Source organism: Streptomyces sp. AHA2 (assembly GCF_036857595.1).
Classification (GTDB): domain Bacteria; phylum Actinomycetota; class Actinomycetes; order Streptomycetales; family Streptomycetaceae; genus Streptomyces.
The window spans coordinates 56,649-112,854 of record NZ_JAUQWJ010000019.1; the positions used below are offsets into that span (position 1 = coordinate 56,649).

At 72.8% G+C, this 56,206-nt stretch carries 52 protein-coding genes and 2 pseudogenes (1 of these 54 running past the window's edge); 24 read left to right on the forward strand and 30 right to left on the reverse strand.

Annotated elements, in window-relative coordinates:
• Window positions 1-869 carry the 5' portion of an amidohydrolase family protein gene (locus Q5694_RS28255; protein ID WP_333936245.1) on the reverse strand. It extends 223 nt beyond the left edge of the window, so 869 of the gene's 1,092 nt are visible here — the first part of the coding sequence; its start codon is at window positions 867-869; its stop codon lies beyond the left edge, outside the window.
• Window positions 870-997: 128 nt separating this feature from the next.
• Here Q5694_RS28255 and Q5694_RS28260 point away from each other — a divergent pair, with 128 nt between their 5' ends.
• The 6 genes from Q5694_RS28260 (at window position 998) to thpD (ending at window position 6,411) form a co-directional block, all read left to right on the forward strand.
• Window positions 998-2,098 carry a pyridoxal-phosphate-dependent aminotransferase family protein gene (locus Q5694_RS28260; protein WP_333936246.1) on the forward strand — a complete coding sequence of 367 codons (1,101 nt, stop codon included), beginning with the start codon at window positions 998-1,000 and terminating at the stop codon, window positions 2,096-2,098.
• A 229-nt stretch (window positions 2,099-2,327) separates the two neighbouring features.
• Window positions 2,328-2,864: a DinB family protein gene (locus tag Q5694_RS28265; RefSeq protein WP_333936247.1), complete on the forward strand. Its 537-nt coding sequence runs from the start codon at window positions 2,328-2,330 to the stop codon at window positions 2,862-2,864.
• 343 nt (window positions 2,865-3,207) lie between these two features.
• On the forward strand, window positions 3,208-3,714 hold the full coding sequence (ectA, locus tag Q5694_RS28270; protein WP_333936248.1) for a diaminobutyrate acetyltransferase: 507 nt from the start codon (window positions 3,208-3,210) through the stop codon (window positions 3,712-3,714).
• Between the two features lie 55 nt (window positions 3,715-3,769).
• Window positions 3,770-5,041: a diaminobutyrate--2-oxoglutarate transaminase gene (ectB, locus tag Q5694_RS28275; RefSeq protein ID WP_333936249.1), complete on the forward strand. Its 1,272-nt coding sequence runs from the start codon at window positions 3,770-3,772 to the stop codon at window positions 5,039-5,041.
• Between the two features lie 49 nt (window positions 5,042-5,090).
• Window positions 5,091-5,489, forward strand: coding sequence for an ectoine synthase (locus Q5694_RS28280; RefSeq protein ID WP_333936250.1), 399 nt, complete (start codon window positions 5,091-5,093; stop codon window positions 5,487-5,489).
• 7 nt (window positions 5,490-5,496) lie between these two features.
• Window positions 5,497-6,411 carry an ectoine hydroxylase gene (thpD, locus tag Q5694_RS28285; RefSeq protein ID WP_333936251.1) on the forward strand — a complete coding sequence of 305 codons (915 nt, stop codon included), beginning with the start codon at window positions 5,497-5,499 and terminating at the stop codon, window positions 6,409-6,411.
• Window positions 6,412-6,670: 259 nt separating this feature from the next.
• Here the strand turns inward: thpD and Q5694_RS28290 are convergent, their stop codons facing one another.
• The 5 genes from Q5694_RS28290 to Q5694_RS28310 all read right to left on the reverse strand — a co-directional run bounded on the left by Q5694_RS28290 (window position 6,671) and on the right by Q5694_RS28310 (window position 11,418).
• A complete protein-coding gene (locus Q5694_RS28290; protein ID WP_333936252.1) occupies window positions 6,671-7,723 on the reverse strand; it encodes an aminotransferase class V-fold PLP-dependent enzyme in 1,053 nt (350 codons plus the stop codon).
• 95 nt (window positions 7,724-7,818) lie between these two features.
• Window positions 7,819-8,556, reverse strand: a complete 738-nt coding sequence (locus tag Q5694_RS28295; RefSeq protein ID WP_333936253.1) for a DsbA family oxidoreductase — start codon at window positions 8,554-8,556, stop codon at window positions 7,819-7,821.
• An 89-nt stretch (window positions 8,557-8,645) separates the two neighbouring features.
• Window positions 8,646-9,140, reverse strand: coding sequence for a GNAT family N-acetyltransferase (locus Q5694_RS28300; RefSeq protein ID WP_333936254.1), 495 nt, complete (start codon window positions 9,138-9,140; stop codon window positions 8,646-8,648).
• Window positions 9,141-9,180: 40 nt separating this feature from the next.
• The gene (locus Q5694_RS28305) at window positions 9,181-9,789 is read right to left on the reverse strand and encodes a DUF1349 domain-containing protein (protein ID WP_333936255.1); all 609 of its coding nucleotides are present in this window, start codon (window positions 9,787-9,789) and stop codon (window positions 9,181-9,183) included.
• A 99-nt stretch (window positions 9,790-9,888) separates the two neighbouring features.
• The gene (locus Q5694_RS28310; protein ID WP_333936256.1) at window positions 9,889-11,418 is read right to left on the reverse strand and encodes an aldehyde dehydrogenase (NADP(+)); all 1,530 of its coding nucleotides are present in this window, start codon (window positions 11,416-11,418) and stop codon (window positions 9,889-9,891) included.
• 132 nt (window positions 11,419-11,550) lie between these two features.
• On the opposite strand from Q5694_RS28310, the gene Q5694_RS28315 reads away from it, so the two are divergent.
• From Q5694_RS28315 to Q5694_RS28355, 9 genes are all read left to right on the forward strand, one after another.
• Window positions 11,551-12,324: an IclR family transcriptional regulator gene (locus Q5694_RS28315; RefSeq protein ID WP_010037854.1), complete on the forward strand. Its 774-nt coding sequence runs from the start codon at window positions 11,551-11,553 to the stop codon at window positions 12,322-12,324.
• A 3-nt stretch (window positions 12,325-12,327) separates the two neighbouring features.
• The gene (locus tag Q5694_RS28320; RefSeq protein WP_333936257.1) at window positions 12,328-12,798 is read left to right on the forward strand and encodes a GNAT family N-acetyltransferase; all 471 of its coding nucleotides are present in this window, start codon (window positions 12,328-12,330) and stop codon (window positions 12,796-12,798) included.
• 80 nt (window positions 12,799-12,878) lie between these two features.
• Window positions 12,879-13,877: a hypothetical protein gene (locus Q5694_RS28325; RefSeq protein ID WP_333936258.1), complete on the forward strand. Its 999-nt coding sequence runs from the start codon at window positions 12,879-12,881 to the stop codon at window positions 13,875-13,877.
• Complete coding sequence (locus tag Q5694_RS28330) at window positions 13,877-15,154, forward strand: sensor histidine kinase (RefSeq protein WP_443040957.1); 1,278 nt, start codon at window positions 13,877-13,879, stop codon at window positions 15,152-15,154. The genes Q5694_RS28325 and Q5694_RS28330 overlap by 1 nt, the downstream gene beginning before the upstream one ends.
• Window positions 15,151-15,813 carry a response regulator transcription factor gene (locus Q5694_RS28335; RefSeq protein WP_333936260.1) on the forward strand — a complete coding sequence of 221 codons (663 nt, stop codon included), beginning with the start codon at window positions 15,151-15,153 and terminating at the stop codon, window positions 15,811-15,813. Before Q5694_RS28330 ends, Q5694_RS28335 begins: the two co-directional genes overlap by 4 nt.
• Before the next feature lie 76 nt (window positions 15,814-15,889).
• Entirely contained in the window at window positions 15,890-17,344 is a 1,455-nt protein-coding gene (locus tag Q5694_RS28340) for a peptidoglycan D,D-transpeptidase FtsI family protein (protein WP_333936261.1), read from the forward strand.
• A gap of 366 nt (window positions 17,345-17,710) precedes the next feature.
• Window positions 17,711-18,307: a SigE family RNA polymerase sigma factor gene (locus Q5694_RS28345; protein WP_333936262.1), complete on the forward strand. Its 597-nt coding sequence runs from the start codon at window positions 17,711-17,713 to the stop codon at window positions 18,305-18,307.
• Window positions 18,304-19,137, forward strand: a complete 834-nt coding sequence (locus Q5694_RS28350) for a hypothetical protein (protein WP_333936263.1) — start codon at window positions 18,304-18,306, stop codon at window positions 19,135-19,137. The genes Q5694_RS28345 and Q5694_RS28350 overlap by 4 nt, the downstream gene beginning before the upstream one ends.
• Window positions 19,138-19,221: 84 nt before the next feature.
• On the forward strand, window positions 19,222-20,055 hold the full coding sequence (locus Q5694_RS28355; RefSeq protein WP_333936264.1) for a pectate lyase: 834 nt from the start codon (window positions 19,222-19,224) through the stop codon (window positions 20,053-20,055).
• 320 nt (window positions 20,056-20,375) lie between these two features.
• On the opposite strand, the gene Q5694_RS28360 is transcribed toward Q5694_RS28355, so the two are convergent.
• From Q5694_RS28360 to Q5694_RS28420, 13 genes are all read right to left on the reverse strand, one after another.
• On the reverse strand, window positions 20,376-21,473 hold the full coding sequence (locus tag Q5694_RS28360; RefSeq protein ID WP_333936265.1) for a pectinesterase family protein: 1,098 nt from the start codon (window positions 21,471-21,473) through the stop codon (window positions 20,376-20,378).
• A 78-nt stretch (window positions 21,474-21,551) separates the two neighbouring features.
• Complete coding sequence (locus Q5694_RS28365) at window positions 21,552-22,862, reverse strand: pectate lyase family protein (RefSeq protein WP_333936266.1); 1,311 nt, start codon at window positions 22,860-22,862, stop codon at window positions 21,552-21,554.
• Between the two features lie 30 nt (window positions 22,863-22,892).
• Window positions 22,893-23,684, reverse strand: coding sequence for a rhamnogalacturonan acetylesterase (locus Q5694_RS28370; protein ID WP_333936267.1), 792 nt, complete (start codon window positions 23,682-23,684; stop codon window positions 22,893-22,895).
• A 118-nt stretch (window positions 23,685-23,802) separates the two neighbouring features.
• Window positions 23,803-25,152 carry an ABC transporter substrate-binding protein gene (locus tag Q5694_RS28375; protein ID WP_333936268.1) on the reverse strand — a complete coding sequence of 450 codons (1,350 nt, stop codon included), beginning with the start codon at window positions 25,150-25,152 and terminating at the stop codon, window positions 23,803-23,805.
• A 134-nt stretch (window positions 25,153-25,286) separates the two neighbouring features.
• On the reverse strand, window positions 25,287-26,807 hold the full coding sequence (locus tag Q5694_RS28380; protein WP_333936269.1) for a glycoside hydrolase family 43 protein: 1,521 nt from the start codon (window positions 26,805-26,807) through the stop codon (window positions 25,287-25,289).
• Window positions 26,807-27,652, reverse strand: coding sequence for a PmoA family protein (locus Q5694_RS28385; RefSeq protein WP_333936270.1), 846 nt, complete (start codon window positions 27,650-27,652; stop codon window positions 26,807-26,809). The genes Q5694_RS28380 and Q5694_RS28385 overlap by 1 nt, the downstream gene beginning before the upstream one ends.
• The gene (locus Q5694_RS28390; protein ID WP_333936271.1) at window positions 27,649-28,824 is read right to left on the reverse strand and encodes a Gfo/Idh/MocA family protein; all 1,176 of its coding nucleotides are present in this window, start codon (window positions 28,822-28,824) and stop codon (window positions 27,649-27,651) included. The genes Q5694_RS28385 and Q5694_RS28390 overlap by 4 nt, the downstream gene beginning before the upstream one ends.
• Window positions 28,825-28,951: 127 nt before the next feature.
• Window positions 28,952-29,848, reverse strand: coding sequence for a carbohydrate ABC transporter permease (locus tag Q5694_RS28395; protein ID WP_443040956.1), 897 nt, complete (start codon window positions 29,846-29,848; stop codon window positions 28,952-28,954).
• Window positions 29,845-30,780 (reverse strand): carbohydrate ABC transporter permease, encoded by a 936-nt coding sequence (locus Q5694_RS28400; protein ID WP_333936272.1) that lies wholly within the window; start codon window positions 30,778-30,780, stop codon window positions 29,845-29,847. Before Q5694_RS28400 ends, Q5694_RS28395 begins: the two co-directional genes overlap by 4 nt.
• A gap of 108 nt (window positions 30,781-30,888) precedes the next feature.
• Window positions 30,889-32,619, reverse strand: a complete 1,731-nt coding sequence (gene araD / locus Q5694_RS28405; RefSeq protein WP_333936273.1) for an L-arabinonate dehydratase — start codon at window positions 32,617-32,619, stop codon at window positions 30,889-30,891.
• Window positions 32,616-33,527 (reverse strand): dihydrodipicolinate synthase family protein, encoded by a 912-nt coding sequence (locus Q5694_RS28410; protein ID WP_333936274.1) that lies wholly within the window; start codon window positions 33,525-33,527, stop codon window positions 32,616-32,618. Before Q5694_RS28410 ends, araD begins: the two co-directional genes overlap by 4 nt.
• Complete coding sequence (locus tag Q5694_RS28415; protein ID WP_333936275.1) at window positions 33,524-34,183, reverse strand: GntR family transcriptional regulator; 660 nt, start codon at window positions 34,181-34,183, stop codon at window positions 33,524-33,526. Before Q5694_RS28415 ends, Q5694_RS28410 begins: the two co-directional genes overlap by 4 nt.
• A gap of 151 nt (window positions 34,184-34,334) precedes the next feature.
• A complete protein-coding gene (locus Q5694_RS28420) occupies window positions 34,335-34,946 on the reverse strand; it encodes a TIGR03086 family metal-binding protein (protein WP_333936276.1) in 612 nt (203 codons plus the stop codon).
• 147 nt (window positions 34,947-35,093) lie between these two features.
• Here Q5694_RS28420 and Q5694_RS28425 point away from each other — a divergent pair, with 147 nt between their 5' ends.
• The gene (locus Q5694_RS28425; protein WP_333936277.1) at window positions 35,094-36,332 is read left to right on the forward strand and encodes an MFS transporter; all 1,239 of its coding nucleotides are present in this window, start codon (window positions 35,094-35,096) and stop codon (window positions 36,330-36,332) included.
• On the opposite strand, the gene Q5694_RS28430 is transcribed toward Q5694_RS28425, so the two are convergent.
• On the reverse strand, window positions 36,269-37,432 hold the full coding sequence (locus Q5694_RS28430) for a hypothetical protein (RefSeq protein ID WP_333936278.1): 1,164 nt from the start codon (window positions 37,430-37,432) through the stop codon (window positions 36,269-36,271). The genes Q5694_RS28425 and Q5694_RS28430 overlap by 64 nt on opposite strands.
• Complete coding sequence (locus Q5694_RS28435) at window positions 37,429-38,370, reverse strand: 5-dehydro-4-deoxyglucarate dehydratase (protein WP_333936279.1); 942 nt, start codon at window positions 38,368-38,370, stop codon at window positions 37,429-37,431. Before Q5694_RS28435 ends, Q5694_RS28430 begins: the two co-directional genes overlap by 4 nt.
• A gap of 223 nt (window positions 38,371-38,593) precedes the next feature.
• Here Q5694_RS28435 and Q5694_RS28440 point away from each other — a divergent pair, with 223 nt between their 5' ends.
• The 7 genes from Q5694_RS28440 (at window position 38,594) to Q5694_RS28470 (ending at window position 46,274) form a co-directional block, all read left to right on the forward strand.
• Window positions 38,594-39,403, forward strand: a complete 810-nt coding sequence (locus Q5694_RS28440) for an NAD-dependent epimerase/dehydratase family protein (RefSeq protein WP_333936281.1) — start codon at window positions 38,594-38,596, stop codon at window positions 39,401-39,403.
• 313 nt (window positions 39,404-39,716) lie between these two features.
• Window positions 39,717-40,484, forward strand: a complete 768-nt coding sequence (locus tag Q5694_RS28445) for a DeoR/GlpR family DNA-binding transcription regulator (protein ID WP_333936319.1) — start codon at window positions 39,717-39,719, stop codon at window positions 40,482-40,484.
• A gap of 87 nt (window positions 40,485-40,571) precedes the next feature.
• Window positions 40,572-41,945 carry an ABC transporter substrate-binding protein gene (locus tag Q5694_RS28450; protein WP_333936282.1) on the forward strand — a complete coding sequence of 458 codons (1,374 nt, stop codon included), beginning with the start codon at window positions 40,572-40,574 and terminating at the stop codon, window positions 41,943-41,945.
• The gene (locus Q5694_RS28455) at window positions 41,942-42,883 is read left to right on the forward strand and encodes a carbohydrate ABC transporter permease (protein ID WP_333936283.1); all 942 of its coding nucleotides are present in this window, start codon (window positions 41,942-41,944) and stop codon (window positions 42,881-42,883) included. The genes Q5694_RS28450 and Q5694_RS28455 overlap by 4 nt, the downstream gene beginning before the upstream one ends.
• Window positions 42,880-43,731 (forward strand): carbohydrate ABC transporter permease, encoded by an 852-nt coding sequence (locus Q5694_RS28460; protein ID WP_333936284.1) that lies wholly within the window; start codon window positions 42,880-42,882, stop codon window positions 43,729-43,731. The genes Q5694_RS28455 and Q5694_RS28460 overlap by 4 nt, the downstream gene beginning before the upstream one ends.
• Entirely contained in the window at window positions 43,728-44,717 is a 990-nt protein-coding gene (locus Q5694_RS28465; RefSeq protein WP_333936285.1) for a zinc-dependent alcohol dehydrogenase family protein, read from the forward strand. Before Q5694_RS28460 ends, Q5694_RS28465 begins: the two co-directional genes overlap by 4 nt.
• A gap of 336 nt (window positions 44,718-45,053) precedes the next feature.
• On the forward strand, window positions 45,054-46,274 hold the full coding sequence (locus Q5694_RS28470; protein ID WP_333936320.1) for a TerD family protein: 1,221 nt from the start codon (window positions 45,054-45,056) through the stop codon (window positions 46,272-46,274).
• A 96-nt stretch (window positions 46,275-46,370) separates the two neighbouring features.
• Here Q5694_RS28470 and Q5694_RS28475 read toward each other — a convergent pair whose 3' ends face one another.
• From Q5694_RS28475 to Q5694_RS28505, 8 genes and pseudogenes are all read right to left on the reverse strand, one after another.
• Window positions 46,371-46,946 (reverse strand): TetR/AcrR family transcriptional regulator, encoded by a 576-nt coding sequence (locus Q5694_RS28475; protein ID WP_333936286.1) that lies wholly within the window; start codon window positions 46,944-46,946, stop codon window positions 46,371-46,373.
• A 148-nt stretch (window positions 46,947-47,094) separates the two neighbouring features.
• Window positions 47,095-47,226: pseudogene (locus Q5694_RS34910) on the reverse strand (LacI family DNA-binding transcriptional regulator); the annotation flags it as partial.
• 26 nt (window positions 47,227-47,252) lie between these two features.
• A complete protein-coding gene (locus Q5694_RS28480; protein ID WP_333936287.1) occupies window positions 47,253-47,657 on the reverse strand; it encodes a VOC family protein in 405 nt (134 codons plus the stop codon).
• Window positions 47,658-47,757: 100 nt separating this feature from the next.
• Window positions 47,758-48,774: a 1-aminocyclopropane-1-carboxylate deaminase gene (locus Q5694_RS28485; RefSeq protein ID WP_333936288.1), complete on the reverse strand. Its 1,017-nt coding sequence runs from the start codon at window positions 48,772-48,774 to the stop codon at window positions 47,758-47,760.
• A 25-nt stretch (window positions 48,775-48,799) separates the two neighbouring features.
• Window positions 48,800-49,441 carry a GntR family transcriptional regulator gene (locus Q5694_RS28490; RefSeq protein ID WP_333936289.1) on the reverse strand — a complete coding sequence of 214 codons (642 nt, stop codon included), beginning with the start codon at window positions 49,439-49,441 and terminating at the stop codon, window positions 48,800-48,802.
• Between the two features lie 17 nt (window positions 49,442-49,458).
• Window positions 49,459-49,809: pseudogene (locus Q5694_RS28495) on the reverse strand (TROVE domain-containing protein); the annotation flags it as partial.
• 227 nt (window positions 49,810-50,036) lie between these two features.
• Window positions 50,037-51,482: an alkaline phosphatase PhoX gene (locus Q5694_RS28500; protein WP_333936290.1), complete on the reverse strand. Its 1,446-nt coding sequence runs from the start codon at window positions 51,480-51,482 to the stop codon at window positions 50,037-50,039.
• A 154-nt stretch (window positions 51,483-51,636) separates the two neighbouring features.
• Window positions 51,637-53,052 (reverse strand): hypothetical protein, encoded by a 1,416-nt coding sequence (locus Q5694_RS28505; RefSeq protein WP_333936291.1) that lies wholly within the window; start codon window positions 53,050-53,052, stop codon window positions 51,637-51,639.
• Between the two features lie 423 nt (window positions 53,053-53,475).
• Here Q5694_RS28505 and Q5694_RS28510 point away from each other — a divergent pair, with 423 nt between their 5' ends.
• On the forward strand, window positions 53,476-55,305 hold the full coding sequence (locus tag Q5694_RS28510) for an endonuclease/exonuclease/phosphatase family protein (protein ID WP_333936292.1): 1,830 nt from the start codon (window positions 53,476-53,478) through the stop codon (window positions 55,303-55,305).
• Between the two features lie 39 nt (window positions 55,306-55,344).
• On the opposite strand, the gene Q5694_RS28515 is transcribed toward Q5694_RS28510, so the two are convergent.
• Complete coding sequence (locus Q5694_RS28515; RefSeq protein WP_333936293.1) at window positions 55,345-56,019, reverse strand: antibiotic biosynthesis monooxygenase; 675 nt, start codon at window positions 56,017-56,019, stop codon at window positions 55,345-55,347.
• Window positions 56,020-56,206 lie beyond the last annotated feature (187 nt).

The following is a 56,206-nucleotide window of genomic DNA, read 5'->3' on the forward strand; positions in this document are numbered from 1 at the left end:
TGGGCGAGCGCGCCCCCGGCGTCGGTGCCGACGAAGACCGGGATGCCGGCGTCGTAGGCGCCCCGCACGGTGTCGTAGCGGCGTTCGTGGAGCCGGCGCATGTGGGCCGACCAGCGCGGGAACTTGCCCTCCCCGCCGTCGGCGAGCTGCGGGAAGGTCGCGATGTTCACCAGCGTCGGCACGATGGCCACGCCCCGCTCGGCGAACAGCGGGATGAGGTCGTCGGTCAGGCCCGTGGCGTGTTCGATGCAGTCGATGCCGGCCTCGACCAGGTCCCGCAGGGAGTCCTCCGCGAAGCAGTGGGCGGTGACGCGGGCGCCCAGCCGGTGGGCCTCGGCGATGGCCGCCTCGACGGCCTCGCGGGGCCAGCAGGCGGACAGGTCGCCCAGGTCGCGGTCGATCCAGTCGCCGACCAGCTTCACCCAGCCGTCACCGCGCCGTGCCTCCTGGGCGACGTACGCGACCAGGTCCTCGGGTTCGATCTCCCAGGCGTAGTTGCGGATGTAGCGGCGGGTGCGGGCGATGTGCCGCCCGGCACGGATGATCTTCGGCAGGTCCTCGCGGTCGTCGATCCACCGGGTGTCGGAGGGCGAACCGGCGTCGCGGATCAGCAGCGTGCCCGCGTCCCGGTCGGTGAGCGCCTGCTTCTCGGCGACGTCCGCGGGCACCGGGCCGTGCCGGTCGAGACCGACGTGGCAGTGCGCGTCCACCAGGCCGGGCAGGGCCCAGCCCCGCACGGTGCGCACGTCCCGGGCCCCGGCCGGAGGGTCGTAGGTGACGCGGCCGTCGACCACCCACAGCTCGTCCCGGACGTCCTCGGGCCCGACGAGCACCCGTCCCCTCACGTGCAGCACCGCGCGTTCGCTCATGTCCCGCACCTTAGTGAGCCGCTCGGCCCGCTCCGAAGGGGGCCGGTGCCGGACCTCGCCGCGAAGGGGGTCCGTCGCCGCCGGTTACCCTCGTTGCCGTCGAACCTGTGAGTGAAGAGAGCATTGCCGTGACGCATCCGTTTCTGGACCTGGCCCCGCTCGGCGCGGACCGCTTCGCCGCGATCGAGGACCGCGTGGCCCGGCTGCTGGGCACCGAGCAGGACGTGGTGATCATGCAGGGCGAGGCGCTGCTGCCGCTGGAGGGCGCCATCCGCGCCACGGCCGGCCCGGGCAACACCGCGCTGAACGTCATCACGGGGCCGTACGGTCAGACGTTCGGCGACTGGCTGCGCGACTGCGGCGCCACGGTGATCGACCTCGCGGTGCCCTTCCACACGGCGGTCACGGCCGAGCAGATCCGCCAGGCCCTCGCCGACCACCCGGAGATCGACTTCGTCTCCCTGGTGCACGCGGAGGCCGCCACCGGCAACACCAACCCGGTCGCGGAGATCGGCGAGGTGGTCCGGGCCCACGGGGCGCTGTTCTACCTGGACGCGGTGGCCTCGATCGGCGCCGAGCCGGTGCTGCCGGACGCGTGGGGCGTGGACCTGTGCGTGATCGGCGCGCAGAAGGCGATGGGTGGGCCGGCCGGCGTGTCGGCGGTGTCGGTGAGCGCGCGCGCCTGGGCCCGGATGGCGGCCAACCCCCGGGCTCCGCGCCGGTCGTACCTGTCGCTCCTCGACTGGAAGGAGCGGTGGATCGACGGCGGGCGCAAGGCCCTGCTGCACGCCCCGGCGCAGCTGGAGATGCTGGCGCTGGAGGCCTGTGTGGAGCGGATCGAGGCCGCCGGGCTGGACACGGTGATGGCCCGGCACGCCTCCGCCGCGGCGGCGACCCGGGCCGGGGCGCTGGCGCTCGGGGGCGGGCTGGAGCCGTACGTGCACGACGCCCGGGACGCGGCGCCGGTCGCGACGACCCTGCGGGCACCGGCGGACACGGTGGCCTCGGAGCTGGTGGCGCGGGCGCTGGCGGCCGACCCGGCCGTGCCGCTCGCCGCGGGCGGAGGTGCGCTGGCGAAGGAGATGATCCGGGTCAACCACTACGGCGCGGACGCGACGCCCGGAGCCGTGCGGTCGAGTCTGGCGGCACTGGGCGGGGCAATGGCCGAGTCGGGGCTCGCGGTCGACGTGGAGGGCGCGCTCCGCGCGGCGGAGAAGGCGTGGCGGTGACCGCCGGCTGACCCGCCGCCCGGGGCGCGACGGGACTCCCGCCGGGGGCCGCCCGGGCCACGGTGCGGGCTCCGCCCCGGAAGCAGCCGAGTACGGCCGACGGGGCCGGGCCGCGTGCCGCACGCCGCCCCGCCGTCAAGCCGCCGCAGGCCGCCCCGCCGAAGCCGCCGCAGGCCGCTGCGGACCCGTGAGCGGCCCCGCTGTCAGTGGCCCGTGCCATGCTCCCGGCATGACCACCGACTCCCCCGGCGACACCTTCACCCTCCCCGACGGCCGCCCCGTCCCGCGCACCACCGGTGACGAGCGGGCCATGCTCGAGAGCTGGCTGGACTTCCACCGGGCCACCCTGGAGCTGAAGTGCGCCGGGCTGGACGACGCCCAGGTGCGTGCGGCCGCGGCACCGCCCTCCTCCCTCACCCTGCTCGGTCTGGTGCAGCACCTCGCGGAGATCGAGCGGAACTGGTTCCAGCGCGTGGCCGGCGGTCTCGACGTACCCCCCGTGTTCGAGGACCCGGCCGGCTACGCGCTGGATCCGGCACGAGGGCTGGACCAGGCGCTCGGCATCTGGCGGCGGGAGATCGCCCGGGGCCGGGAGCTGTCCGCCGGGCTGCCCCTGGACCACGTCGGCCGGGTGGCCGAGGGGCCGGTGCCCGGGATGCAGGTCAGTCTGCGCTGGGTGCTCATTCACCTGATCGAGGAATACGCGCGGCACAACGGCCACGCGGATCTCCTGCGTGAACGTATCGACGGGGTGACCGGAGCCTGAATTCTTCCTGCCTGCCGCCATAACGAATCCGTGTAAGCTGACGCACACAATTCAGAATTCATCCGGGGAGAGCCGACCCCATTCTTCTGCCCGCTTTTCCCGGTCCTAAACGCGTAGATTTCAAGGACGTTTCGCGAGGTAATTCCGGCGCGTCGGGTGAGGACGGCATGGTTGTGACGCGTTACACAACCTGACCATTTTGCCCGGTATTTTCCGTACGAAGTCGGGCATTCTTCTGCCGCCGCGTGCCCTTCTTCGCGCCCGCGTGATAACACACCACCAGCCCATACGTAAGCCCATCCCCCGATGCATTTTTGAATTCGGCTGGGTAAGTTCGATTCGCATGACCGCCGTACAAACAGACCCGCACATCGATCGCCCCACGGTGGCTGACGGAGCCGCACTGTGGCGGATGGCCAAGGACTCGAAGGTTCTCGATGTGAACTCGTCCTACAGCTATCTGCTGTGGTGCCGCGACTTCGCCGCCACGTCGGCCGTGGCCCGTGACGAGCACGGCGAGCCGATCGGTTTCGTCACCGGGTACGTGCGGCCGGACAGCCCGCACACCCTGCTGGTCTGGCAGGTGGCGGTGGACGAGGCCCACCGCGGACGCGGACTGGCGGCCGCGCTGCTCGACGGACTGGTCGCGCGGACCGCGGCCGAGCACGGGGTGACGGCGGTGGAGACGACCATCACCCCGGGCAACACCGCCTCCGAGCGCCTGTTCACGTCCTTCGCCGAGCGCCACGGGGCGGGACTGCAGCGCGAGGTGCTGTTCGACACGGGGCTGTTCCCCGACGGGCCGCACGACGCCGAGGTCCTGTACCGCATCGGCCCGCTGCCCCACTGACCTCCCACCCCGACTCCCGCCAAGACTTCCCCCACGCACCGAGGAGCGATTCGTCGTGACCATCACCCAGCCGGACCTGAGCGTCTTCGAGACCCTGGAGTCCGAGGTGCGCAGCTACTGCCGCGGCTGGCCCACCGTCTTCGACCGTGCGGTGGGCAGCCGCATGTACGACGAGGACGGCCACGAGTACCTCGACTTCTTCGCCGGAGCGGGGTCACTGAACTACGGGCACAACAACCCCGTCCTCAAACGCGCGCTGATCGACTACCTGGAGCGGGACGGCGTCACGCACGGGCTCGACATGTCGACCACCGCCAAGCGCCGCTTCCTGGAGACCTTCCAGAACCTGCTGCTGCGCCCGCGCGACCTGCCGTACAAGGTCATGTTCCCGGGCCCGACCGGCACCAACGCCGTGGAGTCGGCGCTGAAGCTGGCGCGGAAGGTGAAGGGCCGCGAGGCGATCGTGTCGTTCACCAACGCCTTCCACGGCATGTCGCTGGGCTCGCTGGCCGTCACCGGCAACGCGTTCAAGCGCGCCGGAGCCGGCATCCCGCTGGTGCACGGCACCCCGATGCCGTTCGACAACTACTTCGACGGCCAGGTCCCGGACTTCCTCTGGTTCGAGCGGCTCCTGGAGGACCAGGGCTCCGGCCTGAACAAGCCGGCCGCCGTGATCGTCGAGACCGTGCAGGGCGAGGGCGGCATCAACGTGGCCCGGCCCGAGTGGCTGCGCGCGCTGGCCGACCTGTGCGAGCGGCAGGACATGCTGCTGATCGTCGACGACATCCAGATGGGCTGCGGCCGCACCGGCGCGTTCTTCTCCTTCGAGGAGGCCGGCATCACGCCGGACATCGTCACCGTCTCCAAGTCCATCAGCGGCTACGGCCTGCCGATGTCGCTGTGCCTGTTCAAGCCCGAGCTCGACATCTGGGAGCCCGGTGAGCACAACGGCACGTTCCGCGGCAACAACCCCGCCTTCGTCACGGCCACCGCGGCCCTGGAGGCGTACTGGGCCGACGGCTCAGCGATGGAGAAGCAGACCCGCACGCGCGGCGAGCAGGTCGAGCAGGCGCTGATCTCCATCACCGAGGAGAACCTGGCCGACGTGAAGGAGTACCGCGGCCGCGGCCTGGTGTGGGGCATGGAGTTCCACGACAAGGCCCGCGCGAACAAGGTCGCCAAGCGCGCCTTCGAACTCGGGCTGCTCATCGAGACGTCCGGCCCGGAGAGCGAGGTCGTCAAACTGCTCCCGGCGCTGACGATCACCCCCGAGGAGCTGGACGAGGGCCTCACCACCCTGGCCCGCGCCGTCCGCGAGACCGCCTGACCCACCGGCACCACAGCACCACCACCCACCTAGGAGGCATCGCAGCACCGTGATTGTCCGTTCGTTCAAGGAGATCGAAGGCACCGACCGGCACGTGAAAGCGGCGTCCGGCACGTGGGAGAGCAAGCGCATCGTCCTCGCCAAGGAGAAGGTCGGCTTCTCCCTGCACGAGACGATCCTGTACGCGGGTACGGAGACGTCGATGTGGTACGCGAACCACATCGAGGCCGTCGTCTGCGTGGAGGGCGAGGCCGAGCTGACCGACCACGAGACCGGGCGGAAGCACACGATCACGCCCGGCACGATGTACCTCCTGGACGGCCACGAGAGGCACACGCTGAAGGTCAAGGAGGACTTCCGCTGCCTCTGCGTGTTCAACCCGCCCGTGACCGGACGGGAGGACCACGACGAGAACGGCGTCTACCCGCTGCTCACCGAGGAGGTGTGACGTTTCCATGACCGCCACCACCGACACGACCACCACCACCGGTACGCCCGACCTCTACCCGACGCGCGGCGCCTCCGAGGTGCTCACGCCCCGGCAGGACCCGGTCGTCTGGGGCGCGCCCGACGCCCCGGGGCCGGTCGCGCCGGCCGATCTGCTGTCGTTCGAGCGTGACGGGTTCCTCGCCGTCGACGAGCTCATCGGCGAGGACGAGGTCGCCGTCTACCGCAACGAGCTGAACCGGCTGGTCGAGGATCCGGACATCCGTGCCGACGAGCGGTCGATCGTCGAACCGAAGTCGCAGGAGATCCGGTCGGTCTTCGAGGTCCACAAGATCAGTGAGGTGTTCGCGCGGCTGGTCCGCGACGAGCGGGTCGTCGGCCGGGCGCGGCAGATCCTCGGCTCGGACGTCTACGTCCACCAGTCGCGGATCAACGTCAAGCCGGGGTTCGGGGCGAGTGGCTTCTACTGGCACTCGGACTTCGAGACGTGGCACGCGGAGGACGGTCTGCCGCGGATGCGCACGGTGTCGGTCTCGATCGCGCTGACCGAGAACCACGACACCAACGGCGGGCTCATGATCATGCCGGGGTCGCACAAGACGTTCCTCGGCTGCGCGGGGGAGACGCCGAAGGACAACTACAAGAAGTCGCTGCAGATGCAGGACGCGGGGACGCCCTCGGACGAGGCGCTGACCCGGTTCGCCACCGAGCACGGCATCAAGCTGTTCACGGGCAAGGCCGGTTCGGCGACCTGGTTCGACTGCAACTGCATGCACGGCTCCGGCGACAACATCACGCCGTTCCCGCGCAGCAACGTGTTCATCGTGTTCAACAGCGTCGAGAACACGGCGGTCGAACCCTTCGCGGCACCGGTCCGCCGACCGGAGTTCATCGGGGCGCGGGACTTCACGCCGGTGCGGTGACCACCCTCCCCGGCCGGGGGTTTCGGGGGTCGCCCCCCGAACGGCACAGCATCGGGGCGCGGGACTTCACGCCGGTGCGGTGACCGCCCTCCCCGGCCGGGGGTTTCGGGGGTCGCCCCCCGAACGGCACAGCATCGGGGCGCGGGACTTCACGCCGGTGCGGTGATCACCGTCGGTGGTGACACGGGCCGCGTGACTCGACTGCCGGGTGGGGCCTCCTCGTGTGGGACGGGAGGCCCCACCCGGTTCGCGCGTTCCGTCACGCCTTGAGGGCGTCGAGCAGCCGGTCCACGTCCGCCGCCGAGTTGTAGAGGTGGAAGGCGGCCCGCAGATTGCCCGCCCGGTCGGAGACCTCGATGCCCGCCCGGCTCAGTGCGCCCTGCCGGTGGCCGAGCCCGGGCACGGACACGATCGCCGAGCCCGGCGCGTCGACCGGCGCGTGGCCCAGCTCGGCGAGTCCCGCGCGGAAGCGGTCCGCGAGGGCGGTGTCGTGGGCGTGCACGGCGTCCACGCCGATCTCCTCGATCAGCTCCAGCGAGGCGCGCAGCCCGGCGTAGCTGAACAGGGACGGGCTGATGTCGAAACGCCGTGCGGAGCGGGCCGGCTCCTCGACGGGTCCGTAGCAGCTCTCCCAGGGGACCTCGCCGGCGACCCAGCCCGCGAGCAGCGGGGTGAGCCCGCCGAAGCCGGCCGGGACGACGAAGAACGCGGCGCCGTGCGGCCCGAGGAGCCACTTGAACCCGACGGTGGCCACGAAGTCGTCGGCGTCGGCGTCCAGGGGCAGCCAGCCGGACGACTGGGAGGCGTCGACGTAGGTCCGGGCCCCGTGCCGCCGGGCCGCCGCGCGCACGGCGGGCAGGTCGGCGAGCCGCCCGTCGGCGGACTGGGCGGTGCTGACGGCGACCAGCGCGGTGCCCGGCCGGACGGATTCGGCGAGCCGCTCCAGCGGCACGGCCCGCACCTTCAGGTCGCCGCGGGTGTGGAAGGGGTTCACCAGGGACGCGAAGTCGCCCTCCGCGGTGAGGACGTCGGCCCCGGGAGGCAGCGACGCGGCGATCAGCGCCCCGTACTCGGCGACCGAGGCGCCCGTCGCGACGCGCTCCGCCGGCACGCCCGCCAGCCGGGCGAAGGCCGCGCGGGCGGCCTCCACGTGCTCGTAGAGGGGACCCAGGGGCGTGCCCTCGGCGCGCATCCGCACGGCCTGCTGCATGGCGCTGACGGCGCGGGCGGGCAGCAGGCCGTTGCTCGCCGTGTTCAGGAAGGTGTGCTTCGGGGTGAACTCGGCACGGACGAGGTTCTCGAAGGTCTCCATGGGACCACTCTGCGTCCCCCGGGTCTCCCCGTCCATTGCCTTATTCTGCGTGACTTGTCCAAGGAACGCTTATGCGTGGGCTCCCACCTGCGCTTTCACCGCCGCGGCACGGCGCACCCGTCGGGGCCGCAAGCGTCGGCGCCCCCGGCATCCGGGCTCCCCGCGCCGTCGCCGGCGACGACGGTCAGCGGGGCGCGTTCGCCGTACGCCCGGGTCAGGGCCTGGGTGAAGACCTCCGCGGGCTGGGCGCCTGAGACGCCGTAGCGGCGGTCGAGCACGAAGAAGGGCACCCCGTTCGCCCCGAGCTGCGCGGCCTCGCGCTCGTCGGCGCGCACCTCGTCGGCGTAGGCGTCCGGGTCGGCGAGCACCGCGCGCGCCGCGTCCGCGTCCAGGCCGGCGGCGACGGACAGCTCCACCAGCCGCTCGTCGTCGTCGAAGACGGACCGCTCCTCGGCGAAGTTGGCCCGGTACAGCAGGTCCAGCAGCCGCTCCTGCCGTCCGTGCCGCTTGGCGAGGTGGAGCAGCCGGTGCATGTCGAAGGTGCTGCCGTGGTCGCGGCCGCGGGTGCGGTAGTCGAGCCCCTCGGCGGCGGCCTGCGCGCCCAGATCGTCCTCGCCGGCCTCGGCCTGCGCCGGGCTCAGGCCGTACTTCCCGGTGAGCATCGTGATCACGGGCTGGACGTCGTCCTTGGCGCGGCCGGGGTCCAGTTCGAAGGAGCGGTGCACCACCTCGACGTCGTCGCGGTGCGGGAAGTCCCGCAGCGCCTTCTCGAAGCGGGCTTTGCCCACGTAGCACCAGGGGCAGGCGATGTCGCTCCAGATCTCGACGCGCATGTGTCGGCTCTCTCCAGGTCGTGCGGTACGGAGACTCCCTCCGCCGGGTGCCTGAACGTTCAAGCAGCGGTGTTCATTCCTCGGCCCGCTCACGCACCGGGCAGGGCGAGCCGCATCCGCAGGTGGTGCCGGCCCGGTCCGGCCGGCTCGGGCACCCAGCCCTGCCGCCGGTAGAACGCCTGCGCCCGCAGGTTGCCGACGTGCACGTCGAGGACCGCCGTCCGCCTGGCGTCGGCGCGCCACTCCTCCAGGCAGGCGGCGTGCAGCGCGGTGCCGGCACCGCGTCGCCAGTGGCCGGCGTCGACGTGGAACTGGAACAGGGTGACCTCGTCCGCGGGGGCGCCCTCGGCCGTCCGGAAGGACGCCAGGCCGGTCATGCGCCCCGCCTCGACGACGCAGAGCACCCGTCCGTCCGGCCGGGTGATCGCCGACTGCCAGGCGGCGTGCCAGTCGGTGCCGTCCTGCGGGATCCCGCCGGGGTAGTACGTCGCCCGGGCCCGCGCGTGCAGCGCGACGACGTCCGCCAGCTCGGCGGGCAGGACGGTGCGGATCAAGCGGTGCGGACCCACTCGGTCATCGATCACGGAACGGAGGACGTGCGGAGTGCGGGCGGCGGTTCCCGGGTCAGCCGCCGTCGCGCAGGTCGTCGGGCCAGTGCGGGCGGAAGGCGAGGTGGTCGTAGGTCACCACGCAGCCCTCCCCCATCGGCGACTGGGTCATGAAACCGACGAGGGCCGCGCCGGTCTCCTTCTCGCCGCCGAGGGTGAACAGGCGGACGAAGGTCCAGCGTTCGCCGTCCCGGGAGGCGTGGAAGGCGAAGGCCCGGCCGGTGCGGCTGACCCGTAGCCAGACGGAACTGCCGTCCACCGTGAAGGAGTTGGCGTCGTCGGAGTGGCCCCGCGTGACGACGGTGCAGACGGTGGGGACGTCCGGGGAGTACTCCAGGCAGAGTTTGGCCCAGGCTCGCTCGCCGACGTGCACGTACAGCACGCCGGCGTCGAAGGCGGCCCCGAAACCGACCGTGACCCGGGCGATCAGCTGGAAGTCCCCGTCGGGTTCCCCGAGCAGCCGTGGCGCGTCCGAGGCGGGGTCCAGCCCCTCGCCGGTGGGCGGCACGAAGCGGTCCTGCCGGGCGCCGGCCCACCCGGTGAGCACACCGTCCTCGTGGGACCAGTGCCCGTCGGGCCCGTAGGAGCGCAGCGGGAACGGGAGTTCGGGAATCTGGAGATCCATTCGGCGAAGTCTCCCAGGTCCGGCCCGAGGGGGCGCGCAGAACCGCGCGAACGACCAGGACGCTCCGGCAGCCCGCGCCGCGCCCGCGCCCCGCGGCGCCTACCGCTCCAGACGCCCGTTGAACCGCCGGGGCAGCCCCAGCGGGTTGTCGTCCCGCAGCTCCGGCGGCAGCAGCGCCTCCGGCGTGTTCTGGTAGGCGACCGGCCGCAGCCACCGTTCGATCGCCGTCCCGCCCACCGACGTGGACGTCGACGTCGTGGCCGGGTAGGGCCCTCCGTGGTGCTGGGCGGGCGCGACGGCGACGCCCGTCGGCCACCCGTTGACCAGGACGCGTCCGGCCAGCGGCGTCAGCTCCTGCACGATCTCGGCGCCGCGGCCCTGTCCGGCCGCCTCCTCCTGCGACAGCTGCACGGTCGCGGTGAGGTTGCCCGGCAGCCGGGACAGCACCGCCTTGACCTCGGTGTCGTCCTCGTAGCGGGCCACCACGGTGACCGGGCCGAAGCACTCCTCCAGGAGCAGGTCGTGCTCGCCCTGACGGGCCAGCCTGCTCGCCGGGACGGTGAGGAAGCCGGCGCTGACGGTGTGCTCGCCGCCCGCGCCCGGAGTGACCGGGGAGTCGACGTCGGGCAGTTCGGCCCGTTCCGCGACACCGGCGACGAAGTTGTCCCGCATGCGGTGGTCGAGCAGCACGCCGGCGTCGGTGTCGCTGACGGCGTCGGTCAGGGACTTCAGCAGCGCGTCGCCGGCGGCGCCGGACGGCGCCAGGACCAGGCCGGGCTTCACGCAGAACTGGCCGACGCCCAGGGTCATGGAGCCGGCCAGGCCCGCGCCGATCTCCTCGGCACGCTCGGCGGCCGCGGCCTCGGTGACGACCACGGGGTTGAGGGAGCCCAGCTCGCCGTGGAAGGGGATCGGCACGGGACGGGCGGCCGCCGCGTCGAACAGCGCGCGTCCGCCGCGCACGGATCCGGTGAACCCGGCGGCCGCGACCAGCGGGTGCCTGATCAGCTCGATGCCCGCCTCGAAGCCGTGCACCAGACCGACGACGCCCGCGGGGACGTCGTGCCGGGCGGCGGCGCGCCGCAGCACCTTGGCGACGTACTCGGACAGGCCCGGGTGGTCGGGGTGGGCCTTGACGACGACGGGGCAGCCGGCCGCCAGGGCGCTGGCGGTGTCTCCGCCGGGCACGGAGAAGGCGAAGGGGAAGTTCGACGCGGAGTAGACGGCGACGACACCGAGGGGCACCTTGTAGCGGCGCAGGTCCGGGATCGGCGGGGTCGCGGTGTCGTCGGGGTGGTTGATCACGACGTCGAGGAAGGCGCCCTCGTCGACGATGTCCGCGAAGGCCCGCAGCTGGTAGCAGGTGCGGGCGAGTTCGCCGGTCAGCCGGACCGGGCCGAGCGCGGTCTCCGCGTCGGCGGTCTCGACGAGTCCGCCCCTGGCCGCTTCCAGTTCGTCCGCCGCGGTGCGCAGGAAGGCCGCACGAACGGTCCGGTCGGCCAGGGCGCCCCGCGCCTCGTGGGCGGCACGGACGGCGGCGTCCACCTCCTGGGCTGTGGCCTCCACCGCAACCTGTTCGCGCTGCTTCCCGGTTCGGGGGTCGACACTCCAGACTGGTGCTGCTGCCACCGCGGGTCCCTCCACACATGTCATGCCGCAGTTCCGGGTCATTCACCAGGGATGTTCGATATACTGAACGCTGTCTCTGATGATGAATACGCTGTGGAGACTATTTCCCGTCGAACGAAGGGGTCAAGGGCGATGTCGGCTGGCGAGACGGGCGGCGGGGCGCAGGTCAAGTCCGCGGTGAGAACGGTCGAACTGCTCGAGTACTTCGCCGGGCGGCCCGGTATGCACTCCCTCGCGGCGGTCCAGGAGGCCGTCGGGTACCCGAAGTCCAGCCTCTACATGCTGCTGCGCACCCTGGTGGAGCTGGGCTGGGTCGAGACCGACGCGACGGGCACGCGCTACGGCATCGGCGTGCGGGCGCTGCTGGTGGGCACCTCGTACATCGACGGCGACGAGGTCGTGGCGGCGGCCCGGCCGACCCTGGACCGGCTCTCGGACGACACCACCGAGACGATCCACCTGGCCCGCCTGGACGGCACGAACGTGGTCTACCTGGCCACCCGCCAGTCGCAGCACTACCTGCGGCCCTTCACCCGGGTCGGGCGGCGGCTGCCCGCGCACTCGACCTCCCTCGGCAAGGCGCTGCTGAGCACGTACTCGGACGAGCAGGTGCGCAAGATGCTCCCGGAGACGCTGCCGGCGCTGACCGAGAACACCATCACCGACCGGGAGAAGCTCATCGAGGAGCTGCACCAGGTGCGGGAGCAGGGTTTCGCCGTGGACCGCGAGGAGAACACCCTGGGGCTGCGCTGCTTCGGCGTGGCCATCCCGTACCGCACGCCGGCGCGGGACGCGATCAGCTGCTCGGTGCCGGTGGCCCGGCTGACCCCGGCGCACGAACAGCTGGTCAAGGACGCCCTGTTCGACGCGCGGGACCGGCTGACCCTGGCGACCCGGAGGCTGTGAACCGTGGAGGTTGCGCTCCGCCCCGTCCACGACAGCGATCTGCCCGTCTTCTTCCGGCAGCTGAACGATCCCGAGTCGCTGCACATGGCGGCCTTCACGCCCGAGGACCCCGCCGACCGGACCGCCTTCGACGCCCACTGGGCGAGGATCCGCTCCTCCGCCGACGTGCTGCGCACCGTCCTGGCCGACGGTGACGTGGTCGGCAGTACGGCGGTGTACGGGGAGCCGGGTGAGCGGGAGGTGACGTACTGGATCGACCGCGCCCACTGGGGCAAGGGCATCGCCACGGCGGCGCTGCGGGCGCTGCTGGCCGAGGTCCCCGAACGCCCCCTGTACGCGCGGGCCGCCTCGGACAACGCGGGGTCGCTGCGCGTACTGGACAAGTGCGGGTTCCGCGCGGTGACCTCGGCCCGGGGCTTCGCGCGGGCCCGGGGCGCGGAGATCGACGAGACCGTCCTGGTCCTGGAGGGCTGAGGCCGTCTCCCCCGCGCGGCGGAGGCGGATCGTCGTCGCGCAGGAGGTGTGGCCGGCCGTCGCCGCGCGAGCCTGGTCGCATGACGCAGCCGCCCGCTCCGCCCGCCACTGCCCGACCCGCCACCCCCACCGGCCGCACGCGGCGTGTCCTGCGGGCCGTGGCCGTCGTCTCCTGTGTGCCGTACCTCGGGCTCAAGGCCGCCTGGCTCGCCGGGAGTCACGTCGGCGTCCCGGAGGGCAGCGCCCTGCTCGACGACCGCGTCGGCATGGCCGTGGTCAACGGCCTGACGGTCCTGCTGGACAGCGCGGTGATCGTGCTGGCCCTGGTGCTGACCCGGCCGTGGGGGTTGCGGGTGCCCGCCTGGCTGATCGCGCTCCCCGCGTGGGCCGCCACCGGGCTGCTCGCCCCGATCATGGCCGGCTTCCCCGCGCAGCTGGCCGTGCGGGCGCTGGGCGGCGGGGGCGGGCGGCCGGCGGAGCGTGCGGTGTTCCTGCACGAGTGGGTGTTCACCGTCGTGTACACCGGCTTCCTCCTCCAGGGGCTCGCGCTGGGCGGGCTGTTCGTCCTGTACGCGCGGGACCGCTGGGGGTGGCTGTGGCGCGGGCGGGTGCGGGAACTGCCCGTCGGTGCCGCCGCGCCCGCGTACCGTCTCCTCGCCGTCGCCGCGTCCGTGCTGGCCCTGTTGCCGCTGACCCTGCACGTCCTGTGGGCCTGCGGCGTCCCGGCCGGGCTCCGGGCGGCGGACCGCACCGCTGATTTCCGGGTCCTGGCGGCCCTCTTCGCGCTGTTCCTGCAGGCGGCCGTGGCCGGTGCCCTCCTGCTGGCCTTCCGGCGCGGCGGGGGGCTTGCGGTGGGTGTGCCGCTCGCTCTCGCCTGGGTCGGCTCGGCCGCCGCGGCGTGCTGGGGCGGCTGGCTCTCGCTGGCCTGTCTCGGCGGGATGGAGGACATCGCCGACCGTCCGACGCCGCTGACGAGCCTCGCCTACGCTGGGCAGATGCTCGTGGGCCTCCTCGTCGCCGCCATCGGCGCCCACCACGTGGCGGAGCGTTCGGCCGGGGCAGTACGGCGGGCGGCGTGATCCGGGCCGCCCGTCCGCTGTTCGGCCGGCGGGCCCGCCTGCGCTGGGTCCACCTGATCCTCGGCGGAGCGCTCGCCACGCCGTACGTCCTGGTCGGCTCGGTGATCATCGGTCCGGTGACCGGGTCGGCGGACGTCTTCGGCTCCTTTCCCCTGCAACTGGCCTCCTTCGCCGTGGGTCTGCCGCTGGCCGTCCTCACCTCGCTGTTCCCGCTGACCCGGCCGCTGGAGGCCGCCGCCGTGCGCTGGCTGTGCGGGGTCGGCCCGGACCGGCTGGCCGCGGCCCCCGCCCGGTCGCGGGGCGAGAAGGGGCGTACGGCGGCCTGGTTCACACTGCATCTCGGCCTCGGCGGGATCATCGCCGGGATGACGCTGGCCCTGCCGCCGTTCGCCGTCGTGCTGATCCTGCTCCCGGCGGTCTCCGCGGTGCGCGGCAGCCGGCTCGGGCTGCCCGAAGTCCTCGACCACACCTGGGCGCTGGCCCTGGCGCCGGTCGCCGGGGCGCTGTCGCTCGCCGCACTGGCGGGCTGCGCGGCCGGCTGCGGGGCCCTGCTGGCCCGCTGGGCGCCGCGGCTGCTCGGACCCACGGCGCAGGACCGGCTCGCCGCCGCCGAGGCACGCGCCGCCGACCTGGCCGTGCGCAACCGTCTGGCGCGCGAGCTGCACGACTCCGTCGGCCACGCGCTCAGCGCGGTCACCCTGCAGGCGGGCGCCGCCCGGCGGGTGCTGGACTCCGACCCCGAGTTCGTGCGCGAGGCCCTCGCCGCGATCGAGGACACCACCCGGCGCACGGTCGGCGAACTCGACGCCGTCCTGGGCGTGCTGCGCGAGGCGGACTCCCCCGGCACGGCGCCGGCGCCCACGCTCGCCGCCGACCTGGACGGCCTGCTGCGGCGCACCCGGGCGGACGGGCGGCGGGTGAGCGCCACGGTCGCCGCCGACCCGGGGAAGCTGCCCCCGCTGGTTTCCCGTGAGGCCTACCGGATCGTGCAGGAAGGGCTGAGCAACGCCCTCAAGCACACCGGTGAGCGGGCCGCGGTGCACGTGCGCGTCACGGCCGCGGGCGGGGATCTGGAGATCACCGTGGAGAATCCGCTGACCGGCCCGCGCCCCTCCCGTCCCGGCGGCGGCCACGGGCTGCGCGGCGTCGCGGACCGCGCCCGGCTGCTGGGCGGGACGGCGACGGCCGGACCGGTCGGCGCCACTTGGCGGTTGCACGTCCGCCTGCCGATCGAGGGGCCCGCACCCGGCGGGCCCGCGCGAAAGGACCCCGTATGAACGCGCCGTCCCCGATCCGCGTCGTCCTCGCCGACGACGAGCGGATGGTCCGCACCGCGCTGCGCGCCATCCTGTCCGCCGAGGCGGACATGGAGGTGGTGGGCGAGGCGGCCACCGGTGCCGAGGCGGTGTCGGTGGTCCGCGAACTGCGGCCGGACGTCGTCCTGATGGACGTCCGCATGCCGGGGACCGACGGCATCCGGGCCACCGAGCGGATCCTGGCCGCCGTGGACGAGCCGCCGCGGATCGTCGTGGTGACGACCTTCGAGAACGACTCCTACGTGTACGACGCCCTGCGCGCGGGTGCCGCCGGGTTCCTGCTGAAGCGGGCGGACGCCGACGCCCTCGTGCAGGCGGTCCGGCTGGTGGCGCGCAGCGACAGCCTGCTGTTCCCGGCGGCCGTGCGCACCCTGGCGACCGAGCACGCCCGCGCGCACCGGGCGCCGCCCGCGTGGGTGGCGCGGCTCACGGCCCGTGAGAAGGAGGTGCTGCGGCACATGGCCGGGGGGCTGACCAACGCGGAGATCGCCCGGCGCATGGAAGTGGGGCCGGCCACCGTGAAGTCGCACGTGGCGGCCGTCCTGGCGAAGACGGGCACCCGGGACCGCACTCAGGCGGTGATCGCGGCGTACGAGGCGGGCTTCCTGAACGGCGGATGAGAAAGCCGGGCCTCCGGATGAGAAAACGGGACGGACGGGAACGATCCGCCCGGCGTCGTTCGTCTTTCCGATCGTCATGAACAAGACGATCAGGCGCGCCTCGGCCTTCACCCTGCTGCTCGTACTGGCCCTGCTCGTCAGGGCGACGTGGGTGCAGTTCTACGAGGGCCGGGCGCTGGCAGACGACAAGGACAACCGGCGGAACGCGATCGAGACGTACTCGGCGCCGCTCGGCAACATCATCGTGGGCGGCCGGTCGGTCACGGGCTCGGCCCGGACGACGACGGGCGACCTCGCGTACAAGCGGACCTACACGGACGGCAGGCTGTACGCGGCGGTGACGGGCTACGCGTCGCAGGCGTACGCGCCGACCCAGCTGGAGGGCATCTACACGGACCTGCTCAACGGCACGGACAGCCGGCTGAAGTCGGTGATGGACACCCTCACCGACCGGCGGGCCGACCCGGGCAACGTCATCACGACGATCGACCCGGACGTGCAGGAGGCGGCGTTCGACGCGCTCGGCGACAAGAAGGGCGGGGCCGTCGCCATCGACCCGAAGACGGGCAGGATCCTGGCGGCGGTCTCGACCCCCTCGTACGACCCCTCGTCGCTGACGGACGCCAACACCGCGGGGGCGGCCTGGAAGAAGCTCACGACGGACCCGGACAAGCCGCTGGTCAACCGGGCCCTGCGGCAGCCGCTGCCGCCCGGCTCGACGTTCAAACTGGTCGTGGCCGCGGCGGCGCTGGAGGACGGGCTGTACGCGTCGGTCGACCAGCGCACCGACAGCCCCGACCCGTACACGCTGCCGGGCACGACCCGGGTGCTGACCAACGAGAACCCCGCCGCGCCCTGCACGAACGCCACCATCCGCACGGCGCTGCAGTACTCGTGCAACAACGTCTTCGCCAAGATGGCCGTCAAGCTCGGTCAGGACAAGGTGAAGGCGATGGCGGAGAAGTTCGGCTTCAACGACGACCGACTGGACGTGCCGGTGCGGGCCTACACGAGTGTGTACCCCTCGGACATGTACCCGTCGCAGACGGCCCTGACGGGTATCGGCCAGTTCGACGTCACCGCGACCCCGCTGCAGATGGCCATGGTGTCGGCGGCCATCGCCAACGGCGGCAAGCTGGCCGCGCCGCACATGGTCGACCGGATCACCGACAGCGGCGGCGACGTGCTGCGGGACTACGGCGACGCGGACTCCGAGGAGATCCTGTCGTCCTCGACCGCCGAGCAACTGCAGTCGGCGATGCGGACGGTCGTGGAGAAGGGAACCGGCACGAACGCCCGGATCCCGGGCGCGACCGTCGGCGGCAAGACGGGCACGGCCCAGCACGGTGAGAACAACAGCCAGGTGCCGTACGCCTGGTTCACCTCCTACGGCACGTCCGACTCGTCGGGCAAGGAGGTCGCCGTGGCGGTCGTGGTCGAGCAGTCCGACGCGGCCCGCTCGGAGGTGAGCGGCAACGGCCTGGCGGCACCGGTGGCCAGGGCGATCATGCGAGCGGCGCTGGCGGACTGAACCCGCGCCGCCCGAAAACCGTCTGTAGGGACGGGACGGGTCGCCTCCTTCCCCCCGGAGGCGGCCCGTCCTGCGCTCCTTCGCTCCCGGGAGCTGCTCGATCGGGTCGATGGCGAAGTGGACCGGGAACAGGGCCGAGGGTTCCCGTACAGCAGTCGGCTTCCTCGCCTGCACCTTCATCAAGACCGTTCTCGGCCGGGACAGGGCCGCACGTTGTTCGAAGCCCTGTACGAAGCGGTCGAACGCCGCTGCTACGCTTCCGGATCGCGTCCGGGTCCTCCCCCGGATGCTCACATGTCAGCTACATGACACTCACACCCGCCCCGGCCCCGGGGTGCCCGGAACCGCCGCGAGGGGAGGTCGCCCGTGGGGACAGTCGTCGACGACGCCGCCTCCGTGGAGTTCCACGCCTTCTTCGAGCGCCACTACGCGGAACTCTCCCGCCTGGCCCACCTGTTGACGGGTGAGCCGGACACCGCCGACGACCTGGCGGCGGACGCGCTGCTGGCGCTGTGGCATCGCTGGGACCGGGTGCGCGCCGCCGAGCATCCGGCGGCGTACGCCCGGGGCGTGGTGGCCAACCTGGCCCGCTCGCGCATCCGCAGCGCGGTGCGCGAGCGGCGGCGCGTCGCCCTGTTCTGGTCGCAGCGCGAGGAGAGCACCGAGAACCCGGACGTGGCGGGCGCGGTCGACGTCCGGGAGGCCCTGCGCAGGCTGCCGTTCCGCAAGCGGGCCTGTGTGGTGCTGCGGCACGCCTTCGACCTGTCGGAGAAGGACACCGCGCTCGCCCTCGGGATCTCGGTGGGTACGGTGAAGAGCCAGACCTCCAAGGGGATGGCCGAACTGCAGCGGTTGCTGGGCACGCAGGGCGTTCCGCAGCGGATGCACGCGGAGCTGGACGCCCGCCGCCCACCCGCCGGGCAGGGCGCAGGCGCCGGTGAGAGCGGAGGGAGGGTCCGATGACGGTGCCGCGTGACGTGCACGAGGACCTGCGCACCCGGCTGCGCGAGGCGGCCGGGGGGCACCGGCCCGACCGGGAGCGCATGCTGGCCCGGATCGAGCGCGGCATGGCCGCTCCGGCGGGGTCCGGCCACCGGGCGGTGCGCGGGCCGGTGCGGGGCTGGATGCGGGTGGCCGGGGCGACGGCCGCGGTCGCCGGCGTGCTGGTGGTGGGTGGATACGCGGTGGCGTCCGCGGTGCGGGAGGAAGCCGCTCCGCCGCAGCGGGAGGTGGCGACGTCAGCGGCGCCCTCCCCGGCGCCGAAGGCCACGAGCCGGGCACCCGTGCCGCCCGCCGGCCCCGAGCCGAGCCGTGCGCCCGGGCGCCGGGAGTCCGCGCCTGCGCCGTCGACGACGCCGAGTGCCTCCGGGCGGCCGTCCGTCACCGCCGAGGACGGGCCGCTGTGGTCGGACGGATCGGTGGACCCGCACAGCAACGACTTCTGGGCGCAGAGCAACCTCACCCTCAAGACGCGCGAGCAACTGACCGCGCTGACCGTGCGGTTGAGGATCGCCCAGACCGGTGGTGTCGCAGAGACGGGAGCCTGGCGCACCCTGCCCGAGGAGGACTTCACCCTCACGGTCGCCGAGCGGGACGGCTTCCTGGTCTACACCTGGACGCTCAAGCGGGGCAGGACGGTCCCGGCGGGCGAGTGGGTGTTCGCCGGGCAGTACGACCACGAGCGCGGCCGGCGTGACGCGGGAGCGGACCGCTGGTCGGTGACGGCGCGGGCCGGCTCCCGGCCGCTGGCCGTGGGCGGCGACTTCGCCGCCGTGGACGGCGGCGGCTCATGAGGATTCTCCGGGCTCACGGCAACCCTTTCCCCTGCCGGTGGCGACCACTGTGCGCAAGCGCCACCACCATCGAGGAATCGGTTCATGACTGCACCAGCACCACAGCCCGTCCGCCATCGCCGCCGCGTCACCAAGCGGCGGGCCCTGATCGCCGGGGTGTCGGCGTTCGGCATCACGGGAGCCGCGATCGTCACGACGTCGCTGCTGTCGACGGCCGGTGCCGCGTCCTCCTGGCCGGCGGACCGGGGCGAGACCCCCGTGCCGAAGACCATCGCGGTCTCGGGGGTGCGCGACGGCGGGATGAAGATGTTCCACGGCACCGGTGCCCTCGGCGGCGGCAGCCAGGACGAGAACCAGGACCCGCTCTTCGAACTGGCCGACGGTGCCGTCCTGAGGAACGTGATCATCGGCAGCCCGGCCGCCGACGGCGTGCACTGCAAGGGCAGTTGCACCCTGCAGAACGTCTGGTGGCTGGACGTCGGCGAGGACGCGGCCAGTTTCAAGGGCACGTCGCCCTCGGCCGTGTACCGGGTGACCGGCGGCGGTGCGCGCGACGCCGACGACAAGGTGCTGCAGTTCAACGGCGCCGGCACGCTGGAGGTCTCGGGCTTCCAGGTGCACAACGCCGGGAAGCTGGTCCGTTCCTGCGGCAACTGCAAGACCCAGTACAAGCGCACGATCGTGCTCAGCGACATCGACGTGACCGCACCGATGAAGTCGATCGTGGGCGTGAACGCCAACTACGGCGACACCGCCACGCTGTCGGGGATCCGCATCCACGGGGACACCAAGAAGAAGATCAAGACGTGTGTGCGCTTCCAGGGCAACAACACGGGCAAGGAACCCAAGGAGCTGACGCCGTCCGGCCCGGACGGCAAGAGCTGTCTGTTCAAGACCTCCGACATCGGCTACTCGTGAGACCCCGCCCCCACTGAGGCCCCGGCCGGCCCCGGTCCCCCCTGGGGTCCGCCGGTCGCCGGGGCGTCCGGCCCCCCAGCCGGCGCCCCGGCAGCCACGGCCCTCCGGAGCCCCCCTCCGGACGGCCGGCGCAGCACCGCCCGAGCCCCCCTCGGCCGGTCTGCCGGACGCCCCCGCCGGTTCGCACCCGGCGGGGGCGTCGTCTTCTCACGGCTGACGTCGCTCGGCGTCCGAGCCGGTGCCGGTGGACCGAGTTTCGGCGCTGACGACGCCGGGCGGAAGGCCGGCAGGTGCCCTCGACGGTCTGCCCGGTGCGCCGTTCAGACCGGCCGCCAGTCGCCGAGCCAGACCTGCCGGGTGTGGGCGCGGGCCTGGTCGGAGGTGAGCCGCGGGCGGTTCTCGGGCACCGGGACCGCGGCTCCGGGGCCGGTGTTGCGGTACTCGGCGAACCGCATCGACTGCCAGGGGTGGGCGCTCGACATGTCGGCGTAGGGCGCGGCCGCGTCGATGCCCGGGCCGAGCCGGGTGTCGCGGACGGTGAGCATGGGGCGGGCGGTGCGGTCGGAGCTGGGCACCCAGGGGCGGGCCAGCTTGTAGAAGCCGTCGGGGGCCTCGCTGCTGACCCGGCTGCGGGTGACGAGGTGGCCGAACGGGGTGGTGCCCGCCGTGGAGGGCGCGAACACGAAGCCGTAGGGGGCACCGGGCAGGTCGTGACGCGTCAGGGTGCGGAAGTGGCAGTGCTCGAAGACGGCGGTGGCCCTCCCGAAGACGAAGTCGACGTCGCCCTCGGCGTAGCAGTGCGCGAAGTACTGGCGGGCGACGGTGCCGAGGGCCATGGAGTCGGCGTACAGGGTGTCCTGGTGGCCGAGGAAGCGGCAGTGGTGGAAGGCGGACCGGTCGCCCTGCACCTTGAGGGCGACGGCCTGGGTGCCCGTGACGCCGGGGTGGTCGGCGCGCAGCCAGTCGTTGGCGAAGGTGATCCAGCGGGCGGTGAAGTCGTCGGCCTGCACGGTGGCGGTGGCGGAGCCGGTCGTGCCGAGGGTGCCGCCGCCGGGCCTGGGCGTGCCGGCCGCGTTGTCGTACACGATCACGACGTCCCGGGCGTTCTCGCTCGCTCCGATCCAGGTCATGCCCGTGCGGGCCGGATCGACGGCGACGGTCTGCCGGTAGGTCCCCGGGGCGATGACCAGGGTGTGCCCGGGGCCGTCCGCCGCGGCCACCGCGTCCCGGACGGTGGTGACGTCGCCGGCGCCGCCGGGGTGCACGTACAGGGTCGCCGGGGTCAGGCGGGCGGCCGGTGAGCCGAAGCGGCCGAACGGGCGCTTCGGGCCCACGGCCCGGGCGGGGACCGCGGCCGGGCCGAGCGCTGCGGCGGCCGCGGCGCCCGCGGTCAGGAATCCTCTTCTCGACACGGGCATGCGGGTGCTCCTTCGGGGTCGGCGCGAGGGGGCCGGGGCGGACGGCGGGGCCGCCCCGGCCGGGACGTGGGGCGGGCGTCAGCGGATGCGGCCCGCGCCCGCGCGCTGACCGACGATGCCGGGCACGGCCTTCGGCGGGTGCACCACGGTGCGCAGGGTGGGCGTCCAGCCCGCGCCGGTCTGCAGGGTCTCGCCCGGGATCTCGGCGTTGTGCACGGCGACGAGGTCGGTGCGCCTGCCGTTGACGTAGTTGTCCGCGGCGGTGAGCGGGGCCTCGCTCCACTTCTTGAGGATCTTCGCCGGGCTGTGACCGGGGGCGAGGGTGAAGGCGTTGTGCTCGGCGACGAGCCGGGACTCCTTGCCGATGCCGTAGACGTACCCCCACTTCTGCCCCTTGGTGACGACGAAGTGGTTGTTGTACGAGTCGACCTGCCCGAAGCGCACCCGTGGGGCCCGTTCGACGATGCCCTCGAAGCGGTTGTGGTGCAGGGTGACCTTGAGCTTGCCGGTGTCGTCGGCGGTGGCGCTGTCGCTGTTGCCGATGAGCATGGTCTTGTCGTGGTCCCTGAACGAGTTCCAGGACACGGTCACGTGGTCGGAGCCGCGCACCACGTCCAGCAGCCCGTCGTGCTGCTGGTACACCTTGCCGAAGTACGCCGGGAGGGAACTGTCCGGGTAGCGCCCGTCGGTGAGCGTGTTGTGGTCGATCCACACGTGGGTGGAGCCGTACACCACCACTCCGTCGTACTCGGAGTTCCAGGCACCGGTGTTGCCGTCGTCGGTCGGGTCCCACTGGGGGAAGCAGTCGACCGGTGCCTCGAGGGTGAGGTTGCGGACGATGACGTTGTCGACGCTCCTGATCTGCAGGCTGCCGCCGCGGATTCCGGAGTTCTCGCCGACGCCGATGACGGTGGTGTTGGCGGGCACGTTCGCCTTGACGGCCGCGTTCTGGCGGGCGGCCGACGCGGCCCGCAGGTCCTCCTGCTCCCCGCTGACCGGCTTGTCGTGGCCCCAGACGGCCGGGTCGTAGGCGGCGAGGTACTTCCCGAGGTCGTAGCCCTCGGCCGCGAACGCGTCGCAGCCCTGGGAGACGGCGTCGATCATGCCCTTGACCTTGATGATCTTCGGGTCGGATCCGCCCTCCTGCAGGGCGGCCCGGAACTGCTCCCAGGTGGTGACGGTGCGCACGTGGGCGGCGTCGGCGGTGGCGCCGCCCGTGGTGCCGGTGCCGTACGAGCCCCAGCCGTCGCCGGCCGGGAGGGTCTGGCGGGCCGGGTCCCGCGGCTGGGCGTGGACGCCCGTGCCGCTCAGCGACAGCACGAGGGCGGCGCATCCGGCCACGGCGACCGCTCTACTGATGACATGATCATGACACTCACGGACGTTCATGGTGCGGCTCTCTTCCTCTTCGTCGGGGGTTCAGGCGGACGGCTGCGGCCAGATGATCCAGGACTCGGGCACCGGCTCGTCCAGCCGCCGCACGTCGCGCGGCGCGAGCACCCTCGTCCGGAGCAGTTCCCCGGCCACCAGCCGGGCCACGGCGACGGCGCCCCGCGGACCGAAGTGCGTGTCGTCCCGCTCGGCCGCCGTCCAGTCGAAGTACTTCTTCGTCTCCTCGGGGCCGAGCCGCTGCCACAGGGCGAGGGACAGCGCCTGGACGTCGAGCAGCGCGACCCGTTCGCGCGCGGCGAGCGCCCGCACGGCGGCCGGGTACTCACCGTGCGTCGGCAGGGCCCGCCCGGCGGCGTCGAACCTGCGCCGCTCCACCGAGGTGGCCAGCACCGGCCGCGCCCCGCGGGCCCGGGCCCCCTCGACGTACAGCCGCAGGTGTTCCTGGTACGTCGACCAGGGCTCGGTGTGGCGGGTGGGGTCCTCCTTCTTCTCGTCGTTGTGGCCGAACTGGACGAGCAGGAGATCGCCGGGCCGTGTCACCGACAGGACGGCGTCGAGCCGGCCCTCGTCGACGAAGCTCCTGGAACTGCGGCCGTTCACCGCGTGGTTGGCGACCACCAGGCCTTTGCGGAGGAAGAACGGCAGCGCCGTGCCCCACCCGGTCTCGGGTGCGGCGTCGGCGTACTTCTGGGCGGCGGTGGAGTCACCGGCGATGTGAAGGGTACGGCGGCGCTCGGCGGCGCGAGCGGTACCGGGCAGGGACGACGCGAGCGGCACGGCGGCCGCGGCGACGGCGACCCGTCGACGGCTGAGGGACATGTGGAGCACCTTTCCAGCGGAGGGGACCGCCTCGATCCGGAGGGGCGGGGAACCCCGCGACCAGCCGGGGGCGGCCGGCACCCGGCACACGGCAGGCCGCCCCCGATCGTCACCGCACCTACGCCTGCTGCTCGTTCCACTCCTTCTGCGCGGCGTTCAGCTGCTCGGCCACGGTGTCCAGGAACGCCTGCGCGCTCATCTTCCCGAGCAGCACCTTCTGGAAGTTCGGCTCGTTGTCCGCCTTGGAGATCGTGTTCCAGTCCGGCAGGTAGTACGGCAGTTGCACGATCGACGTCGACCCGTCCGACAGCGCCTGTGCCGCCAGCTTCGTCGGCTCGGCCTTCGCGATCCACGCGTCCTTCGCCGCGTCGGTGTTGGACGGCACCTGGCCCGCGGCCTCGTTGAACTTCGAGTTCGCCGCCCGGGAGGTGGCGAACTCGATGAACTTCCAGGCGGCCTCCTTGTTCTTGCCGCTCTTGAACAGCCCCAGCCCGTCGACCGGGTTGGAGACCTGCACGCGCTTGCCGCCCGGCCCGGTCGGCTGCGGGATGCCGCGGAACGTGCCGGCGCCGAGGGCCTTCAGGTGGTCCTGGTACGACCCGAGGTTGTGGTTCAGCATGCCGATCGTGCCGGAGTCCCACTGCGCGACCATCTTCGTGAAGTCGTTGTTGAGGTCGGCGGCCGGGGTGACCCTCTTGTACAGGCCCGCGTACTTCTTCAGCGCCGTGACGTTCTTCGGGTCGTTGAGCGTGGTCTTGTCCCCGCTGGAGTCCCAGAAGGAGGTGATCCCGGACTGCCCGTACATGGCGTCCAGCGCCTGCGCGATGGAACCGGCGCCGCCCCGGATCGTGTAGCCGAACTCGTTCTTCTTCTTGTTCGTCAGCCTCTCGGCTGCCGTGAAGAACCGCTCCCACGTCGTGGGCTCCTCCAGCCCGGCCTTCTCGAACAGGTCGGTGCGGTAGTACAGCACGCCGTTGTTCGCGGAGGTGGGGACCGAGTAGAGCTTGCCGTCGCCGCCGCCGGCCGCCTTCAGCGACTCGACCATGTCCTTGTTGAGCCTGCCGTCGAGGGAGGATCCGGCCAGCCGCTCGTCGAGCGGTTCCAGCGCGCCCTGCGCGGCGAACCCGGCGATCATCGCCGATCCGACACCGCCGACGTCGGGCAGCCCGCCGCCCTGGAGTGCGGTGTCGACCTTCGACTGGTACTCGGTGGCGGCGATCCCGACGTACTCGACGTCGATGTCCGGGTTGGCCTTCTCGAAGTCGGCGATGATCTCCTTCCAGATCTCGGTGCGGACACCGCCGTTGTTGTCCCAGAAGACGATCTTTCCCTTGCCGCTGCCCTCGGCGCCCTTGTCGCCGCCCGCCCCGCTGCCGTCGTCACCACAGGCGGTGGCGGTCAGCGCGAGCACGGCCCCCAGGGCGACGACCGTGGCGGCGCGCCTGCTTCTGCGATTGCTGATCTTCATTGGTCGGCTCTCTTCTTCTTCCGGATCCAGCGGAACTCGAGGGTGTGGGGGGACGGCGGTGGGCGTCGGGGCTCTCTGCAAGCGCTTGCTACGGGGGTGCGTCATTGCGGCTCCCAACAGGCGTGCGGGGTGCGTCACAGGGGCGTGACGGTGAACCGGGTGAAGGTCGCGGCGCCGGCGTGTCCCGGGCCGGTGGGCGCGAGCGCGAACAGGCCGAGCAGGGCGCCGACCCAGCGCCACGCGGTGGCGGCGAAGACGGGGCCGGACGGCCGGAAGCCGTCGCCGGTGTCGGCCGAGAAGCGGCAGCGTGCGCCCGGACCGATCTCGACGCGCAGCCGCGCCCGGCCGTCGGGGGCGGGGCGGGCGTGTCCGGCGTCCCGCTCCCCGTCCGCGACGGCTTCGGCGAACCGGTGCACCAGGTGCACGGCGCCGTCCGCGCCCCGCTGCAGGCCGATCCAGCAGTAGGCGTCCCCGAGCACGGCGAGTCCCGCCCGCGCGCCCGTCTCGTGGCTGTCGAGCCGCAGTTCCACCTCGGCCGTGCAGGGGGTGCCGGGCAGCCGCTGGGTGAGGACGTGGGGCAGTCTGCGCAGGTCGTGGGCGTCGCCCGTGCGGACGCAGGTCAGCCGCAGCCCGTCCCCGGAGTGCTGGGTGGCCCAGCCGTCGGCGGGGTTGGCCGTCCACTGCCACTGCCGGCCGTGGCGTCCGCCGGGGAAGTCGTCGTCGGTGGCGGGGGCGGCGGGCGGCTGCGGCGGCAGGGCGGGCCTGCGGTGCGCGGTGACGGGGGCGCCGTCGTCCCCGAGGACCGGCCAGCCCTCCTCCCAGCGCATGGGCTGCAGGTGCACGACCCGGCCGTAGGGCCCGCGCTGCTGGAAGTGCAGGAACCAGTCCTCGCCGGACGGAGTGCGCACCCAGCCGCCCTGGTGGGGGCCGTTGACTGCGGTGTTCCTCTGCTCCAGCACGATCCGCTCCTCGTAGGGCCCGAAGAAGCCGCGTGAGCGGAAGGCTCCCTGCCAGCCGGTCTCCACGCCGCCCGCGGGGGCGAGGATCCAGAACCAGCCGTCGTGCCGGTAGAGCTTGGGGCCCTCCAGGGTGAACCAGCCCGGAATGCGGTCGCCGTCGACGATCACCTCGCCCTCGTCGAGGAGTCCGGTGCCGTCGGGGCGCATGCGGTGGCCGGTGAGGCGGTTCTTGACGCCGGAGCGGGACCTGGCCCAGGCGTGCACCAGGTAGGCCTCCCCGGTCTCCTCGTCCCACAGGGGGCAGGGGTCGATCAGCCCCTTGCCCGCCTTCAGCAGGTGCGGGCGGCTCCAGGGGCCCCTGACGTCTGGCGCGTTGATCTGGAAGACGCCCCGGTCGGGGTCGCCCCAGAAGATCCAGAACCGTTCGTCGTGGTACCTGAGGGACGGTGCCCACACGCCGTGGTCGTGCCGGGGTGCCGCGAACTCCTCCGCGGGTTCCAGGCGTTCGAGGGCGTGGCCGATCAGCGTCCAGTTGACCAGGTCGCGCGAGTGCAGCAGCGGCAGGGCGGGGGCGCGGCCGAAGCTGGAGGCGGTCAGGTAGAAGTCGTCACCGACGCACACGACGTCCGGGTCGGACCAGTCGGCGTCGAGGACCGGGTTGGTGTAGGTGTCCGCGTCCACGGGCGTTGCGGGCATCACGGGCTCACCGCCTTGCGGACGAGAAGGGCCGCGGCGTCCCGGTCGAGGCGGCCGTCGGCGACGACGGTGACGATCCGGCGGACCGCTGTTCCGCCCGGCGGAATCGGCAGCCGGTCTCCGCAGGCCAGCGAGGAGCCGACACCGGGGTACTCCTCGGTCCGCACGAACCACGGGTCGCTGCGGGTCCGTTCGGTGGCCCCGGCGAAGACCAGGGTCCAGCCCGCTCCGGCCAGGGCGAGCCAGTCGGCGCTCCTGCCGTGCACCTCGGCCTCGCCCTCGCCGTCGGCCGTGAACACCCGCGGCGGGGCGGCCTCCTTGCGGGCCCGCCAGAAGAAACCCCCGTAGGCGGCGCCGGGGCGGCCGTTCGTCGCCGGGCTGCCGAGGGACAGGGGGCCCTCGGTGACGTTGGTGAGCGAGAAGGTGAGGTCCAGCGCCCAGGCCCGGTCGGTGAGTCCGGCGGCGGCGACGGTGCGGCGCTCGCGCAGCAGTTCGCCGCGCGCGGCGACCCAGCGCAGCTCCTGGACGAAGCCGTCCGGGTCGCACAGCTGGAAGGCGACGTGCCGCTGCGAGCCGTGGTTGTCCAGCTCGGTCGGGCCCCGGTCGCGCACGTAGGTCCGCCCGCCCCAGAAGTTGAACCCCTCGACGTCGGGAACGGCGACACCGACGCCGAGGTGGTGTGCGTGGTCGGCCGGGCCGGACTCGGTCACGGCCGTGCCGGCCAGGGTGGTCACGGGGTGCAGATAGGGGCGCGGGGACAGCCGGGCGGGCAGTTCCGGGCGGGTGACGTACCGGGCGACCGGCCGGCCCGCGACCCGCAGGACGGTGGTGTCGTTGCCGGTCATCGGAGGTTCACCTCGTTCGGCAGGGGCTCGGCGGCCGGGGTCCAGGGGGCGCCGAGCTCGGAGTAGAGGGAGAGGGTGTCGGCGGCGGCCGCGACCAGTCCGTCGATGCCGGGCACCACGCGGCGGTTCTCGCCGGGAACGCGGTGCCAGGCGGTGTCCGGCAGCGGGACCGGGTCGGGGGCGGTGCGGACGGCCTCCACGACCTTCATGAAGGCACCGGTCGCCTCCGGCGGTACCAGCAGGGCTGCGCCGGTGGTGAGGTGCGCGAGGAGGTTCTCCAGCAGGTCGGTGCGCTGGTGTTCGAACTCCTGGGGGCCGTGCCCGGCGCGCTGGAGCAGCACCCGGTCCTGCTTGTACCAGAAGGTGATCCGGCCCCTGCTGCCGTGCACCAGTACGTACGGCTCGTCCGCCCGCTCGGCGCACAGGGTGGCGGCGACGGTGACCGGGTGGCCCTGAGCGGTGGTGACGCGGACGCAGGAGGTGTCGTCGGACTCGATGGCGTTGGCCCGCAGCAGTTCCGTCTCGACGGCGAGGACGTCCTCGGCGCGGTTGCTGCCGCCGAGGGCGAGCGCGGTGGCGACGGCGTGGGCCAGCGGGTTGGTCAGTGCCCCGTCGATCACGTCGGTGCCGTTCATCCGCCGCTTGCCCGCCCAGGGTGCCCGGCGGAAGTAGTCCTCGTCGCGGACCCAGGCCCCGGCCCCGCCGAGCCCGGCCAGGGTGCCGATGGCACCCTCGGCGATCAGGGCGCGGACGGCGGGCAGGGCGTGCGAGCCGAGCGACTGGAAGCCGATCTGGCAGGCGACCCCGGCCGCGGCGACCCCCTCGGCCATGCGGCGGAACTCCGCGTACGAGGGGGCGGGCGGCTTCTCCAGCAGGATGTGCACCCCGCGGCCGGCCGCCGTGAGGGCGAGGTCGGTGTGGGTGGGGATGGGCGTGCAGATCACGGCGATCCGGGCGCCGGTGGAGTCCAGCAGCGCGCCGAAGTCGCAGGACTGCTCGGGTGCGCCCAGGCCGTCGAGTTCCCGGCCGGTCAGCGGCGTCAGGTCGCAGACGCCGGCCAGCCGGACCAGGCCCCGCTGCTGCAGGCGGCGGATGTTCTCGACGTGCCAGCGGCCGTGGCCGCGGGCACCGGCGAGGACGACGGGCACGGGGCTGCTCACAGGTGCGGTCATGGGGTCGATCATGCGGCCGGTCACGGGATCCTCCCCGCTCCGGCACCGCGGGCCGGGGCGGGCCCGGCTGCGGCGGTGCGGTCCACCCCGCCGTACGGGGCGCTCGTCCGGCGGGCGTACGGCGTCCTCATCCCTTCACCGCCCCGGCGCTGAACCCGGTGATGAGCCACTTCTGGATGAAGGCGAACACGATCACGACCGGCACGGCCGCGATGATGCCGCCCGCGGCGAGCGCGCCCAGGTCGACGCTGTCGGCGCTCATCAGGGAGTTGAGACCGACCGGGATCGTCTGCTTGTCCTGGTTGTTGAGGAACATCAGGGCGAACAGGAAGTGGTTCCAGGAGTGGACGAAGGCGAAGGAGCCGACGGCGATCAGGCCGGGTCGCAGCAGCGGCAGCACCACGATCCGGAAGGCCGTCATGCGGTTGCAGCCGTCCACCCAGGCCGCCTCCTCCAGGGAGTACGGCACGTTCTTGATGAAGTTGCTGATCAGGATGATCGACAGCGGCAGCTGGAAGACCGTCTCGGCGAGGATGACACTGCCGAGCGAGTTGATCATCCGGAGTTCCGCGAAGATCTCGAACAGCGGCACCAGCAGCAGCGCGCCGGGTACGAACTGCGAGCACAGCAGGGCCAGCATGAACCCGCGCTTGATCCTGAAGTCGAACCGGGCCAGGGCGTAGCCGCCGGCCAGCGCGACCAGGGTCGTCATGACCAGGGTGACCACACCGACGAGGACGCTGTTGGCGAAGTAGGTGCCGAAGCTGCGGTCGGTCCACACCTTCTCGAAGTGCTCGAAGGTGACCGGCCAGGGCACGAGCGAGGTCGAGCCCGCCGGGCGCAGCGAGAACAGCAGGATCCAGTAGAAGGGGACGAGGGTGAACAGCAGGTAGATGCCCAGGGGCAGGTAGATCTGCCAGCGGGGCGCCTCGTCCCAGGCGCGGTTGTTCTTCACGGGCCGCGACGGGCCGGGGGTGGCGCGCACGGGGGCGGGCGCCGTCCTGGTGGCTTCCTTCACGCTCACTTGTTCTCGCCTCCGAACTTGCTCAGCCGCAGGTAGACCATCGAGCAGAAGAGCAGGATCACGAACGCCACCGTGGTCAGGGCCGACGCGTAGCCGAAGTTGTGGGCGTCGACGGAGGTGTTGGCGATGTACAGCGGCAGCGTGGTGGTCTCGCCCGCGGGTCCGCCGCCGGTCAGGGTGTAGAGCAGGTCGACGTTGTTGAACTCCCACACCGCGCGCAGCAGCGTCGACAGGATGATCGCGTCCTTCAGGTGCGGCAGCGTGATGTGCCAGAACTGCTTCAGCCGGCTGGCCCCGTCGACCTCGGCGGCCTCGTAGAGGTCCTTGGAGACGGACTGCAGGTCGGCGAGGATGAGGATCGCGAAGAACGGCACGCCCCGCCACAGGTCGGCCACGACCGCCGCCGGGAACACGGTGGAGGTGTCCGACAGCCAGCTGGTGCCGTAGGAGCCGATGCCCAGGTCGGCGAGGTAACGGGTGATGCCCGTCTGGGAGTTGTAAAGCAGCACCCAGATCGCCGAGGTCAGCACGCCGGACACGGCCCACGGGGAGAACACCAGGGCGCGCCCCAGGCCCCGGCCCACGAAGGTCTGGTTGACGATGAGGGCCAGCGCGAGACCGAACAGCAGCTGGAGCCCGACCTCGACGAAGACCCACTTGGCGCTGAAGACGAGGGTGTCCCAGAAGACGGGGTCCTCGGTGAACGCGTGGACGAAGTTGTCGAAGCCCGCGAAGCCGTTCCGCCAGGGCTTGGTGGGGTTGTAGTTCTGCAGGCTGTAGTAGAAGACGCTGATGACCGGGTAGGCGATGAAGCCCAGCATGAGCAGGGCGGCCGGTGCGATCAGCAGGTACGGGAGCCTGCGCGGGGTGGCGGAGGCACGGCGCCGCCGGGGTGGCGCGGGCGGTTTCGCCACGGCTGCGGCTTGGGCCATGACTGTTCTCCGTTCTCGGTACGTCTGTGCGTCGTGCGTCGGGGCGTGCGTAGCAAGCGCTTTCTGCGGAAGCGGGGTCGTGCCGAGGTGCGTGGGCCGTGCGGCCGTTCAGCCCGCGTACGGGTCCGCGACCCGGCCCGGGCGGGCGAGGAACTCGAAGTCGCAGCCGGTGTCGGCCTGCGTGATCTGCTCGTCGTAGAGGGCGCCGTAGCCGCGCTCGTACCGGGTGGGCGGCGGAGTCCAGTCCGCCCTGCGCCGCTGGAGTTCCTCGTCGTCCACGTGGAGGTGGAGGGTGCGCGCCTCGACGTCGAGGGTGATCGGGTCGCCGGTGCGCACGAGGGCGAGCGGTCCGCCGACGTGCGACTCGGGCGCCACGTGCAGCACGCAGGCGCCGTAACTGGTGCCGCTCATGCGGGCGTCGGAGATGCGGACCATGTCCCGTACGCCCTGCTTGAGCAGGTGGCCCGGCAGCGGCAGCATCCCGTACTCGGGCATGCCCGGGCCGCCCTTGGGGCCGGCGCCCCGCAGCACGAGCACGCTGTCGGCGGTGATGTCCAGCCCGGGGTCGTCGATGGTGCGCTGCATGGTCCGGTAGTCGTCGAAGACGACGGCGGGACCGGTGTGCTTGAGCAGGTGGGGCTCGGCGGCGATGTGCTTGATGACGGCGCCGTCCGGGCAGAGGTTGCCGCGCAGCACGGCGACTCCGCCCTCGGCGGCGACCGGGGTGTCGCGGGGCCTGATGACGTCGTCGTCGTGGACGACGGCCCCCGCGATCTGCTCGCGCAGGGTGCCGTTGACGGTGGGCCGGTCCAGGTGCAGCAGGTCGGTGATGCGGGAGAGGAAGGCGGGCAGCCCCCCGGCGAAGTGGAAGTCCTCCATGAGGTACGTCCGTCCGCCGGGCCGGACGTTGGCGAGCACCGGCACGGTGCGGGCGATGCGGTCGAAGTCGTCGAGGGTGAGCCGGACGCCGGCGCGGCCCGCCATGGCGATGAGGTGGATGACGGCGTTGGTGGAGCCGCCGAGCCCCAGCACCGTGGTGACGGCGTCCTCGAACGCCTCGCGGGTGAGGATCCGGGACGGGGTGAGCGCGGTCCAGGCCAGTTCCACGGCACGGCGGCCGGAGGCGGCGGCCATCCGCTCGTGCCCGGAGTCCACGGCCGGGATCGACGAGGCGCCCGGCAGTGTCATGCCGAGGGCTTCGGCCGCCGCGGTCATCGTGGAGGCGGTCCCCATGGTCATGCAGTGCCCGGGGGAGCGTGCCAGCCCGCCCTGCAGCTCCCGCAGTTCACAGTCGGTCAGGTTGCCCGCGCGGTGCTCGTCCCAGTACTTCCACATGTCGGTGCCGGACCCGAGGGTCTCACCGCGCCAGTGGCCCGGCAGCATCGGTCCCGCGGGCACGAACAGCGCCGGGACGTCGGCCGAGGCCGCGCCCATGAGCAGCGCGGGGGTCGACTTGTCGCACCCGCCGAGCAGCACCGCCGCGTCGACGGGGTACGAGCGCAGCAGCTCCTCCGTCTCCATCGCGAGCAGGTTGCGGTACAGCATCGGGGTGGGCTTCTGGTAGGTCTCGGAGAGCGTGGAGACCGGGAACTCCAGCGGGAAGCCGCCCGCCTGCCACACTCCCCGCTTGACCGCCCCGGCCCGCTCGCGCAGGTGGACGTGGCAGGGGTTGATGTCGGACCAGGTGTTGAGCACGGCGATCACCGGGCGGCCCTGGTACTCCTCCGCCTCGTAACCGAGCTGACGCATCCGGGCGTTGTGCGACCAGGTGCGCAACTGGCCCGGGGTGCCGTACCACTGGTGGCTTCTGAGGTCCTCGGGGGACAGGCGGCCGGTCATATGGACCACCCCGCGGCGATCGCGGCGACCTCGGCACGGGCGTCCTGTGCCAGCGGCTTGCTCGGCGGGCGTACCTCGCGACGGCACAGCCCGAGGGAGGCCAGGGCCTCCTTGACGACCGTGACGTTGTCGGCGGAGCCGTTGGCGGCGCGCAGTTCCTCGAAGCGGCGGATCTGCTCCCAGACCTTCATGGCGGCCGGGTAGTCGCCGGAGCGCAGCGCCTCGATCATGTTGAGGGAGACGGCCGGGGCGACGTTCACCAGTCCGGAGGTGAAGCCGGTGGCGCCCGCGGAGAAGTAGGAGGGGGCGTAGGGCTCGGCGAGTCCGGCGACCCACACGAACCGCTCCAGGCCCGCGTCCCGGGCGAAGGCGGCGAAGCCGGCGGCGTCCGGCACCGCGTACTTCACGCCGATGACGTTCGGGCAGGTGTCGGCGAGTTCGGCGAGACGGGCGCCGGCGAGCTGGGCGTTGCGGATGTAGGGGACGACACCCAGTTCGGGCACGGCCTCGGCGACGGCCCGGTGGTAGTCGACCCAGCCGGCCTGGGAGACGTAGGGGTGGACGGGCTGGTGGACCATCACCATCTGCGCGCCGAGCTCGCGGGCGTGCCGGGCGGAGGCGACAGCGGTGGGGACGTCGTGGCCGACGCCGACCAGGACGGCGGCCCGCTCCCCCGCCTCCTCGACGGTCAGCTCCGTGACCAGGCGGCGCTCCTCGGGGGTCAGGGCGTAGAACTCGCCGGTGTTGCCGTTGGGCGTGAGGGTGGTGATGCCGCCGTCGAGCAGACGGCGCAGCAGGGCCCGGTGGGTGTCCCGGTCGACGGAGCCGTCCTCGGCGAAGGGGGTCACCGGAATGGCCACCACGTCGGCCAGGGCGGCCCGCTGGGTCTCGAACGCCACGCTGCTCATTCCTGGCCTTCCTGTTCCAGGGCCGCCTCCGGGAAGGCGCGCTGCACGAAGGACGCGATGTGGGCGTGCAGGGCACGCGCCGCGCCGTCGGCGTCGCCGTCGAGGGCGAGCCGGAGGATCTCCCGGTGCTCGCCGGCCTCCCGTTCCCAGGAGGGCGAGGCGGCCCAGGCGACGGCGGAGACCAGGGCGGCCTGGTCGCGGACCTCGTCGAGCATCCGGCCGAGCAGCGGGTTGCCGCAGGGCAGGTACAGGGCGCGGTGGAACTCCCGGTTGGCCAGGGAGCGTTCGGCGGTGTCGGTGGCGACGTCGGCACGGGCCAGCGCGTCCCGGGCGGCGTCCAGGCGGGCCCCGCGCTGCACGGCCCGCCTCAGCGCCTCGGGCTCCAGCAGCAGCCGGACGTCGTAGACCTCGCGCGCCATGTCCGCGTCCACCATGCGCACCGTGACGCCCTTGTACTGGCTCATGACGACCAGTCCGGTGCCGGCCAGGGTCTTCAGCGCCTCGCGCACGGGTGTCTTGGACACCCCGAACTGCGCGGCGAGCTCGGTCTCGACGAGTGCCTGTCCCGGCGTCAGCCGCCCGGTGAGGATGCGGTGTTTGATCCCCTCCAGCACGTACTGCGTGCGGGAGGGGATCGGCGTGGGCACAGAGGTCATGCGCGCCTCTCGGATGTCGCGGTCCCGACGGATCGCGTATCGGATCTCGCGTATCGCGTCTCATATATGACGTACGAAGTACGACGCGATGACCGTAGGAGGGCGCGATTGTTTCGTCAATGCTTCTGACGCAAGAAGGAGCAATCGCTTTCTACGCCCGGGGTGTCCACCCCGGTTCCCGCCCGCTCAGCCCCACGGCACGGTCCAGCCGGGACGCCTCGGGCGCGACCGGGACGACGGGGCCGAAGATCTGGTCGCGGGTGGGGTCGTCCACGCTCGCGGCGAGGAAGTCGTGGCAGACCCGGAGCGCGGCCGGGTCGGGGGTGTAGTCCTGGCCGGTCGCACGGGCCAGGTCCCAGCCGTGGACGACCAGTTCGTCGGTGGCCACCAGGCCGGCGACTTCTCCCGGCAGGTCGACGCCCCCGGCCCGGGTCGTGCCGGTCCAGGCGGCCGGGTCGCGCCAGGCGCCGGCCAGCTCGGCGAGGACCTCGGGCAGTTCCTCGCGCCAGCCGGGAGTGATGTCCGGGAGCGCGGAGTCCGGGCTGGTGTCGGTGGTGACGCCGAGGTCCTTGCGGCCGGCGTCACGGAAGGCGACGGTCAGCCCCAGCAGGTGACCGAGCAGGTGGCGCACCGCGTAGTCGGGGCAGGGCGTGGGACCGGCGAGCTGTTCGTCGGTGACGCCGGCCGCGAGCCGTGCCAAGACCTCCGTCTGTGGTCCGAGGTCGAGGACCGGGCCGGTCGTGCCCGTGGCGCTGTCGGTCATGGGGTGCTCCTTCACGAGTCGTCGCAAGGGCAGACCGCCACCGGCCGCGGAACTCATCGCCGGGCGTCCCGCTCCCGCTCGCCGCCCCCGCTTCTAGGGAATGTGCCCGATCCCCTGTCCGGGGCCTCAGCACCACGATGAGCGGGCATGACGACCTTGACGACCTGGCCCCTGGCGCGCGTGCTGCGCGACCGCGCGGCGGGGCTGTACCTGTCCGGCGTGGTGGTGTCCGGCTTCGGCACCTCGGCACTGTGGCTGGCCTCCGGGGTGTGGGTGAAGGACCTCACCGGCTCGGACGGGCTGGCCGCCCTGTGCATGCTCGCGATGTGGCTGCCGACCCTGGCCGGTCCGCTGCTGGGCACCGTCGCCGACCGGGTCCGCCGCACCCCGCTGCTGATCGGCACCAACGTGTTCCTGGGCGCCCTGCTGGTCACCCTGGTGGGCGTCGCCGCCCCGGGCGACCTGTGGCTGCTGTACGCCGTGCTGTTCGTGTACGGCGCGGCGGGCGTCGTGCACGACGCCGCCGAGTCGGCCCTGGTCGCGTCGGCCGTCCCGCGGTCCCTGCTGGGCGACTTCAACGGCCTGCGCACGACCGCCACCGAGGCCATGAAGCTGCTGGCCCCGCTGGCGGGTGCGGGCCTGTACACGGCGTACGGCGGCGCGGGCGTCGCCCTGCTGGACGCGGCGACGTTCCTGCTGGCGGCGGGCCTGTACGCCCTGGTGCGGCTGCGCGAGGAGCGGCCCGACCCGGCGGGCGGCGGCCACCGGCGCGGCACGGCCGAAGGCGTCCGCCACCTGTGGGCGCACCCCACTCTGCGCCCTCTGGTCCTGGCGGGCGGCACCACCATGCTGTGCGCGGGCCTGAACGGGGCGGTGATCTACGCCGTCGTCGACGACCTGGACCGCTCCCCCGCCTACGCGGGCGTGCTGTACGCCGTGCAGGGCGCCGGGTCGGTGGCCGTCGGTCTGCTCTCCGGCCCGGCCCTGCGCCACTGGGGCGGGCGGCGCTTCGCCGCGTACGGCATCGCCCTGCTGGCCGTCGTGGTGGCCCTGCGTGCGGTGCCGTCCGACGCGGTGGCGCTCGTGTGCAGCGCGGCGATCGGCGCGGGGCTGCCCGCCGTGCTGATCGCCGCGCTGACCGCGGTGCAGCGCGAGACGCCCGGTCCGCTGCTGGGCCGGGTCACCGCCACGGCCCACACCCTGGTGTACGCGCCGAACGTGGCCGGGCTGGCCGCCGGAGCGGTCCTGGTGGAACTGGTGGGCCACCGGCCGGTGCTGGTGGCCCTGGGCGCGGTCCTGCTGGTGACGGCGGCGGCGCTGGTTCAGCGTCCGGCGAGGGCGGAGCGGACCGCCTCCAGATCGTCGTCGGACGCCAATCCGGCGTGATAGAGCCGCAGTTCGGTGGCTCCCCGGCCGCGCGCCGCGGCGGCGTCCGCGGCGAGGGTGCCGGGGCTGCCGCCCATGCCGGAGACGACGGTGAAGTTGGCCGCGACGACGGTTCCCTCGCGGCGGTGCGCGGCGAAGGGCGCCAGGAGGCCGGTGCCGCCGGTGCAGGGCACGACCACGCCGTCCGCGACGGACAGGATGTGCGCCGGATCGACGCCGGCGTTGGCGCCCACGTGGTAGGACACGGGGTCGGCGTGCAGCAGCACCTGGAAGTCGCCGGGCGCCGCCGCCCGGACCGCCGCGACCGCGTCCTGCTGCAGGGTCCGGGCGGTCTCGTCGCGGTACGCGCGCGTGGTGTGCGCGAGCCGCTCCCCGAGCAGTTTCTCGACGCCCGCCCAGCCGCCGCCGGAGGGCGCTCCCCGCCACACCGGCTCCAGCGCCTGCCGTACGGCGGCGGCCAGTTCGGCGGCGCCCACCCCGTGCCGTCCGTAGCCGTCCCGGCAGGAGGGGCAGAAGCACAGCGCCATGAGGTACTGCCCGGCGTCGCCGAGTGCGACGCCGCCGGTCTTGTCGTGGGCGTGCAGGTGCTGGAAGCCGTACCAGCCGAGGGACTCCAGCTCGGTGCCGCGCGCCCCGGGCCGCACGGCCGCCTCGGCCGCCAGGTCGACGAGGTACGCGCGCGTGGCGGGCTGCGCGATGCAGGGGGCCCAGGGGTAGCGGTCGCCGTAGGCGTTGACCACCGAGGTGTCCGGGTGCTCCGCGCCGAGGCGGGAGTTGTGGGCGAGCACCACCCAGGTGTGCACCTGCAGACCGGCCCCGGCGAGGGCGGTGGCGGCCTCGCCGAAGGCGTCCCCGGGCGCCCAGTCCCCGGCCGCGTGGGGGCGCAGCGCGCGCCCGTCCCAGCGGTCGCCGGCCGGGTACAGCACGGCGGCGTGCTCGGCGGTGACGACGCGGTGGCGGGGGTGGCGCGGGGTGAGGGCGCGTGTGGAGTGGTAGGCGGCGGCGAGCGTCACCTGCTCCACGCCGAGCGCGGCGATCCGCCCGGGTGCCTGCGGGTCCCCGTTGACGTCCCAGGGGTAGACGAACGCCGACGCCCTCACTTGGCCCCCTCCAGCAGCGCGTAACCGCGGTCGATCACTTCGGCGAGCCGCTTGACGTGGTCCGGGGCCGGTTCCTGCAGCGGGGGCCGCACCTCCCCCACGTCCGGGCCGCGCAGCCGTACGCCCGCCTTGACGAGGGCGACGGCGTAACCGCGGCCCCGGGCGCGCAGTTCGACGAACGGCCGGTAGAAGCCGTCCAGCAGGGTGTGCACCGTGTCGTCGTCGCCGTCGCGCAGCGCGCGGTGGAAGGCGAGGGCGATCTCGGGGGCGAAGCAGAAGACGGCCGAGGAGTACAGCGTGATGCCGAGGGCGCGGTAGGCGAGCTGGGTCTGCTCGGCGGTCGGCAGGCCGTTGAAGTACAGGAAGTCGCCGGAAACGTCGGTGCGCACGGCGCTGACGACGCGCTGCATCAGGTCGAGGTCGCCCAGTCCGTCCTTCAGGCCGATGACGCCGTCCGTGCGGGCGAGTTCGACGACGGTGTCCGGGGTGAAGACGGCGTTGTCCCGCTGGTAGACGACGACCGGCAGGGAGGTCGCGGCGGCCAGCTCCCGGTAGTGCCGCAGCAGCCCCTCCTGCCCGGCGGTGACGAGGTAGGGCGGCATGGCGAGCAGCCCGTCGGCCCCGGCCGCCTCCGCGAGGCGGGCGTAGCGCACGGCGAGCGCGGTGCCGTAGCCGGCGCCGGCGACGACGGGCACCCGCCCCGCGGCGGTCTCGACCGCCGCCCGTACGCACGCGTCGAACTCCTCGGGCGTGAGCGCGTGGAACTCGCCGGTGCCGCAGCAGGCGAACACGGCCGCGGCTCCGGCCTCCACCCCGCGGCGGACATGCGTGCGGAAGGTGTCGAGGTCCACCGAGCCGTCGGGCCCAAAGGCGGTGACCGGGAAGAACAGCGGTCCGCTGGGGATGTCGAGTCGAGCGGCGAGAGGGGCTGACGTCACGAGCTCTCCCGGTTCCATATTCATGATTGCCGTCTATATTTCTGAACAACTCCACGCTAAGGCGCCCCGGCGGGGCCGGTCAAGCGCGTAAAGCGGCGACACACCAGCGGATTCACCGCCTCCACCAGCCCCTTGACGCGTTCGGCCCCGGCTCCTTAGCGTGTCCACGCATATGAATGCCGTGCGCTCTTCTGCACGACCGGCGAGTCAAGGAGACCCGAGGATGCCCGCTGTCCGCACCGTCCTGCTCACCGGCGCCGCCGGCGGCCTCGGCACCCTGATGCGCGGCCTGCTCCCGGACTACGGCTACGACCTGCGGCTGCTGGACATGCGCCCCGTCGAAGGCGCGCCCGACGCGATCACCGCCGACCTCGCCGACCGGGACGCCCTGCGCGAGGCCGTCCGGGGCGTCGACGCGATCATCCACCTCGCGGGCATCTCCCTGGAAGCCCCCTTCGACAAGATCCTCAAGGCCAACATCGAGGGCACGTACCACCTGTACGAGGCCGCCCGCGAGGAGGGCGTCCGCCGGGTCGTCTTCGCCTCCTCCAACCACGCCGTCGGCTACACCCCGCGCCCGCAGGGCGACGACCCCCTGATCCCCGTCGACACCCCCCGCCGCCCGGACACCTTCTACGGCCTGTCCAAGTGCTTCGGCGAGGACCTCGCGCAGCTCTACTGGGACAAGCACGGCCTGGAGACGGTCTCGGTGCGCATCGGCTCCTGCTTCCCCGAGCCGACCAGCGTGCGGATGCTCTCGGTGTGGATGAGCCCCGCCGACGGCGCCCGTCTCTTCCACGCGGCCCTGACCGCGCGGGGCGTCGGCCACACCGTCGTCCACGGCTCCTCCGCCAACACCCGGCTGTGGTGGGACCTGAGCAGCGCCCGCGCACTCGGCTACGAGCCGCAGGACGACTCCGAGCCCTGGGCGCACAAGCTCATCGCCGAGCAGGGCGAGCTGGATCCGGACGATCCGGCGCACGCCTGCCTGGGCGGCCACTTCGTGACCGACCCGCCGATCTGGCCGTACTGACCGGAAAGAGCCGTCGCACAGGGACGGGCGGGCAGCAAGCGGGCCCGCCCGTTCGGTCATTCGGGCACGGTCATGATCCGATCGGGCATCACCCCCTCGACCGCCCGACCGGCTCCGATCAGCCACGACGCGCCCCCGGACGGCTCCGCTCCGCCTGTCGCAGCCCGGGCGCACCGGCGACCGAACGGGCACACCCGGGCACGATCGCCCTCGCAACAGACCTGGTCCGGGCAGCGCCACCCGCTGTAGAACTTCCTCCGAGGCCCACTCGGGCCCGAACGGGCAGGGCGCGGCAGGAAGGCACGTGACGGCCATGAACAAGACGGCGGAAGAGCGCCAGCGCGAGATCGTGCTGGCCGCACGGCGCGACGGCGCGGTCGACGTCACCGCCCTCGCGACCGAGCTGGGCGTGGCCAAGGAGACCGTCCGCCGGGACCTGCGCGTCCTGGAGGACCACGGACTGCTGCGCCGCACCCACGGCGGCGCCTACCCGGTGGAGAGCGCCGGCTTCGAGACGACACTCGCCTTCCGGGCCACCAGCCACGTCCCCGAGAAGCGCCGGATCGCGGCCGCCGCGGCCCAGTTGCTCGGGGACGCGGAGACCGTCTTCATCGACGAGGGCTTCACCCCGCAGCTCATCGCCGAGGCGCTGCCCAGGGACCGGCCGCTGACCGTGGTCACCGCGTCCCTGCCGGTCGCGGGCGCCCTCGCCGGGACGGACACCGTGTCCGTGCTGCTGCTGGGCGGCCGGGTGCGTCCCGGGACGCTCGCCACCGTCGACCACTGGACGACGAAGATGCTGTCCGGCTTCGTCGTCGACCTGGCCTACATCGGCGCCAACGGCATCTCCCGCGAGCACGGCCTCACCACCCCGGACCCGGCCGTCAGCGAGGTCAAGGCACAGGCGATCCGGGCCGCCCGGCGGACGGTCTTCGTCGGCGTGCACACCAAGTTCGGCGCGGTCAGCTTCTGCCGGTTCGCCGAGGTCGGCGCGCTGGAGACGATCGTGACGAGCACCCTGCTGCCGTCCTCCGAGGCCCACCGCTACTCCCTGCTCGGACCGCACGTCATCCGCGTCTGAGACGACCGCACGCGTTTCCGCCGGGGCGCCACCCGCCCCGGCGCACCCCAGCACACCCTCATGTCCCCATACATCCAGGAGCGATCCATGCGAACCCAGAGCCGACGACGGCCACCGCGAGCCCCGCTCGCCCTGGCCGCCGCAGGGACGCTGCTCGCCCCGCTGCTCTCCGGCTGCTGGGTCGGCGCGGGCGGGGCCGGATCCGGCGGTGACGCCATCAACGTCCTGATGGTCAACAACCCGCAGATGGTCGAACTGCAGAAGCTGACCCGCGAGCACTTCACCGAAGAGACGGGCATCAAGGTCAACTTCACCGTCCTGCCCGAGAACGACGTCCGCGACAAGATCAGCCAGGACTTCGCCAACCAGGCCGGCCAGTACGACGTCGCCACCCTGTCCAACTACGAGATACCGATCTACGCCCGCAACGGCTGGCTGCACGAGATGAACGGCTACGTGGCGAAGGACCCGGCCTACGACGAGCAGGACGTGCTCAAGCCGATGCGCCAGTCCCTCACCGCCGACGACGGCAAGCTCTACGGCCAGCCCTTCTACGGCGAGTCGTCGTTCCTGATGTACCGCAAGGACGTGTTCGAGAAGAAGGGCCTGACGATGCCGGCCCGCCCCACCTGGCGGCAGGTGGCGCATCTCGCCGCGAAGGCCGACGGCGCCGAACCCGGCATGAAGGGCATCTGCCTGCGGGGGCTGCCCGGCTGGGGCGAGGTCATGGCACCCCTGACGACCGTCGTGAACACCTTCGGCGGCACCTGGTTCGACAAGGACTGGAAGGCGCGCCTGGACTCCCCCGCCTTCGAGAAGGCCACCGAGTTCTACGTCGGCCTGGTGCGCGAGCACGGCGAATCGGGCGCGGCCCAGGCCGGGTTCGCCGAGTGCCTCAACAACATGACCCAGGGCAAGGTCGCCATGTGGTACGACGCCACCTCCGCGGCCGGTTCCCTGGAGGCGGCCGGGTCCCCCGTCAAGGGCAAGGTGGGTTACGCCCCCGCCCCCGTGGAGAGGACGGAGTCCTCCGGCTGGCTGTACACCTGGGCCTGGGGCATCCAGAAGGCCTCCCGCAACCCGGACAACGCCTGGAAGTTCGTCTCCTGGGCCTCCGGCAAGGAGTACGAGCAGCTGGTCGGCGACAAGATCGGCTGGTCGAACGTGCCGGCCGGCAAGCGGGCGTCCACGTACGCCAACCCCGCCTACCGCAAGGAGGCCGGCGCCTTCCAGGAGATGACCAAGGAGGCCATCGAGCAGGCGCGGCCGACCGATCCGGGAGTGCAGCCGCGGCCCGCGCCCGGCATCCAGTTCGTCGGCATCCCCGAGTTCACCGACCTGGGCACCAAGGTCTCCCAGGAGATCAGCGCGGCCATCGCCGGACGCCAGTCCGTCGAGTCGGCCCTGCGCAAGTCCCAGGCGCTCGCCGAGAAGATCTCCGAGGAGTACGAGGGACGATGACCGCCACCACCACGGCCCCCGTGGCCGCTCCCGGGACACACACCCCGGCCCGCCGGCCCTCCGGCCGCCTGCGCGCCTGGGCCACCCGCGCCCCGCTGCTCCCCGCCCTCGTCTTCATGATCGCCGTCACCCAGCTGCCCTTCGTGGCCACGCTGGTGATCTCCTTCTTCGACTGGAACTCCCTCTACCCGGACGCCCGTCACTTCGCCGGCCTCGACAACTACCAGGAGGTCCTCACCGACCCGGACCTGCGCCGCTCGGTGTGGACGACGGTCCTGCTGACGGTCGCGGTGGTGCTGGCCAGCCTGGTGCTGGGCCTGGTCCTGGCGCTGCTGCTGGACCGCAGGTTCCGCGGCCGGGGCGTCGTGCGGACGCTGCTGATCGCGCCCTTCCTGGTGGTGCCGGTCGCGGCCGCCCTGCTCTGGAAGCACGTGCTCTACAACCCCGAGTACGGCTTGTTCAACGGCCTGTTGCACTACGTGGGCGGGCCGCAGCCCGACTGGATCTCGAACACCCCGCTGCTGGCCGTCGAGGCCTCGCTCATCTGGCAGTGGACGCCGTTCATGATGCTGATCCTGCTCGCCGGCCTGCAGAGCCGCGACCACGAGCAGATCGAGGCGGCCCGGGTCGACGGGGCGAGCGACTGGCAGATCTTCGTCCACCTGACGCTGCCGCATCTGCGCCGCTACCTCGAACTCGGCGCCCTGCTGGGCTCGATCTACATCGTGCAGAACTTCGACGCGGTCTTCACGATCACGTCCGGCGGCCTCGGCACCGCCAACCTCCCCTACACCGTCTACCAGACCTTCTACCAGGCCCACGAGAACGGCCTCGCCTCGGCCGCGGGTGTCCTGGTCGTCATCGGCTCGATCGTCATCGCGACCTTCGCCCTGCGCGTGGTGTCGTCCCTGTTCCGCGAGGAGGTGTCCCGCGCATGAGCACGATCGCCCCGCGTGCCCGCCGCGTCCGTGGCAAGGGTGCGGGCCTGGGCCTGCTGGCCTGGCTGCTCGGCATCGCGTTCTTCCTGCCCGTCGCGTGGATGGCGCTGACGTCCTTCCACTCGGAGACGGACGCGGCGACCAACCCGCCGTCCTTCGCGGCCGCCCTGACCCTGGACGGCTACCGCGAGTTCTTCGGCGCGGGCGGCGGCGCGAGCCCCTGGCCGGCGCTGATCAACTCCACCGTCGCGTCCGTCGCGTCGACGCTGCTGGTGCTGCTGCTGGCCTTCCCGGCGGCCTACGCCCTGTCGATCAACCGGGTCCGCAAGTGGACGGACGTGCTGTTCTTCTTCCTGTCCACCAAGATGCTGCCGGTCGTGGCGGGCCTGCTGCCGATCTACCTGTTCGCCAAGAACGCCGGGATGCTCGACAACATCTGGCTGCTCGTCGTCCTCTACACCTCCATGAACCTGCCGATCGCGGTGTGGATGATGCAGTCGTTCCTCGCCGAGATCCCGGTCGCGGTGATCGAGGCGGCCCGGGTGGACGGGGCCCGGCTGCCCACCGTCCTGGCCCGGGTGGTCGCCCCCATCGCCCTGCCGGGCATCGCGGCCACCGCCCTGATCTGCTTCATCTTCAGCTGGAACGAGCTGCTGTTCGCCCGCGTGCTGACGGGCGTGGTCGCCGAGACCGCCCCCGTGTTCCTGACCGGCTTCATCACCAGCCAGGGCCTGTTCCTCGCGAAGGTGTGCGCCGCGTCGCTCGTCATCTCCCTGCCGGTGCTCGCCGCGGGGTTCGCCGCCCAGGACAAGCTGGTCCAGGGCCTGTCGTTGGGAGCCGTGAAATGAAGGCCGCCGTCATCGAGTCCGTGGGCCGGGCCGTCGTCACCGAGGTCCCGGACCCGGTGCCGGGGCCGCGCGAGGTCGTCGTCGAGGTCGCGGCCTGCGGCCTGTGCGGCACCGATCTGCACATCCTCCAGGGCGAGTTCGCCCCCAAGCTGCCCATCGTGCCCGGGCACGAGTTCGCGGGCGAGGTCGTCGGCGTCGGCACCCAGGTCACGGAGGTGGCGGTCGGCGACCGGGTCGCCGTCGACCCGTCCCTGTACTGCTACGAGTGCCGCTACTGCCGCACCGGCCACAACAACCTCTGCGAACGCTGGGCGGCGATCGGCGTGACGACGGCCGGCGGGGCCGCGCAGTACGCCGTCGCCCCGGTGGCGAACTGCGTCAGGCTCCCCGACCACGTCCGCACCGAGGACGCGGCCCTGGTGGAGCCGCTGTCCTGCGCGGTGCGCGGCTACGACGTGCTGCAGTCCCGCCTCGGCGCGCACGTGCTGATCTACGGCTCCGGCACGATGGGCCTGATGATGCTGGAGCTGGCCAAGCGCACCGGCGCGGCGAGCGTGGACGTCGTCGACGTGAACCCGGCCCGGCTGGAGACGGCCCGCCGCCTCGGCGTGTCGGCCTCGGCGGCGAACCCGGACGAACTCGACCGCCCGCAGGGCTGGGACCTGGTCGTGGACGCCACCGGCAACGCGGCCGCCATCCAGGACGGCCTGGACCGGGTGGCCAAGGCCGGTACGTTCCTGCAGTTCGGCGTCGCCGACTACGCGACCCGCGTGACCATCGACCCGTACCGCATCTACAACCAGGAGATCACCATCACCGGCTCCATGGCCGTGCTGCACAGCTTCGAGCGGGCGGCGGAGCTCTTCGCGAACGGCGTCCTCGACCCGGACGTCTTCATCAGCGACCGCATCCCGCTCGAGCGGTACCCCGAGGCGCTGGAGCAGTTCGCGGCGGGGGTCGGCCGCAAGATCGTGGTCGTGCCGTAGGGCGGCGCACGGCCGCGGGCGGGGAGGGGCGTAAGCCGGTGGGCCGCCCCTCCCCGCCCCCGTACGCTCGCGGGTGCCGCGACCCCGCGGATCCGCCTGCGAGCGGCACACGGGCGGGACCGTCCGCGTCAGCCACCACCGCCGCCCCGCCACCGCCCTGCGGTTCCTGGCCGAGGTCGGCCCGGACCCCGGCTCGTCATGGCCCGCTGGACGGGCAACCACAAGCGGGGCAACGAACACACCCCCGCGGCCACCCGCGCAACCGCCGCTGACCCGAATGGCAACAAGGTAAGGGAACGGCAAAACCGCCTCGCTCGTTCACCCGGCATGACAGCTATGACCCCCGGCTCGAACATCCCCCTGTCCGCCGCCCGCGTGACGGTGGACGTCGCCGCCCCGGTGCGGCTCGACGTATCGGGCCTGCTGCTCACCGCCGACGGCAAGGTGCGCTCCGACGACGACTTCATCTTCTACAACCAGCCCTCGGGACCGGGCGTGACCTACCGCTCGGGCGGCGGCTCCGCCCCCGACGCGATCATCGTCGACACGGCCGCGCTCCCCCCGGGCATCGAGAAGATCGTCGTCACGGCCAGCCCGGACGCCGCGGGCCAGACCTTCCAGGGCATCGAACCGACGGCCACCATCCGCAACGCCGACGACGGCTCGGTCCTGGCCACCTTCACGCCTCCGCAGCTCGGCAGCGAGACGGCCCTGGTGATCGTCGAGGTCTACCAGCGCAACGGCCAGTGGAAGGCCCGCGCGGTCGGCCAGGGCTACGCCAACGGCCTGGCGGGCATCGCCACGGACTTCGGTGTGACGGTGGAGGAGCCGGCCGCGGCCGCCCCGGCCCAGCCGGTGACGCCGCAGGCGGCCCCGTTGCAGCCGCCGGCCCCGGTGCAGCCGCCGGCCCCGCCCGTCACCGCGCCCGCAGCCGCCCCGGCCGCCCCGGCGACGCCCCCGCAGCCCGCCCCCGGCTCAGGGAAGATCAACCTCGACAAGGGCCGCGTCAGCCTCCAGAAGAACCAGACCGTCTCCCTGATCAAGGGCGGCCGTCCCCTGCTCTCCCAGGTCAAGATGGGCCTCGGCTGGGAGCCCGCCTACCGCGGCAAGGACATCGACCTCGACGCCTCGGTGATCGCCTACGGGCCGCAGCGCAACCACATCGACAGCTGCTACTTCGGCAAGCTGCAGATCGTCGGCGGCGCGATCCGGCACTCCGGCGACAACCTCACCGGTGAGGGCGGCGGTGACGACGAGGTCATCACGGTCGACCTCGGCCGGCTGCCGCAGGAGGTCACCGGCCTGGTCTTCACGGTGAACTCCTTCTCCGGCCAGAAGTTCACGGAGGTCGCCAAGGCCTACTGCCGCCTGCTGGACGCCTCCACGGGCGAGGAACTGGTCCGCTTCGACCTCACCAGCGCCGAGGCCCAGACCGGCGTGATGATGGCCAAGCTGATCCGCCAGTTCTCCGGCGAGTGGGACATGACGGCGATGGGCGACTTCGTGAAGTCCCGCACGGTGCGGGGGATGGTGAAGCCGGCCGCCCAGGCCCTGTGACACTCCGCGGCCCCTCCCGGACGTCCTTCCGCGAAGGGCGTCCGGGGCACCGCCCGAGGGGCGTCCGGGCGGGGCCCGGCGGGCGCGACCGCCCCGTCAGCCCTCGCGCGGGCGCAGCCCCTCCGTCAGGAGGGACAGGTAGCGCCGCAGGTGACCGCACTCCCCGTCCGCCAGTTCCGACGCCGTCGCCACACCGTGGGCCAGGCGCAGGACGTCTTCCGGTGCCACGTCCCGCCGCAGGGTGCCCTCGTCCTGCGCGGCCCGGACCAGCCGCCGCGCCGCGTCGCGCACCGAGTCGCCGCAGGCCGTGGCCACCGCGGGCGCGGCGCCGGTGACGGCCGGGCCGAGCAGGGCCCGCACCCCGCGCATCCGGATCAGCCCGGCGCCGACCTCGTGGAGCCACTCCGCCAGGGCCTCGCCGGGTGCCAGCGCGGCGGCGAGGGCGTCGGCCCGGGCGGCGATCGCCTCGATCCGGTCCAGGTAGACCGCCTCCAGCAGGGCCTGACGGGTGGGGAAGTGCCGGTACAGCGTCCCGGAGCCGACGCCCGCCCGCTTGGCGATGTCGTCCAGGGACGCGTTCTCCCCGTGCTCGGCGAACGCCTCCACGGCCACTTCCAGCAGCCGCTCGCGGTTGCGCCGGGCATCCGCCCGCAGGGGCCTGACCTGCACCACGCGCCCTCCTCACGGACCGATCGGGAACCCTTGCGGGCACCCTAGCGGCAACCGCCCGCCGGACGGGCGGGCCGTCCGGGACGTCCCGGCCGTGGCGGCGGGGGTGCGGGGTGGTGCCGGGGGCCCACCCCGCACCCCTGTCGTCTGCCGCGCGGGAGACCGTCTGGCGGGACACTCCGGCCAGACGGGCGACGTCGTGGATCGTGGCCCGACGCCGCGCACCGCCCGGCCGTCCGGCTCCCGGCCCCGCGCGCTGGTCGCCGGTCCGCACGTCCGGCACCCCGTGTCCGGCGCCGGGCGGGCCGGTCAGTCGCCGAGTTCGGTGAACAGCGTCAGTTGCAGGGCGCCCGGGGCTTCGAGCCGGGAGTTGAGGGAGTTCCAGGGGGTGCGGACCGGCTCGGCGACGACCTCGGCACCGGCGGCCTCCAGTCGCGCGGTGACGGCGGCCGAGTCGTCCACCTGGAAGGCGACGCGGATGTGCCCGGCCACGCGCCGCCCCACCTCCACCTCGTCGATGAACGCGGCGTGGTTCGGATCGGTCAGTTCCAGGGTGGCCCGCCCGGCCTCCAGGATCGTGACCCGGCCGTCCTCGGAGGCGAACGCACCCCGCTCGGGCAGGCCGAGGACGTCCCGGTAGAAGTGCAGGGCGGCGTCGTAGTCGTCCGCCGTCACGACCAGGCGGAGCTCCCGGACGACTGGTGCGTCGGACATGGCGCCTCCTCGGCGACGTCGGCTCACCGCCGCGTCCGCGGCGATGTCGGTCCCGCCGCCGACAACGCACCCGCCGCCCGGCCGATTCCCGGAAGGCGCGCTAGAACAGGGCGCTGTAGGCGTTCAGGGCCGGCTGCCCGCCGAGGTGGGCGTAGAGCACCGTCGCGTCGGGGCCGATCTCGCCCCGCCGCACCAGGTCGACCATGCCCGCCATGGACTTGCCCTCGTAGACGGGGTCGGTGACCATCCCCTCGGTGCGTGCGGCGAGACGCATGGCGGCCAGCGTGGTCTCGTCGGGGACGCCGTAGGTGCCGGCGTGGTAGCGGTCGTCGAGTTCGACGTCGGCCTCGGTCAGCTCGCGGGCGACGCCGATCAGTTGTCCCGTGCTGTGGGCGATCCGGGCGATCTGCGCGCGGGTGGCGGCGGGTGCGGCCGAGGCGTCGATGCCGAGCACGCGCCGGGGCCGTCCCCCGGCCTCCTCCAGCGCGGCGAAGCCGGCGACCATGCCGGCCTGGGTGGATCCGGTCACCGAGCACACGACGACCGTGTCGAAGAAGACGCCCAGTTCCCTTTCCTGCTGTGCCACTTCGTGCGCCCAGGCGGCGAAGCCGAGTCCGCCGAGGGGATGGTCCGAGGCGCCGGCCGGAATGGCGTAGGGCTTCCCGCCGGACTCCTCGACCTCGCGCAGCGCCTGTTCCCAGCTCTCCTTGAAGCCGATGCCGAAGCCGGCCCTCACCAGCCGTACGTCGGCCCCGGCGAGCCGGCTGATCAGGATGTTGCCGACCTTGTCGTACACCGCGTCCGGCCAGTCCACCCAGCTCTCCTGCACGAGCACGCACGCGAGGCCGGCCCGGGCGGCGACGGCGGCGACCTGGCGGGTGTGGTTGGACTGCACGCCGCCGATCGAGACGAGCGTGTCGCAGCCCCGGGCGAGCGCGTCGGCGACCAGGTACTCCAGCTTGCGGGTCTTGTTCCCGCCGTAGGCGATGCCGGAGTTGCAGTCCTCACGCTTGGCCCACAAGGCGGCACCGCCGAGGTGGGCGGTCAGCCGTTCCAGCGGGTGCACGGGCGAGGGGCCGAAGAGCAGGGGGTAACGGGCGTACGAGGAAAGGGACATGGGTCCTCCGTCGGGTTCCGGTCCGTCAGTCGGCGAGCTCTTCGAGCCCTCGCCAGATCTCCGCCGTGACACGGACCGCCCCGGTGGCGTCCCCGGCCTCGCAGGCGTCGATGAGCCGCTCGTGCAGCCCGGCCGAGCGGCAGCTGCCGCCCTCGCCGAAGCGCCGGCGTTCCAGGCGGCGGATGAGCGGGGTGTAGCGGGCGGCGGTCGCCGCGGCCGCGCGGTTGCCGCCGGCGCGGACGAGGACGTCGTGCAGTGCGTCGTCGGCGCGCAGGGCCGCCTCGACGTCCCCGCTGTCCACGGCCGCGGCGAACCGCTCGTTGGCGGCGCGCATCGCGGCGATGTCGGCGGCGGTCAGCCGGGGCACGGCGGCCCGGGTGGCGAGTTCGTGCATGGCCCCGACGACGGCCGCGGCGTCCCGGACGTCGGCGGCCACCAGCGGGGTCACCCGGGTGTAGCTCTGCGGTTTGCTCTCCAGCAGCCCCTCGTCGACGAGCCGGGAGAAGGCGTCGCGCACCGGTGCGCGGGACAGCCCGAGCCGCTGGGCGAGATCGGCGTCCCGTACCACCGCCCCGGGTGCGATCTCCCCGGCCACGATGGCGTCCCTGATCGCCTCGTACGCCCGGTCCCTGAGCAGGGTGCGGGGCACGGGCCGGATGGCGTCCACGACTGAAATGTTAGATGTCAGAAGACGGCGCAACAAGAGGTCGTCTGTGCGGCCTCGGTCAGCGGGACCATGCCGAACGCGGCGTCCGACAGGCCACCGAAGGCGTGCCGGTTCGCGGTGCCCGACGGGCCGTGGCCCGCCGGGTGGCCGGCCAGGTTCCAGGTGGGGAGCGGCACGTCGGCCGGGGCCTGCTCGGCCGGGCCGCCGCGGTGGTGGTGCGTGTACTGCTCGTCGGTGAGGATCGGCACCCGGTCGTGCCCGTCGTAGTGCCCGTGCACCGCTTCGGTGGTGCCGGTTCCGCCCAGGCTTCCGCGCGCGCGTCGCGTTCGGTGACCCGGCCGTCCTCGTACGCGCGCGGCACGCGTCCCGTGGAGGTGACCCGCGAGACGGGACGGGCCCGCGTCGCCTTGCCGTCGCATCGCGCCATGGTGAGCTACGGCGGCCCGGAGTCGCGACGGGACTCGAACCCGCAACCGTCCGGTCCCAGGAAGTAACCGTCGCCTTCGCGCCGGGTACCCACCATGCCGCGCCTCCGGAGATCAAGTCGGCGGCGGCGTCGGATTCTCAGGAGGCGCGGAGCCGGGCCTGCGAGCGGTCAATTCCTCTTCTGCCGCTTCCAGGGCCCCGTGATGGCGAGCAGGATGCCGGGGGTCTGGATGCTCGCGAAAAGAGTCCGGCCGTCGGGCGAGAAGGTGACTCCCGCGAACTCGCTGTACTGGGGCTCCTGTGCGGTGCCGATGTTCAGCTCGTTGCGGGCGATCGGGTAGGTGCGTCCGCTGTCGGTGGCTCCGAACAGGTGCTGCACGCCTTCGCCGTCCTCGGCGATGACCAGACCGCCGTACGGGGAGACGGTGATGTTGTCCGGACCGTCGAAGGCTCCGCCCTCGGCCGGGTCGGGGTTCACGCCGAGCAGGACCTTCAGCGTCAGGGTGCGGCGCTTGGGGTCGTAGAACCAGACCTGGCCGTCGTGCTGGACGGGGCTCTCGTCACGGGCGTAGGAGGAGACGATGTAGGCACCGCCGTCGCCCCACCACATGCCCTCCAGCTTGCGGGCGCGGGTGACGTCGCGGTCGCCGAACTGCTTGCGCACGGGGGTGGTGCGGGCGTCGCGGTCGGGGACGTCCACCCAGTCGACGCCGTAGACGGTGCCGATGCGCGTGGCGCGGGACAGGTCGTCGACGAACTTGCCGCCGGAGTCGAAGCACTTGGGCGCCTGCAGGACGCCGGCGTCGTCGGCGAGCCTGCGGAACTTCCCGGGGCCGTGGCTGAAGCCCTTCGGCGGGGTCCAGCGGAAGAAGAGGCCGTTGGGGCCGGAGGCGTCCTCGGTGAGGTAGGCGTGGCCGCGCCTGGGGTCGATGACGACGGCCTCGTGGTCGTAGCGGCCGAAGAACTTCAGCGGCTTGGGGTCGCGGTTGGCACGGCGGTCGCCGGGGTCGACCTCGAACACGTAACCGTGGTCCTTGGTCATGCCGTTGACGCCGGCCTTGTCGGAGTTCTCCTCGCAGGTGAGCCAGGTGCCCCAGGGGGTGCGGCCGCCCGCGCAGTTGGTGGAGGTGCCGGCGATGCCCACCCACTCGGCGACGCGTCCGTCGGGGCGCACCTCCACGACGGTGCAGCCACCGGCCGCGGCCGGGTCGTAGACGAGGCCCTCGGTGAGGGGCACGGGGTGCGTCCAGTTGGCGCGCGGGCCCTTCAGCTCGTGGTTGTTGACGAGCAGGGTGGTGCCACGGGGGCCGTCGAAGGCGGCGGTGCCGTCGTGGTTGGACGGGGTGTACTCGCCCGATTCCAGCTTGGTCTTCCCGCTGTGGGTGATGACCCGGTACGTGAAGCCGGCGGGCAGTGCGAGGATGCCCCGGGGATCGGGGACTAGCGGCCCGTAGCCCACGCCGTGCCGGGCGTCCGCGGTGCCCTCGGCGCTGTCGGTGTCGTAGGACGCGAGGGCGTTCGGGGCGGTGGCGAGGGCCCCGACACTGCCCGCCAGCGCGACACCGGCACCGGTGATCGCGGTGTTCCTGGCGAAGTCCCTACGGGTGAGCGACATGAAGTCTCCTGAGACGGTGAGGATGCCGTGGGAGGTGGCGGACCTCTTTCGGTGAAACCGTCCCGCTCAGCCGTGAACGCCGGTTGAACAACACCCCGGGGGCGCGGGGAACTGCGCGATAAGCCACGACGGCGCCGGGGCACCCGCCCGGGGCTCAGCCCCCCTGCTGCGACCGCGCCTTGAACGCGGCCTTCCGCGCTTCCTTCGCGACCCGCTTGTCGGGGTGCAGCCGCCCCATCGCCTCCAGCACGTCGGCGGTCGCCGGGTGCTCGACCCGCCACACGGCGGAGAAGAACCCGCTGTGCTGCTGCGCGAGCCCGGCCACCAGGGCCCGCAGTTCCTCGGAGTTGCCCTCGGCGGCGAGCTGCGCGGCGACCGTGTCGATGGTCAGCCAGTACACCATCGCCTCGGAGGGCGCGGGAACGTCCGCCGCCCCCTGCTCGGTCAGCCAGACACGGGCGAGCCCGCCCAGCTCGGCGTCGTCGAGCACCTCCCGCAGGGCGGGTTCGGCGGAGGGGCCCACCAGCGACAGGGCCTGCTGGCAGCGCAGCCGCCGCAACGGCGCCCCGGCGTCGGAACCCCGCGCCGCCGCCAGCAACTCCCGTGCCGCGTCGAGCGGTTCCCGCCGCTGCAGCCACTGCTCCGTCTCGGCCTGCGCGGCGCCGGGCGGGTAGGTGGCGGTGCCGTCGAGCAGCGCGTCGGCCCCCTTGTCGGCGAGACCGCCGACGGCGGGTGCGTCGAACCCGGCCTCCAGCAGCCGGGCGCGCATGCCGTACAGCCCGAGCGGGGTGAGCCGGACCATGCCGTAGCGGGAGACGTCGGTGTCGTCGACGGGTGCGGCGGGCTCCTCGTCGGCGTCGGCCATCAGCGCCTCGTCCACCGGCTGGTACTCGACGAACCCGGCCGGCTCCAGCATCCGGAACTGGTCGTCCAGCCGCATCATCGCGTCCGACACCTGCTCCAGGACGTCGTTGGTGGGCTCGCCCATGTCGCTCGGCACGATCACCGAGGCGGCCAGCGCCGGAAGGGGCACGGGGGCGCCGGGGGTGTCCTCGCCGGCGGTCAGCAGGTAGAGGTTGCCCAGGACGCCGTCGAGGAACTCGGCCTCGGCCTCCGGGTCCCAGTCCAGGGCGGAGAGGTCGACCTCGCCGTCCTCGTCGAGGAGCCCGTCGAGGTCGGGCACGCTCGCGTCGGCGAGCACGGTCTCCAGGGCGGCGAGCCAGACGGCCAGGACGTCCTGCGGGGAGCCGGCGGTGAGCAGCGCGAGCTCCTCACCCACCGTGACGGTGCCCTCCTCCTCGTCGACCACCTCGACGAGACCGGCGTCCACGGCGACCCGCCAGGCCTCACTGGCGTCGGCCGCGGCGTCGTCCCCGCTCAGCCCGAGCGCCTCGGCCGCGGCGGGGAGCTGCTCGTCGACGAGGCCGCCCCCCGCGTCGACGCGGGTGTCCGGCCCGGCCCAGCGGGCGAGCCGGGCGGCCCGGGACAGCAACGGCGTGGACAGCGCGTCGCGCGCCAGCTCCGCTTCGCTGTGCAGCCGCACCGGCGGCAGGGGGGAGCTGTCTGACATCGGCTGGTTCTCCTAGGGCCTGTCGTTCGGATCACGCCGCGGACGTGGACTCTGACACGCACGTCTGCCGCGTCGATCAGTCACCGTCGGTTCCCTGCGGCCTGACGGTCGCCGAACGACAGGCCCAGCGCGCCTCAGGTGACTCAACCGCTCAGCCTAGACGGATTTCCACCCATGCCGCCCACTTCATCTCCTCGTCGACCGCCGTACATGGCCGAAACCTTGACAAGTGACATGAACAGGCTGGAGATTGACGCGCGTAGAAGTCGGCGGACACCTGTTCACCGGACCGGCCCCGGCCCGTCCACGCGTCCGCCCGCTTTCTCCGCGCGTCACCGCCCCGCCCCACCGGGAGCGGCCAGCAGTCGTCCCACACGTTCGCCCTCGTCCCGGCGCCCTGTCACGTCCCCGGAGGGAATCCCGTTGCCGAGCAAGTCGTCCGCGCGCCTCGCCGCGCTCACCGTCGCCGCCGCGTGTTCCGCGGCTTCCACGATCGTCCTCACCACCCCCGCGCACGCGGAGTCGGTCCGCATCCACGACATCCAGGGCAGCACCCGGACCTCCCCCTACGCGGGCAAGCAGGTCACCGACGTGGCCGGAATCGTCACCGGCATCCGCACCTACGGTTCCTCCCGCGGCTTCTGGATCCAGGACCCGAACCCGGACGCCGACCCGGCCACCAGTGAGGGCGTCTTCGTCTTCACCGGCTCCACCCCCAAGGGTGTCGCCGTGGGCGACTCCGTGACGGTGAGCGGCACGGTCACGGAGTTCGTGCCGGGCGGCACGAACTCCGGCAACCAGTCCGTCACGCAGCTCACCAAGCCGGCGACCACGGTCGTCTCCAGCGGCAACGCGCTCCCGGCCGCCACGGCGATCACCTCGCGCTCGGTGCCGGCGGCCTACGCCCCGGCCGGTGACGCCGCCGCCGGCGGCTCGGTCAACGCCCTGCCGCTGAAGCCCGACGCGTACGCCCTGGACCACTACGAGGCGCTGGAGGGCATGACCGTCCGGGTCACCGACACCCGCGTGGTCGGCGCCACCGACCCGTACACCGAGCTGTGGGTGACGGTGAAGCCGCACGAGAACCGCAACCGCCGCGGCGGCACGGTCTACGGCTCCTACGACGACCAGAACACCGGCCGTCTCCAGATCCAGTCGCTCGGCACACCGGCCGGCTTCCCCAAGGCGAACGTGGGCGACACCCTCGAGGGCAGCACCGCCGGCCCCCTGGACTACAACCAGTTCGGCGGCTACACCCTGGTCGCGAGCGAGCTCGGCAGGCTGAGGAGCGCGGGCCTGGAGCGCGAGACGACCCGCGAGCAGCGCTCCGGCGAACTCGCGGTCGCCACCTACAACGTGGAGAACCTCGACCCGTCCGACGACACGTTCGCCGCGCACGCCTCCGCGATCGTGCACAACCTCAAGTCGCCCGACATCGTGTCCCTGGAGGAGATCCAGGACAACAACGGCGCGACGAACGACGGCACGGTCGCGGCCGACCGGACGCTGAGCAAGCTGATCGACGCGATCGTCGCGGCCGGCGGCCCGGCGTACGACTGGCGCGCGATCGACCCGGCCGACGGCACCGACGGCGGCGAGCCCGGCGGCAACATCCGTCAGGCGTTCCTGTTCAACCCGGAGCGGGTCTCCTTCGCGGACCGGGCGGGCGGCGACGCCACGACGGCCACCGGCGTGACGAAGATCCGCGGCAAGGCGCACCTGACGCTGAGCCCGGGCCGTGTCGCCCCGGCCGACGAGGCCTGGAAGAACAGCCGCAAGCCGCTGGCGGGCGAGTTCGTCTTCCGCGGCCGCACGGTCTTCGTGATCGCCAACCACTTCAACTCCAAGGGCGGCGACCAGAGCTTCACCTCCCAGTACCAGCCCCCGGCGCGCAGCTCCGAGACCCAGCGCCACCAGCAGGCCACGGTGGTGAACGCCTTCGTCAAGGACATCCTCGACACCCAGAAGAACGCGAACGTCATCACGCTGGGCGACATCAACGACTTCGAGTTCTCCAGGACCACGCGGCTCCTCGAGGGCGACGGCGAGCTGTGGTCGGCGGTCAAGTCCCTGCCGCGCGGTGAGCGTTACTCGTACGTCTACCAGGGCAACAGCCAGGTCCTGGACCAGATCCTGGTCAGCCCGTCGATCCGCCGCGGCTGCGACTTCGAGTACGACAGCGTGCACATCAACGCGGAGTTCAACGACCAGATCAGCGACCACGACCCGCAGATCCTGCGCTTCCGTCCGTGACACCCCGCGTGGGGCCGGCACGACCGGCCCCACGCACCCTCACCCGGGCACCAGCCCCAGCGCGTGCGCGTACCGGCTGCCGGCGAAGCCCGTCACGCCGTCATACGTGCGCACCCGCTCCCAGACGTCGGTCGACGGCGCGGCCAGGGCCCGCTCGTAGGCGGCGGCGCTCTCCCACTCGGCGTAGTTCAGCACGTGACCGCCGTCCGTGCTCAGGTGGAAGTGGGCGGACACCAGCCCCGCGTGCCCCTCGGTGTCGCCCTCCAGTGCCTTCAGCACCAGGTCGACCCACTCCTCCCGGCCCCCGGCACCCTCGAAGTCGATCCGCACGGTGACGATCAGGCCCGGGACCCGCACGTCCCCCGCCGCACGCTCCCGGCTGCGGTACCGCCGGTACCGCCTCAGCTCCACCCGTTCGATGCCCGGCACGGCGGTGTCGATCTCGTCGTTGCGCTCCTGCCGGTGCGTCTTGAAGAAGGCCTCGTAGTCCTGCTCGCCGCGCCACTGCGAGTAGTGCATCAGCGTCGATCCGTCGTGTCCGGCATACACGTGATAGCCCAGCAGGCCCTTCGCGGGCCAGGGCCGCCGTTCCCAGGTCCGTCCGATGGCCTCCACCGCCCGCCGCTGGCGCTCGGGCGTGCCGACCCGCCAGGTGCTGAAGAAGGGGGCACCGGCACGGGGGTCGGTGGGGTCGGGGTGCTCTTCGGTTCGCATGGACCACTCCAGTCGTAGCGCCGCTTCGTGTGCACCCCTCACCCTTCAACCTCGACCGAGCTCGAGGTCAAGGACGTCGCACCGGGAGCCGCCCGCACCCGCCGTCACCCGGAAGGGGCACCCGCAACCGCGAGGGCCGCCCGCGCGGGCACCCGGTGCCGCCGGAGGCCCCGTACGCAGAGGCGTC

Bases quoted from the DNA above. Each gene is read 5' to 3' on its own strand.
- Q5694_RS28440 (WP_333936281.1), top strand. From the start codon at position 38,594: ATGCCCGCTGTCCGCACCGTCCTGCTCACCGGCGCCGCCGGCGGCCTC.
- Q5694_RS28295 (WP_333936253.1), bottom strand. From the start codon at position 8,556: ATGCGCGTCGAGATCTGGAGCGACATCGCCTGCCCCTGGTGCTACGTG.
- Q5694_RS28425 (WP_333936277.1), top strand. From the start codon at position 35,094: ATGACGACCTTGACGACCTGGCCCCTGGCGCGCGTGCTGCGCGACCGC.
- Q5694_RS28470 (WP_333936320.1), top strand. From the start codon at position 45,054: ATGACCCCCGGCTCGAACATCCCCCTGTCCGCCGCCCGCGTGACGGTG.
- Q5694_RS28390 (WP_333936271.1), bottom strand. From the start codon at position 28,824: ATGACCGCACCTGTGAGCAGCCCCGTGCCCGTCGTCCTCGCCGGTGCC.
- Q5694_RS28445 (WP_333936319.1), top strand. From the start codon at position 39,717: ATGAACAAGACGGCGGAAGAGCGCCAGCGCGAGATCGTGCTGGCCGCA.
- Q5694_RS28505 (WP_333936291.1), bottom strand. From the start codon at position 53,052: ATGTCAGACAGCTCCCCCCTGCCGCCGGTGCGGCTGCACAGCGAAGCG.
- Q5694_RS28480 (WP_333936287.1), bottom strand. From the start codon at position 47,657: ATGTCCGACGCACCAGTCGTCCGGGAGCTCCGCCTGGTCGTGACGGCG.
- Q5694_RS28455 (WP_333936283.1), top strand. From the start codon at position 41,942: ATGACCGCCACCACCACGGCCCCCGTGGCCGCTCCCGGGACACACACC.
- Q5694_RS28370 (WP_333936267.1), bottom strand. From the start codon at position 23,684: ATGTCCCTCAGCCGTCGACGGGTCGCCGTCGCCGCGGCCGCCGTGCCG.
- Q5694_RS28305 (WP_333936255.1), bottom strand. From the start codon at position 9,789: ATGGATCTCCAGATTCCCGAACTCCCGTTCCCGCTGCGCTCCTACGGG.
- Q5694_RS28290 (WP_333936252.1), bottom strand. From the start codon at position 7,723: ATGGAGACCTTCGAGAACCTCGTCCGTGCCGAGTTCACCCCGAAGCAC.
- Q5694_RS28450 (WP_333936282.1), top strand. From the start codon at position 40,572: ATGCGAACCCAGAGCCGACGACGGCCACCGCGAGCCCCGCTCGCCCTG.
- Q5694_RS28265 (WP_333936247.1), top strand. From the start codon at position 2,328: ATGACCACCGACTCCCCCGGCGACACCTTCACCCTCCCCGACGGCCGC.
- Q5694_RS28315 (WP_010037854.1), top strand. From the start codon at position 11,551: ATGTCGGCTGGCGAGACGGGCGGCGGGGCGCAGGTCAAGTCCGCGGTG.
- Q5694_RS28500 (WP_333936290.1), bottom strand. From the start codon at position 51,482: ATGTCGCTCACCCGTAGGGACTTCGCCAGGAACACCGCGATCACCGGT.
- Q5694_RS28340 (WP_333936261.1), top strand. From the start codon at position 15,890: ATGAACAAGACGATCAGGCGCGCCTCGGCCTTCACCCTGCTGCTCGTA.
- Q5694_RS28325 (WP_333936258.1), top strand. From the start codon at position 12,879: ATGACGCAGCCGCCCGCTCCGCCCGCCACTGCCCGACCCGCCACCCCC.
- Q5694_RS28350 (WP_333936263.1), top strand. From the start codon at position 18,304: ATGACGGTGCCGCGTGACGTGCACGAGGACCTGCGCACCCGGCTGCGC.
- Q5694_RS28515 (WP_333936293.1), bottom strand. From the start codon at position 56,019: ATGCGAACCGAAGAGCACCCCGACCCCACCGACCCCCGTGCCGGTGCC.
- Q5694_RS28460 (WP_333936284.1), top strand. From the start codon at position 42,880: ATGAGCACGATCGCCCCGCGTGCCCGCCGCGTCCGTGGCAAGGGTGCG.
- Q5694_RS28400 (WP_333936272.1), bottom strand. From the start codon at position 30,780: ATGGCCCAAGCCGCAGCCGTGGCGAAACCGCCCGCGCCACCCCGGCGG.
- Q5694_RS28335 (WP_333936260.1), top strand. From the start codon at position 15,151: ATGAACGCGCCGTCCCCGATCCGCGTCGTCCTCGCCGACGACGAGCGG.
- Q5694_RS28385 (WP_333936270.1), bottom strand. From the start codon at position 27,652: ATGACCGGCAACGACACCACCGTCCTGCGGGTCGCGGGCCGGCCGGTC.
- Q5694_RS28355 (WP_333936264.1), top strand. From the start codon at position 19,222: ATGACTGCACCAGCACCACAGCCCGTCCGCCATCGCCGCCGCGTCACC.
- Q5694_RS28365 (WP_333936266.1), bottom strand. From the start codon at position 22,862: ATGAACGTCCGTGAGTGTCATGATCATGTCATCAGTAGAGCGGTCGCC.
- Q5694_RS28465 (WP_333936285.1), top strand. From the start codon at position 43,728: ATGAAGGCCGCCGTCATCGAGTCCGTGGGCCGGGCCGTCGTCACCGAG.
- thpD (WP_333936251.1), top strand. From the start codon at position 5,497: ATGACCGCCACCACCGACACGACCACCACCACCGGTACGCCCGACCTC.
- Q5694_RS28420 (WP_333936276.1), bottom strand. From the start codon at position 34,946: ATGACCGACAGCGCCACGGGCACGACCGGCCCGGTCCTCGACCTCGGA.
- Q5694_RS28375 (WP_333936268.1), bottom strand. From the start codon at position 25,152: ATGAAGATCAGCAATCGCAGAAGCAGGCGCGCCGCCACGGTCGTCGCC.
- Q5694_RS28410 (WP_333936274.1), bottom strand. From the start codon at position 33,527: ATGAGCAGCGTGGCGTTCGAGACCCAGCGGGCCGCCCTGGCCGACGTG.
- ectA (WP_333936248.1), top strand. From the start codon at position 3,208: ATGACCGCCGTACAAACAGACCCGCACATCGATCGCCCCACGGTGGCT.
- araD (WP_333936273.1), bottom strand. From the start codon at position 32,619: ATGACCGGCCGCCTGTCCCCCGAGGACCTCAGAAGCCACCAGTGGTAC.
- Q5694_RS28360 (WP_333936265.1), bottom strand. From the start codon at position 21,473: ATGCCCGTGTCGAGAAGAGGATTCCTGACCGCGGGCGCCGCGGCCGCC.
- Q5694_RS28485 (WP_333936288.1), bottom strand. From the start codon at position 48,774: ATGTCCCTTTCCTCGTACGCCCGTTACCCCCTGCTCTTCGGCCCCTCG.
- Q5694_RS28380 (WP_333936269.1), bottom strand. From the start codon at position 26,807: ATGCCCGCAACGCCCGTGGACGCGGACACCTACACCAACCCGGTCCTC.
- Q5694_RS28415 (WP_333936275.1), bottom strand. From the start codon at position 34,183: ATGACCTCTGTGCCCACGCCGATCCCCTCCCGCACGCAGTACGTGCTG.